This window comes from Psychrobacter sp. 1Y11, from assembly GCF_052259045.1.
Lineage (GTDB): Bacteria > Pseudomonadota > Gammaproteobacteria > Pseudomonadales > Moraxellaceae > Psychrobacter.
The window spans coordinates 1-57,671 of sequence record NZ_JBQQER010000013.1; the positions used below are offsets into that span (position 1 = coordinate 1).

Consider the following 57,671-nt stretch of genomic DNA (forward strand, 5'->3'; position numbering starts at 1 on the left):
ATTGAATAAGTCATCGTTTATTTCATTAAATGCAATTGTTAATAGGATTGTATCGGTTTTATTTGGATTAGACTATACTACTTATCAATTAACGACCTACTTATGATTGCTGCTGACTATTTTTCTGGGTTTTTCCTTGGTCTATCACTGATCATTGCTATCGGCTCACAGAATGCTTTTGTCCTAAAACAAGGCCTTAAACGCGAGCATGTGTTTCTTATTTGCCTGTTCTGTGCCGTCAGTGATGCGTTGCTTATTTCAGCGGGTGTCGCAGGCTTTGGCGCCGTAACGGCTCGTTTCCCGCAAGTTGTGACTATCGCAAAATTCGCAGGCGTGGTGTTTTTAGTCGCTTATGGACTGCAAAGCCTTTATGCTAGTGCAAAATTATCGCACGCTCTAAATATAGAAGGACAAGCAGTAGGCAGCCTAAAAAAAGCACTGCTACTGTGCATCGGTTTTACTTGGCTTAATCCGCACGTCTACTTAGATACTTTGGTGCTAGTGGGCATGGTTTCAACCGGTGCTAGTAGCAAATTAACCTTTGCTCTTGGAGCCGTCAGCGCTTCTTTTGTGTTCTTTTTTGCGCTAGGCTATGGTGCGCAGCTACTACGGCCGCTATTTGCTAAACCTAAGGCTTGGAATATACTCGATGCCTTAGTCGGACTGTTGATGCTTTATCTGGCGTGGCATTTATATAACAGTTAGTATTTTACAAGCCTATTCTTATAACTATTATAATCAGCCATAAAAAAACCAAACACACTATGTCAGTATGTTTGGTTCTCGCATGATCCAATCAATAGCTAATAAAAAAATCACTCAAGTCTATGAATGAAATTCTTTAGCTTTAGCTATAACTGCAGCTAGGACGCTTTTTTATGCTTTTTAGACTTGATAAAGCTCAGGTTCAAAAAGTGCTCTAGCGAATCGTCAGTGATATCTAACCATGGCTCTGGTAGCTCTGGTGCTAGCGTACCAGTAAGCGTGGAGCGGTAAGCTTTTTCTCTGAATCTCATGATATCTTCCGCTTTATCCTTCTGCCACTGCTTTAAGATATCTGCTTGCTTTTCGACTGCAAATTCAGGATAGTCGGTCGCGTTATTGAGATCGCGGATATAGGCTGCTTGAAAGTCAATAGAATCATCGACCGTCACTGACTTAGCATAAGTGGCGAGCCATTTTTCTTCGTCTGCTTGACGAGTCTCAAGATCTGGTAATTCGATATCACCCATGATGACATCGCGGGCGTACCACGCTTGCGCGTCAAACATATTAAAGGTGAAGTACTGATCCTGCATACCTAAATAGATAAGCTGCGGGTTTGGCTGCCAAAAGATACCCTTATAAAGATTAGCCGGATACAGACAGTTATGCGTCTGCAAACGTAATTCGTCTGGCAAGAAAGGGAAATGGAACAAATAGCCAGTACACATAATAATCGCATCAAAGCGCTTACTCGTACCATCAGCGAAATGCGCCACATCGTCTTCAAAATGCGTCACTAGTGGCCTCTCGCTAATACCCTCAGGCCAGTCATAACCAAGCGCTTGAGTACGATAGCTGATAGTGACCGATTTAGTGCCATATTTATAGCACTGAGTGCCGATATCTTCGGCAGAATAGCTACTACCGATGAGTAAGATCTCTTCATCTTTAAACTCTAAAGCATCACGGAAGTCATGGGCGTGCAACACGCGGCCTGGGAAGGCTTCTAGTCCTTCAAAATAAGGCATATTCGGGGTGGAAAAATGACCTGTCGCGACCACCACATAATCAAACTCGCCGACTTCTTGCTCGCCGGTCTTGTGATTCATTACCGTCACAGTAAATAGCTTGGTTTCATCATCGAAAGTTACCCAACGTACTGGGCACTCAAAACGGATATATTTTTGGATATTTTGCTTATCAATGCGCCCCATGATGTAGTCTTTTAGGACTTCGCGCGGTGGATATGACGGAATAGGCTCGCCAAAATGCTCTTCAAACGAATAATCGGCAAACTCTAAGCATTCTTTGGGGCCATTCGACCATAAGTAGCGATACATACTGCCGTGAACGGGTTCACCATTTCTATCTAGGCCAGTACGCCAGTTATAGTTCCACATGCCACCAATGGCATTTTGTTTTTCATAACATACAATTTCTGGTAAGTCCTTAGCGCCTGCTAAACGCGCCGCTTCAAAGGCACGTAACTGTGCCAAACCGCTTGGACCTGCACCTAATATAGCAATTTTTTTCTTGTTCAAGATTTACTCCTGCTGATAATAGTGGAGCACTACTATAACATATTTTTATAATTCATGTTTTTAGCCGCTCTACTTTGTCATGGATCAGGGGCTTAAGGCAGGATAATTCGTATGGCAACAGACAGAGGCATGAAGCGTTATAAATTAATAAGTGCGCTAATAAATGAGCTGATAAACGAATTGATAGAATAGCTACAATAGAACAGGAAACAGGCTACGCAGAGCATTGACGATGATTTCAATTGAAACGGCCGCCAAGAGCATACCCATAATTCGGCTCATAATATTAAGTCCAGTATCGCCTAATAAGCGGCTAATGCGGCCAGCTGCCATTAATGCTAAATAACAAAAGATACTGATCAGCACGCCGGCTATGAGGATAGCAGATATCTGCAGAACGCCAGACACTTGCGAGGAGTAGATGATCACGGTGGAGATACCGCCAGGCCCAATCATCATCGGAATGGCTAGTGGCACCACTGCTGCAGCTGTCGTCGGCGGTGCATTCTGCACATGATCGACATCGAAGTTCTCTTGATCGGGCTTAACCGGATTACCCTCGCCGTTCATCATATTGAGGGCAATTAAAAACACCAAAATACCACCCGCCAGTTGAAACGAGCCGATGGAGATACCCAAAGCTTTTAGTAGAGTCTCACCCACTAAGGTAAAAAAGCTGATAGTAATAAAAATAGTTAAACAAGCGATGCGCGCAACTTTGCGGCGATTAATCATCGAATAACCGCGAGTCAAATCTAAAAATAAGGTCAAGGCGCTAAAAGGATTAATCAGCACCAAAAAAGCTAAGATAATTTTGATAATTTCAGTATTCACGGCGCGCTCGCTTGTTTTGGATAAACATCGGGCAAAAGATAAGGCCATCGTGCGATTGCAGCGATGACCCCGTGTTTTTTCAATGGCGCTATTATATCATAGGAAGAGAAGCGAAATAAATCACTAACTGCCTTTAAGTGTTTCATTTTAAGATACTAATTAAGACATCGCTAGTTGCTTAAGCGCTAAAATCTAAGCCGATATCTAGCGCGGTCGTGCTATGAGTTAAATAGCCCATGGCGATAAAATCAACCCCCGTCTTCGCCGCCGCTTGTACGGTTTCAGGAGTGATGCCGCCAGAGGCTTCAGTCTTAGCGCGGCCTTGGCACATAGCCACTGCTCTAGCTAAAGTATCGGGATTCATATTATCGAGTAGCACTAAGCTGACGCCAGCGTCTAATGCGAGCTGCAATTGCTCTAAGGTATCGACCTCCACCTCGATCGGAATAAGATGACCAGCAAAATCCTGCGCTTGCTTGATCGCCGTTTGGATGTCGCCGGCGATGGCAATATGATTATCTTTGATTAAGATCGCATCATCTAAGCCTAAACGATGATTGCGACCACCGCCGCAGCGCACGGCATACTTTTGTAGGGTACGTAGACCCGGAATCGTCTTGCGTGTACAAGTGATTTGCGCGGGATACTCTGCGACGCTATCGACGATTTGCTGAGTGGCGCTAGCAATCCCGCTCAGATGAGTTAGAAAATTCAAAGCCGTACGCTCCGCAGTCAACAAGTGCCGTGCGTTACCACTGACGATAGCGAGCACAGTACCTGCGGCGACACGCTCACCATCATGGACGTGCGCGACAAACTCTATCTGCTCATCGATCGCAGCAAACGACAACCTGGCTACGTCCATGCCGCAGATTACCCCGGCTTGCCGCGCCCGAATCTGTAGCTTTGCTTGTTTATCAGCGGGAATCGTAGCTTGCGAGGTCACATCACCGCGCCGACCTAAATCCTCTATTAACGCGGCTTGTACTAATGGTTCAAGCAGTACTTTATCCAGCGCAGGCTCTAAGTGAGTATTCATCGTTTGCTCTATCCTATGCTTGTTAAAAGTCTAAAAATCTAAACGCTTAACATAAGCGCTAGACACTTAAACTCAAAATGAGCATAAATATAGCGTAATGCACCTTTATTTTCAACAAAAAAGTTTTGAGCCAAAAAATCATACGATGAATAAAGACATCAAAATCACTAACGATACAGATTGCGTCTAAGGTATAGCCGATCCACTATAAAATAAATACAGTGCTACGATAGCTGCAGTCTTTTTACTTAGAATTAACTATAGAAAGTCACTTGGGTATAGAGTCACTTTCGCTTAGGTAGCTTGCTATCCATAAGCAAACTTTGCAGTTCTATATCGTGGCAAAACCGATAGAGCTTCGCTGGACGGCCGCGCTGGGCGCTACTACTCTCCCCTGTAGGCATGACAAGGTTTTGCGACTCTAGTAAGCGCCGAAAGTTCTGTTTATGCAGACGCATACCCGATAGTGCTTCAACGCTTTGCTGTAAATGAGATAAGGTAAAGCTATCTGGCATGAGACCAAAGATGAGCGGGCGATATTCTATCTTGGCGCGCAACCTTGAGATGGCGGTAGCAATGACTCGGCGATGGTCATAATACATCGGTAAGCCTATCTGTTGTGTCCAGTTAGCAGCGAGCTTATTTGGCTGATAGTTTGGCGCTTCTGGTACTAAGTCAGCCTCGTAGAGCATCTCATAACGTAGCAGTACATGCTCTGCTACCCAGTCGCTTGTATCAGCGTTACTAGTTTTTGCTTTGTTGTTATGGCTTTCATCTATTTGACCGACGCCCCAACATAGACCGATACGCTGGTGCCGTCTCTGCCGTATCGCCTCGTCCTCTGCGCTATCGGCCCACGTATATAACGCCGGTAGGATCAGATTAATAATAATCTCTGGCGTGCCTGCTAAGTGATTTTCCCATGGAAAATAATCGTACCAATCCTGCCAGCTTGCTTGGCTCTGCGCTTGCTTGGCTTGCCGCTCCTGTACCAAACCTAGATAGCTGACATAGACCAAAGCATGACCATCTTCATTACGCCTATTGGTATCGACGAAGGTATAAAGCTGCTCTAAATACCCTAACGGCTGCTGCGTTTGCTCCTCCACCCATTGGCGCACGCCGGCTTGTAGCGAGCGATGCAGAGGCATCAAAGGTCCGTTAGGTAACAGCTTACCTTGATCGACAGTGAGGACTTGCGCGGTATTATCAGCGATAGTTATCAGTACTGCCACGACCTCAGTAGTACCACTACCTTCCTTATGCGCATGTGAATAGGACAACGTCATAGTTTTATATTTTTACCCTTTAACAAACTTCGTTTATAGCCGATCCACTATAAAATAAATACAGTGCTACTGGGATGAATTTTTATTTAGAATTCACTGTTTAACTTCCATTTAATGCTGATGCAAATTCTGATGTGGACAACTCATTATCTTATAGCAGTATAACGCGATTTGCTGACTATCCTAGTCTCAGGTTGTAATTCTATCTCGCTAAATAAGCCCTTATCTAAAAGGCTTCAAAACAACCAGGCAAAATTACACTATAAAAAATACTTGTATTTATGCTCAAAATGAGCATAATATAAAACATTCCTTACTTGAGATAGCTATCTCCCCAATTCTAATCCCTTCATTAATCAAATATTTTTATAATAAGGCTCACCCTTATGAAAGCTTATCCCTATGACGCACCAGTACTAAGCGCTGACAAGCGTATGGCGATACAAACCAATATCGACTACGCCAAAGCAAAAATACCTGCTGACTTGCCGCACGCTCAGCGTCTACAAGTCGAAGCTAACATTAAACAGCTCTTGCTTGAGCACAACGCGGTATTGGTGGCGCATTACTACGTCGATCCCTTTATTCAAGATTTGGCATTAGCCACTGGTGGCTGCGTAGGCGACTCATTGGAGATGGCACGCTTCGGTCAAGCGCATAGCGCTCAGACTCTCATCGTCGCAGGCGTGCGCTTTATGGGCGAGTCTGCCAAGATTTTGAGCATGGAAAAGACAGTACTAATGCCAGACCTAGAAGCCGAATGTTCGCTTGATTTGGGCTGCCCTGTCGATGAATTCTCCGCCTTTTGTGACGCGCATCCTGATCGTACCGTAGTGGTCTATGCCAATACTAGCGCCGCTGTGAAGGCGCGTGCCGATTGGGTAGTGACGTCCTCTGTCGGCATCGATATCATTCGTCATTTACACGAGCAAGGTGAAAAAATAATCTGGGGACCAGATCGGCATTTGGGCAAATATATCGCGCGTGAGACAGACGCAGATATGCTGCTTTGGCAAGGCTCATGCTTAGTCCATAACGAATTTAAAGCAACTGAGCTCAATCAGCTCAAGGCAGAATATCCTGAAGCAAAGGTCTTAGTCCATCCTGAATCCCCTGATAGCGTGGTTGCGCTCGCTGATGTGGTCGGCTCAACCAGTAAGCTGTTGCAGGCGACTTATGAGCTGGATGCCGATACTTTCATTGTCGCAACCGATCTAGGTATTTTGCATGAGATGCAAAAGCGCTCGCCTAATAAGCGCTTCTTAGCTGCGCCGACCGCCGGTGAAAGCGCCAGCTGTAAGAGCTGTGCTTTTTGTCCTTGGATGGCGATGAACGGTCTGCTAGGCATCGAACAATGCCTGCTTAATAATAGCGGCGAAGTCACGCTGTCAGAGGAATTAGCGGCAGCGGCTAGCAAACCGCTACAACGGATGCTAGATTTTGCCGAGGCTAAAAAACAACGAGTAGCCGCTAGCGGTGATCTGGTTAAAGACCGGCCGCTATTTGCAAAAGTGGGAGCCGCGTAACATGACTGATAGCCTTGATGCTAAGCAGAACATTTTGTCTAAAAACAATCTCTTTGATAATACTATGCATACTGAAGTATTGATCATAGGGGCAGGATTGGCAGGTCTTAGCACAGCATTAGCTTTGCCAAAATCGCTAAGCATCACGGTCTTGAGTAAGGCGGAACTACAAGCTTGCTCTAGTCATTATGCCCAAGGCGGTATCGCTGCTAGCTTAGCTAAAGACGATAGCTTTGATGACCATATCAAAGACACCTTAATCGCTGGTGCTGGACTGTGCTCGGCGGATAGTACCGCGAGTATTCTAAAAGCTGGAAAACAGGCAGTGCAATGGTTATGCGAGCAAGGCGTGCCTTTTACGCAATTAGCTAACAGTAGCAATACCGCCTCTCGTATACAGCCCAATCTGACAACTGATGACCTGCATTTAACCCAAGAAGGCGGGCATGGTTGTCGGCGAGTGGCGCATGCAGACGATGCGACCGGTCGCTACGTGATGGAAGCCTTGACCATTCAAGCGCAAGCGGCTAGCAATATTACTATCTTAGAGTTTCATGAAGCTTTAAGTTTATTAGTTGACGAAAAAAATAATCACTGCCAAGGCGCTGTCGTTTTTGATCATAACAACCAGTGCCAACGGACCATTTATAGTAAGGCAGTAGTGATGGCTAGCGGCGGCCTAGGTCAACTTTTCGCTCGTGCCAGCGCTCCCGATATCTGTGTCGGTGATGGTGTGGTAATGGCGTGGCAAGCCGGTTGCCGATTGGCCAATTTAGAATTTGTGCAGTTTCATCCGACAGGCCTTGCTTTGGGTAAGTCGAGCTTCTTAATATCTGAAGCGCTGCGCGGTGAAGGCGGCCGTTTGTATTGTCCGATAACCGGCCAACGCTTTATGCTAGAGGTTGATGAGCGTGCTGAGTTAGCCCCGCGTGATATCGTCGCCCGCGCTATTGCCGAGCAAATCAGTAATAATGGCTTAGGCTACGTGCACTTAGAGGTCAGTCACTTGCCCGCGCCATTTTTGCGTGAGCACTTTCCGCAGATCTATCAAACGCTGCTAACGTTAGGAATAGATATTACTACTGATCCTATTCCCGTCGCGCCAACTGCCCATTATAGCTGCGGTGGTATCGTCACCTGCAATCAAGGTTTGAGCGATGTACCCGGATTATACGCAGCTGGTGAAGTGGCATATACCGGTCTGCACGGCGCCAATCGTCTAGCTAGTAATTCGCTATTAGAATGTATCGTCGTTGGTCGTAAAATCGCTAAACACCTACCACGCTATTTGACTGATCATATCTGGTCTACGCCTACTGTCGCAAACGTCCAATCTATCAAAATCTCAGAAGATACTCTTTTTCATCAGTCTGCTAATGCAGTTACTGATATTGATGCGAATGTTGACGATTTGCATACCGATGATACTTCTTTGCAACTAAAAGCGCTGATGACCAATAATATGGGTATTGTCCGCGATGCCTGCTGTCTTGAGCAAGCTTTGCTGCAATTACAGCAATGGCAAAAAAGATTTAAACTTTCAAAAGTAAACCACAGTGGTGAGCGCAAAAATCCTGCCGAGAATAACGGCTTAGTAACTTCAAAAAACCTCAGCACTTTTCAGCTAACGCGTCAATTACAGCTAGCGACTTTGATCATTCAAGCAGCACTGCAGCGTCAGGAGAGCCGCGGTGGTCATTATCGTCAAGACTACCCTACTTTGGCTGACAAGCCTTTAGTCAGCGTTATTCAGCCACATACCGATGATAGGTTTATCACTCAGCAAACCGCCCATTACTGTATAAATATAAATGCTCCTGAGTCAATACTTGCTAATAGTGGTTCTGATGAGTCTTTAGCGACGCTTGCCCCTATTTAATCGCTGCCTTATCTAGTATAGTAAGTTAAAGATACAATATCTTACAGAGTGAGTCATCAATGAGCACTGATACGCTATTTGTTATCTTACTTATGCTTACCGTCAGCTCGGTTTGGGCTCTGCTAGCGATACCGAAGCTACGTGCTCGTTTGCCTACGATTTATCTCATTGCGCGCTCTTGGTGGTGGATGCTTGCCGCCTTATGCAGCTGCTATCTTATCGCCAAAATAAACAGCAGTAGTCATCGCTTCGATAGTAATTATCCTTATCAGTGGCTGTTAGTGGGCTTTTTTGTGCTCATTGGTTTACGCGGTAGCTATGAGATCAGCCGTCTGTGGCGCTCCGAGAGTAAATCCCGACTGATTAGTAAGCTACAAGCCCGTGGTTTACAGTCCAATGCCTTAGCATTACCCGTCTCTAAAAAACAGCTGATAGCAGAAGCCTCAAGCAGCACATTCTCTAATAGCACTTCTGGCTCTCATACTACTAATGACCCTCTTGCTAGCAGCAACATCCAGCCTTATATCTATCTCAATCTACTAGACGGGCTCTTTAGTGGCGCTTTTATTTTGCTCATTGTCAGTCTAGTCTTTCTACAACAGCTGACTTGGCACCGCAGCCAATATGGGGTGTTGTTATTTGTGCTATTCGCCAGTCAATTTAACGACATTGCTCAGTATTTATGTAGCAAGCTGTTTAAAGGCCGACTGTTTAAGCGTGGCCTTGCGCCGCGAATCAGCCCGAATAAAAGTATCGAAGGGGCTTTTTTTGGTAGTCTATTAGCAGCGCTATTAGCTAGCCTGTTAGGAGTTTGGTTGACGCCATTTGCCTGGTGGATTTGCCTGCTTAGCGCTTATGGTCTTGCGGTTAGTGGTATCGCAGGCGACTTGTTAGAGTCCGCTTTTAAGCGCCAACATGGGGTCAAAGATACCGGCACTATGTTAGCAGGACATGGCGGGGTATTAGATCGTATCGATAGTTTATTGCTTGGCGTACCGATATTTACGGTGGCTTATTGGTTATTAGGATAAATGGGCTTAGCAAGCTTAGCATTACTATGACGACCACAGTCATCTGCCAGCTGATGGTTCTGTGCTGTAAAGCCAGAGCCAGACCTTTACCTCTAGTACTATCCACGACTACTAACTGAGGAATGCTTTGGCTTCCTATGGCTTTTTTACGTTTATTATTTATTGAAAATGCACAGTTTTGTATATTTCATGGCCTCAAATACTTCGCAAAGTAACCAGTGTCTGACCACTATAGCCGTTTTTATCCGCTAAATTCATTCCTTATTATGGTACAATTGCCGGCTTGTAAAAACGTTGTGAATGTTCAACAGTACCTGCTATTTCGAGCCTGTCCTATGCAAAGCCTGATCACCCTTGTCTTAGTGTTAATGCCGATGTTCATTGGCTTTGCCATTCCTTCTAATCCCAAGATGACAACCCTCGCTGATAAAGGTTTGTCTTATTTGGTCTTTGTTATCCTCACCTTAATTGGCATTGAGCTGTCGCAGGTAGAAGGATTAGGCAGTCAAATAGGTGAGATTGCGCTGTATGTCACTATATTGTCAATATTGACTATAGGTGCCGGGCTATTTAGCTTGATGCTATTTGATCACCTAAAACCTTGGCAAGCCAAAAAACCAGTAGCTAAATCTAAAGAACATCGGGTCAGTATTCGCGGTAGTTTAGCGCAAGTTTTTTGTGTCATGCTAGGTATGATCATTGGTTATTTGTTGCCCGAAAACTATCTACCACCCGAAAACACCATGACTGTCCTGCTGATGATTTTGATTTTATTAGTCGGTATTGGCCTTAAAGGCTCAGGCATTACTTTGAAAGAAGTGCTACTCAATAAGCGCGGGGTGGAGATGAGTGTTATCTTCACTTTTTCGGTGTTGGTTGGCGGGCTCGTTTTTGCATTGCTATTTAGCGAAGTATCATGGACCAAAGGCTTAGCACTAGCGTCAGGCTTTGGTTGGTATTCGCTCTCTGCTATCGTCATGACTGAAGCTTATGGCGCAATTTGGGGCAGTGTGGCGTTATTTAATGACTTAATCCGTGAGTTCTTTGCGCTGATATTTATACCGGTGTTTATGCGTAAATATCCGTCTGCCTCAGTGGGCCTCGGCGGCGCGACGAGTCTCGATTTTACCTTACCCATTATTCAGCAATCAGGCGGCCTCAAGGTCGTGCCACTGGCGATTAGCTTTGGCTTTATTATTAATATCGTCTCGCCGGTGTTGATGGTGGTGTTTTCGGCGTTGGGGTAAGTAAAGATTTAATAGTCGCTAATTCAGCTAATGGGTAAGACCAATATAAAATTCAATTAAAATTTAACGTATTGATCTGTACATGAGTCGTTTGTCGAGATATAAAACAAGTTGCTTTAAGGCTCTTGAGCTAGCCCATAAACTCGGCGGTTCATAGACTTACCTTCTTCAGTATCAGAAGAGGCTATAGGCCGTTCAGCATCATAACTGAAGATACTTAGACGATTAGGATCAATTTGATGCTGCATTATTAGATAGTTTTTGACGATAAGCGCTCTATTTTTGGCTAGAGAATTTGGTCGTAACTCTGCATCTGAGCTTTTATCTACTTCATCTGCTGAAGCGTGCCCCTCAATACGCATAGTTGCGGTCTCGTACTCTTGCAATTTTTTGGCTACTTTATCAAGCTCAAGCTGATACTCTGGTGATAGCTTACTACTTCCTTTTGCAAAAAAGGCTCGGTATTCCATTTTTAGACCTATACCAATAGGTGTAAATGGACAGCCTCTTCGATCTACTACTACGTTCATTGGTGTGGCTGGGCATTGATCCAATTCATCAGAGATGCCGTCACCATCACTATCATTATTAATCGTCGCTACAGGTATGTTGCTAGTTTGGCCTGTTTGATTGCTTGAGATAGGTTCAGATAAAGACTGACAGGCTGATAAAGTTAAAGCACTTACTACAACTGTTACTAGTTTCAGCTTAGTTTTCATTGTTTATCCCTATTGAACGCTTTACATTTTTCTTGATAACCTTCTAAATTGTGCGTACGAACAATGTAATTTTCATCCTCTACAGCAGACCAACCAAATACGCGCTGATTCATATGTATATTCGCCTCAGTATCATTTTCAGCAATCTGATAATGAGTGCCACAATCATAAGTATAAACTCTACTGGCAGAGATACCTCGGCTGATCAATCGGTCTTTAACAAGCTGTGCACGATTCTGTGCCAGTTGTTCATTGATAAAAAAATTACCATTAGCTTGCTTGTCATCGACCTCTTGCATGAGCTGCGCCTCAGGCATAGAGATATGTCCTAAAATAACTATAGGTAAATAATCATACTCAGCATATTCAATAAGTTTTTCAGCAGTATTATCTATATCTGTAGCATAACCTTCACGCGAAAACTTAGCGCTGCCCTGCTCAAAGTAGGTCTTAATTTCTAATGCAAGAGGTCCCATTAAGTTTTTTGCTATTGGGCAGCCTTTTTTATCAATAATAGTGTTGATGGGTGTTTTTGGACAATAATCAATATGGTCTAAAACGCCATCACAGTCTGAATCTGGAATAGGTGGTACTAAGGTTACAGGGGGTTCATGATTTTCACTTTCGTAACTATTAGAACTTTTAGAGACATAATTTGACTTAGAAGAAGGTAGTGAAAGAGTCTGACATGCTGGCAATGTCAAAGCGCCGAATATAATACCTATTGTCATCCATGACTTATTCATCACACTTTACTCTTTAGTTAAATTTACACCCTAAACCCCACTCGCCTGCCTCGCAAACAGACGCATCAAAGGCTTAATCTTACCCACCCGATACATGCCTTCGCTACGAATCTGCTGTATAGGACGCGTTTGCGCAAGCTCTCCTGCAAATAGCCAATTCAGCAGCGAAAAGCTATGCATCATCAGGCTATTATGCGGACGACGCAAGCGCTCATACGTGCGTAGCGTCTGCGCGCTGCCCCATAGGGTATTACCGCTGCGCTGATAGTCGTACTCTAATTGCGCAAATAGTGCCTTGACGTCGAGCATGCCAAGATTGAGACCTTGTCCGGCGAGTGGATGGACGCCATGTGCCGCGTCTCCTATCAAGACCAGATTATCCGCAATATAGCTTTTGGCTTGCTGCGCGGCTAATGGGAAGCTGGCGATAGATTCTATCTTTTGAATAGCACCAAGCTCGTAATTGCTCGCAGCAGCGAGTTTATCAGCGATATAGTCTGGCTCTTCTGCTAGTAACGCTAGCGCTTGATTGCGTGGTAGTGTCCAGACGATTGACTGCCAATGTTGTGGATTGGCCTTGTCCTCATCAGTGATATCGGCTAACGGTAATAACGCTAGCGTCCCAGTAGGTAGCATGGCTTGGCGGGCAGTCGCTTGATGCGGCTTTGCAGTCTGAATCGCACAGCAAATCGCCGTTTGCTGATAGTCCAAAGTATCAAGCTCAATAGCCGCTTGTTTGCGGACAAACGAGCCGCGACCGTCAGCGCCCACTAGCAAATTTGCGCTAATCCTTTCGCCATTCTCTAAAGAGACTTGATAGCCTTGCTCAGCCCCTAGCCAGTCCATATCAACCACTTTTTGACCTTTGATAACCGTTAGATAATCGCTAACGTCCTCATCTTCTAAGCGCTGCCAAAGGGCGCGCTCGATGACTAACGGCTCGACCATACTGCCGAGCATAGCGGCGGGCTTAGCCTTGTTTTGATCAGTATTATTTACACAATCATCTTTATCACTATCTCCAAATAATAGCTCGCCTAAGCCGTTGAGCTGCCAAACCTGCATTTGAGTGTAATCGGCTTTACGGCCGCTAGCCTGAATATTTTGCCACGCGCCGACTTCTTTGAGTAGATTAATACTGGCCAGACTAAGCGCATAAACCCGCGCATCACGCTGAGTTAACGCTTGTTGCCAATTCGCTTCATCGCGCTCGGAGGTCGCATCGACTAAAGTAACCGGTCTTTTCGCTTGTGCTAGTTTTAGCGCTAAAGTTGCACCAACGATACCGCCACCGATAATTAAGCTATGGTTGTTTTTCATAAATACTTCCTAGATACAATATTTCCTAGATTTAGTAGCTATCCATACTTTAGCAAAGCAAACTAAGACTTAAGTCCCATCGCATAAGTGGCGACTAATGGTTTAATATTCGGCAACTTATCAAAGGCAACCAAAGCCACGTTACGTGCCAGCTTCACCGCTGGATTTGGATGCTTAAAGCCATGTACGACGGCATCACAAAAGCGAATCACCCGTTTTTGATCGCTTTGGCGCGATTTTTCATAGCGCTTTAGCATCTGCTTATCACCGATATCTGCGCTTTGTTGTACTTGCTCGTTTAGCATTTTTGCGAGTACATGAGCGTCGCGCATACAGAGGTTAAAGCCCTGACCTGCCACTGGATGTAGCGTATGTGCGGCATTGCCCATAATCACGCAGCGGTCTTTAACTTGCTGGTTAGCAAGTACTCGTGTCAACGGATAAGCGCCGCGGCGACCGGTTTTGATAAAACTGCCTGCGCGCTCGCCAAACGCTTGCTGTAGCGTCGCCAAAAAATGCGCGTCATCCTCTAAATATTGCTGCTCTTCGCCATTAGGGCAGACCCAAACCACCGAACGGCGATAGCCTTTTTGATACTTATCATTGCCATCGCCTTCAGGATCAGTTAGTGGTAGGACGGCTAAGGGGCCAGCGGGGCTAAAGCGCTCAATCGCCACATGATTATGCGGCATAGAGGTTTCGACCACACCAACGATAGCGGTTTGCCCATAGTCATAATCGGTTGTGCTTATTCCTAAAAGCTTACGCACCGTAGAGTCGCGCCCATCACAAGCGACCAACACGCTGCCTTGCAGTTGCTGCTCACCCTCACTGCCATCATAATAGTTAAAGGTCAAAGTGACGCTATCCGCTTGTTGCTTGACGGCGATGACATCAGCATTATCAATTAAAGTAATCAGTTCCTCATTCTGCGCGGCAAGTAATAGTTTACGACCTAACCAAGCATTTTCCATCACTTGCCCAAAGGACTCGACATTTTCTTCTTCCTTTTTGAGCTGCGCGCGCCCAAAGCTGCCTTGTTCACTGATTTGTACCGCATCAATCCGACAAGCATGGCTTTGTAGCTCATCCCACAGACCTATCTCTTGATAGATCTGCACCGTTCGCCGTGACAAAGCGGTATTACGACTGTCTAGATAGTGACTACGCTTGGCATCGTCTTCGGGACCGATCTCAGGATAGCTATTTTTCTCAAGTAAGGTACTCGCGATGCCGTGATGCGCAAGCAAAAGAGCAAAAGATAAGCCGACATGACCGCCACCAGCGATAAGCACTTGTTGATCGGTAACGGCTTTAGGATTGATATTAAGCTTAGCGCTATGTTGTTCAGGGTTTTGCATAATTATTCCTATTATAAAACTAAAATATTTCAAACTAACTCAAAATAAAGCCTCAGTTTTTATCATTATTTTTAACTGATTTTTTGCTTGAAGGTTAATACTAAAGGAGCAATTCATAAGCATTCGTAAGCGAATTAGATAGCCAATAGGTTACCACAAATTATCATAAACTCTGTGAGCTTAACGCTATTTACCGCGACTGTCAGTTGCGCTATTAGGCGACTCATAGACAGCGCTAATTTAATACTTCTATTAGCACATAGCTACTGTCAGCTCTTCCTTCGAATCGTTGCAATCAACATACAAAACAGTCGCCACCAATAGCGGCAAAGGCTTGAATTTAAAATATTATCAACCATAATGAAGGATATCTATTAACTTATTCAATTATTTTTGCCCACTAAATGAAGGGCTTTTATTACAAGGATAATCGCTTGACTGAATCCATTAGCCGCAATATAAAATTTGAATTTTTGACCCAAGCTCAACTAAAAACCGTCTTGGGTGAATACAATAAGCACCTCAAATATATTCAAGAGCGCCTCGATATCAAGATTAGCCAGCGCAAAACCGACTTTTGTATTAGCGGCGATATCACGGGTGTCGAGCGCGGCGAGCGCATTATATATAAGCTAGTTGACGAAGCGCAAAACTCTAAAGATATCAGCGCCGAAGAGCTGCATCTTATTATTCAAGCCAGCCTGTCTCGTGATGAGGACATGGCTTACGATCAAGATAACAAAGACAATGCTAACGCTGATAATAGCGAAAATGATGCTGATTTAGATGCAAGTGACGAGTTTACGCCTATTAGTCTGCGCACTCGTAAAGGCAAAATCATTCCACGCGGTGGCAATCAGCAGCGCTACGTCAAAAACGTCTTGACCTCTGATGTCTCCTTCGGTATCGGTCCTGCGGGTACCGGTAAGACCTATCTGGCGGTAGCGTGCGCGGTCGATATGATAGAGCGTAATGAGATTGAGCGTATTTTGCTCGTGCGTCCAGCGGTCGAAGCCGGTGAAAAGCTAGGCTTTCTCCCAGGAGATTTAGCTCAAAAAATCGATCCTTACTTACGCCCTTTATATGACGCACTCTATGAGATGCTAGGCTTTGAAAAAGTCGGTAAAATGATTGAGCGCCAAATCATTGAAGTTGCGCCGCTGGCCTACATGCGTGGTCGTACGTTGAATAACTCCTTTGTGATTTTGGATGAAGCGCAAAACACTACTCCTGAGCAAATGAAGATGTTTTTGACCCGCTTAGGCTTTGGCTCGCGCGCCGTTATCACCGGCGACATCTCGCAAGTTGACTTACCACGTGGTACCAAATCAGGTCTGGCACAAGCCTTAGATATATTGAGCGGCATAGAAGAGATTCATATCACTAAGTTTGACTCAAAAGATGTGGTACGTCATCATCTGGTACAAAAGATCGTTGAAGCCTATGATATCTTCGATGGCGAACAATTAATTATCGATGAGAAGCGTAAACAACAGCGCTTAGCGGAGCAAGAACGTAAACAAGCGATCGCTAATGCAGCTTCTAAGCTTTGATTATACGGCTAAATTTTCAATGATAAAAATAGTCACGAACCGTACTGCAACCAGACTATTAGCATTAGTAGTCTGGTTTTTTATGCTTAAAGAAAATACTTAAGAAAGAAGATTTGAAAGCAGAGCTAAAACAATGAATCAATTCAATGAAATAAATGTCAGCGTCAATGACAGTATTAACGACAATTTAATCGATGAGTCTTACAACGAAGAAGTACTACACCCTGTACTATCAGCGACTTTGACCCATATCGATGAGCGCATTAAAGAAGGTTTGACCCTACCCTACTTCGTAGATATTGATGAGGCAGTATGGCAAAGTAAACCCAAAGCCTTAGATATCTATATTACTGATGTGAGCGAAGGAAAAGCACTCAATTTGGAGGCGCGCGGTAAAGACTATGCGACCAATATTCTCTCTTATCCAAGTGAGCTGCCAGCCAGCGTTATCGATCTAATGCCAATGCTGCCACTAGGCGAGCTGATTATCTGTCATGAGATGCTAGTGCGTGAAGCAAGCGAGCAACATAAAAGCCTAGCGCAGCACATCAGCCATTTAGTCATTCATGGCATCCTGCATTTGCTAGGCTTCGATCACGAGCTGGGGCAAGCGGAGCAAGACGAGATGGAGCAGTTTGAGATTGCTATCTTAGCTCGTCTTAATTTGCCTAACCCCTATTTGTCTTAATATAGTTAATCCTAAATAAAAAGAATACAGCTATGCCAGCGTGCTACTGGTATAAATTTTCCTTGCGTGCTGCGTCCCTTCGATGCTGCGCAAAATTCATCCCAGTAGCACTGTGTTTGTTTCATAGTGGATCGACTATACTTAAAATCGATAAGCTTTTTTATTATTTTTCGTCCATTGGCAACTTTTGCGATTGATCCATATTATTCATCATCTGATCAAGACCCTTAATATGTACGCTGCGCTGCGGGAACGGTATATCGATTTTCTCACTATCAAACACTTCTTTGAACTGTTCAAGTAGATCGCACTGCATCGCCCACCAGTCGTCATTAGTGGTCCAAACGTTAAGGGTTAGATCGACTGAATTGTCCCCTAAGTTAGTCACTCGTACGATAGGTTCAGGATCACTAAAAGCGACCGGGTTTTCTTTGGCTAGTCTCAAGATCAGATCTTTAGCGGTTTTGATATTGGCATCATAGCCCACTCCGATAGTGATATCGACGCGGCGATTAGGTAGCGCGGTATAGTTCGTAACCGCTGAGGTGGTGATATCGCTATTGGGTATAATAATGTCATGGTTGTTAATCGTAGTCATATGAGTATTGACTAACGTAATCTCTGCTACCGTACCGGTATAGCCACTAATCTGTACATAATCCCCTTTAATAAAAGGTTTAAAAGTGACGATGATAATACCCGCAGCAAAATTAGAGAGTTGATCTTTTAAAGCTAGACCAATAGCGACGGCAGCGCCCCCTAAAATAGCAACGACAGAAGTGGTATGAACGCCGACTTGGTTTAACGCCGCTAAAGTGATAATGACCAATAATACGCCGTATAACAGTCGGCTCAAAAAATTGGCCGCTGTTGTCTCTAAATGGCTACGCACCATAAGGCGATTGCTAAAGGTGACTAGTTTTCTGGCAAGCCAGCGGCCGATGATGAAGATTAGTAGTGCAAAAGCCACTTTAAACACTAAAGCGATGGCACTACTCGTCAATGTCGCAACGTCAATAGTAAATCCTAAAAATTCCATAATAACTCTGCTCTTTATAACCTTGTCGATGAATATTAATAATAGGTGTGCCTAATAAGTAACTTCTATTTTATCACTGTAACGGTAAGTGCGAATGAGTCTGAGCTCAACGATATCACTCATATCTTCGGTAAACGCACCAAACGGCGCTGCTTGACGTACAGATTGCTTAGCAGCTTCATCCAAAATATTGGAATTGGAGCTCTCAAGTAAGCGGATGGCTTTAATAGTGCCATCGCTACTGATGATGACCATCAAGCGCACCTCACCGGTGATACCTTGCGCTCTTGCCTGTCTCGGATAATGCAGATTACCTACGCGCTCGACATGATCGCGGAAAGTCTCTATATAATCAGCCGCCGCGCCGCGCGTGGTTGAGTTACTATCGAGGGTGACTACTTTGGATTTTGTCGCATAGACTTGCTGACGCTGAGATAACTGTGCTTCTAGCGTGGCGATCTGTTTACGTAAACGCGCCTCTTGCGCCCGTATATCGTCTTTTGCCTGCTGCTCATCGTTATCTGTATTGTCACTCGCTTGCCGCCAGCTCAAAGTAGTGCGTAAGTAGCTTTCTTGATACTGTTGCTGTCGCACTTGCTGCTGCAGGTTAATGACATCTTGGGTTTCGCTGATGTGCTCAGCTGCGAGTGGACTGGTTTGCGCGCTTTCTTGACGAATTTGTTCCATCACGGTACCACTGCCTATTTGCGAAGCATTAGCGATGTAGTAGGCATCTTCGTTTGGCTGCATATTATCGGTCAGCGCTTTTGCCACATCCTGCATCATAGCTGCAGGATGACTACCCATCGAGAAGCTAATGCCGAATATAAGTAGTACATGCACGCCAAGCGCGACAATAATCGCGACCGGCATACTAAAGCTGCGAGTAGGCGCTTGGCTTGAGAAATGATAACTTTGTGAGTCTTTGATATGCGCCACAGTCACTCTCAGCTGAAACCAATAAATCTGATAACTGGATAATGAGATAAAAAATAATTGCGCTATCATAACACGAGCGTCAAGCAAATGTTTGTATCTAATTTAGCGCTAGGTTGGCTTTAATTTAGTGTCAAGCCAGACGATGACTGATAATGTATAGTTTTAAAAACGCTTGTTAGCGTTATTTGCTAAAATGAACGCGCATACGTTTTTTGCCTAGTGCTTTTGCTATATACTGGCTTTTATTTGCTATTTTATAGCCCGTTTTGTCGCCTGTTTTATAATGATGACTACAAGGATAATGAGTTTGACTGATTCTAGCAACTTTGATGACTTTTACGATTTCGCTGAGGCTATAGGAGAGCGTTTTAACCAGTCTTTTAACGAGGGCTGGGATAGCCTGACTTCTGCGATAAAAAAACTGTATGGCAAAACCTCTGATAAATTAGAAGATGAGATTCCACTACCAGTCGCCCAAAAGTACGTCAATGACGCTCTACAAAAATTTGTCACCGATAATGTTAAAGCGATTTTAGAGCTGCGAGTAGAGCTGCATGATAACTGGTTTCGCCTGTTCTGTACTGTCGATGTCGCAGGTATTTACGCGGAGGTCGCCAGTAACTTCAGCCTAGTGCACGTGCAGCTTGATCGTAATGTCCAGCGCTTCGTTTTCGGTCAGCAGACTTATACTGATGTACTCAACCTGCACTGTGACTCCTTTCTCAAGCGTCAAGGTATCAAAATGCTTATCTGGTTTTATCATAGCGTACTAAAAAAAGATCCTCTAGGCTTCATTCTGACCTATATCAATATTGCTCGGGCCAAAGACGAGATTATCTATTTGGATATTCATCGCTGGCTAAAAAATAATAAAAAAATAATGAGCGCCCTGCACAAAGTCCAAGTCAATTATGGTGAAGTTGAGGAAGAACAATTGGTACTCAAAACCCAAGTCAACTATCGCGACTTATTAGGTAGTAATGGCGATGATATTATTAGTGAAAAAGACAAAGTTGATGATGAGCCTGAATTAATGCAAGGACCTATCAATCCGGTAGATGATGCCACCGAACCCAGTCAAGAGTAAAAGTAATAATACCCCTTGTTTACTCAAGAAAAGCCCCACTCTAAATACTTAGAATGGGGCTTTTCATTATAGACTGAGCTATTTAGCTTACCAGTAGTTTTCTACCGCAATATTACCTTCACCGCGGCGATTCATCACCATCCCTAAGGACTTTAAAGTCTCTTTGGTGTCTTCGACCATATCTGGGTTGCCGCAGAGCATCACATGGGCATTGTCGATATCAAGCTCGATGCCAGCTTTTGCTTGCAAGCTACCGTCTACTAGCAGCTTGGGCAGACGCTCGCTCAATGCGCCTGCCATCGGCTCACGGGTGACAATCGGCACAAATATCAGCTTAGCAGGATTATCCACCAGCTCACCAAAATCGGATTGCAAACGGTTAATCATCTCGACGTACGCCAGCTCCTCTTCACTGCGAGCACTATAGGCGAGCACGATATGCTCATAGTCTTGCCACGTTTGTAGATCCTGTAGCATCGATAAAAATGGCGCAAGGCCCGTACCTGTTGCTAGTAACCATAAGTCTTTTGGTAGCGGCTTTTGATAGCGCGCTAAGGTCAAAAACCCAAAAGGCATGGTATTGAGTAACAGCTCATCGCCGACTTGCAAATGCTGCAGTTCAGAGGTAAAAGCCCCATCTTCGATGACAATAGAGAAAAACTCTAACACCTCATCGAAAGGGGAAGAGACGATAGAATAAGCGCGAAAGATATCTTCATCAAGTACCTCATCAGCGCCCTCACTCGACTGCTGCTGATGATAGTTAAGCTTACTGGGATTGACCCCTAAACGCACGAACTGACCGGCGGTAAACTTAAAGCTGTCCGGACGCGTCACGGTAAAGCTAAATAAATTAGGCGTCCAAGTGGTTTTACTTAGTACGGTTACTTTTTGAATATTATCGCTCATAATAAAGAATCACTTATCGTTATGGATTAATATTGTTATCGATTTATAGTTATCAACTTCTCAAGAATTATAGTGTGCTATAGCCGATCCACTATAAAATAAACACAGTGCTACTACCGCTGTATTCTTTAAATTTAGGATTAACTATATAGACAGCTATTCATTAAATTTCTGCTAAAGGCGTTCTCATTGCTATACATTATGGCGCTGAGCGTTATATTCAAGTTCACAATTTTTATCTTTGAGTTTTACTTCTTAAATAGTCATAAAAAAGGCTAGCCTGCGCTAACCTGATTTATTAATTAAATGACTTCTCGTTTCATGTTACCAAATACGTGCAAGCGCTGCCCACTCAATCATGTTGTTCGGTAAGATACCAAAGCCGATAATGAGGATAGTGACCGCAATCACCATCAGACCACCCATGCGCACGCCCCAATGGCCAACAACATCAAACTCCACATAAGCTTTTGGACGTTTGAACAAAGTCAGCATGACACGTAAGTAATAAAACAGACCTATCGCACTACCTAAGATAATCATCGCCGCTAAGAACCACTGCGCTCCTTGCACCGCCGCTAGGATGGCGAACAGCTTGGTGATAAAGCCTGCCGTCAACGGAATACCCGCTAGCGATAGCATCATAATCGTCATAACCGCAGTCAGTACCGGACGGCGCCAGAATAGACCTTGATAATACACCAGCTTATCTGCTTCACCCGAGAGCCGGTATGGGCTAGACATTAGTGTCACTACCCCAAATGCACCGATTGAGGTAAAAGCATAAACTGCCATATACATGCTTGAAACACTATCAGCAGCCGCGCCAATACTGACGATGACGATCAGCACATAGCCCATGTGTGCAATGGAAGAATACCCCAATAAGCGCTTAAGGTTACTCTGGCGAACAGCGAGCATGTTACCTATTAAGATAGATAAAGTCGCCATCACCATGATGAGCATCTGTACTGAAGGCAGCGCTAGCAGCGCGGTATCCAGTAAAAAACGCACGGCTAATGCCATCATCGCCACTTTTGATACTGAGGCTAGATAAGTGGCGATAGGCGCTGGTGCGCCTTCATAAACATCAGGCGTCCACATATGAAACGGCGCTGCAGATAGTTTGAAGGCGATACCAAACATCATCATCGCCGCGCCCAAAATCACTAAAGGTGAATCGTAGGCGTTAACGAGCACAACGCTAATTTGCTTAAACCCTAAAGCGCCAACTTGTGCATAAATAAAGGCCATACCCATCAGTAAAGTGGCAGAAGCCGTCGCTGACAGTACCAGATACTTCAGCCCTGACTCCAAGGATTGGTTGCGCGAAAAAGTATAAGCAAGCAAACCGTACAAAGGCACTGATAACAGCTCTAAGCTAATAAAGAACGCGGCCATGTGCTGAGCACAGACCATCAGTAGCGCCCCTACTGTAGAAATAAGAATCAGCAGGTACAGCTCTTCTTTATTGTCTTGTAGGTTGGCAAGATAAGCATAGGACAACGTACAGCAAGCGAGCGCACAGATAAGAATGACCACCATATTGAACTGGGCAAAATTATCAATGACAAACATCTGCTCCGCGAGCGGCATCAGCGAGCCTGAGCTTACTATGCCTGTCATCTGACCAAGCAAAGTAAACAGAGCTACGTTGAGACCTATTACGGTAATTGTACCGGTAATAAAATGTGAGCGCTTAATAGTAATCGCAATCATCGTTAATATCACGGTAATCACTATTATAAGAATCGGTGCGTAAGGCATCAGCCCCATCAAATCATTCATCGTAATATCAGTCATGACTTAACGTGCCTCCATTGCATCAAGCAGGTTCGATGCGTCCACTTGAGTGACTTCGCTATAAATATAGGCATTATTGATCCACTGCATTGCTTCACTAGAAGTATCCAAAACCGGCTGTGGATACAGTCCGAGCCAGACTAAACCGGCGGCTAAAGTCAGCAGCAAGGTGACCTCGCGCTTACCTAAGTCTTTTAATGGACGTTCGGGCAGGCCATGCACCTTAGTATGTTTTAGCGCCACTTCTTTAGTGTTATTCACGCCAAATAAAGTACGGTAAATCAAGAGTAATGAATATAGACCCGCTAATACTAAGCTAAAGGTTGCTAATACCACAAACACTGGGTACTGGGCAAAGGTACCGAATAAAATCATAAACTCGCCAATGAAGTTACCGGTGCCTGGGATGCCGAGTAACGCTGCACAAAAGAACATCAGCATCGGTGCGTAATAGCGGAACTGGCCCCACATACCGCCCATCAAAGTGATGTCGCGGGTATGCAAACGCTCATATAGCTGACCGGCCATAATGAATAGCGCTGCCGAGCTTAATCCATGGGCAAGCATCTGTACCATCAAGCCTTGCAAGCTCAGCAAAGTACCTGCATAAATCGCTAAGACAATAAAGCCCATATGCGAGATACTGGTATAAGCGAGCAGACGCTTCATATCTGTCTGCATAAAGGCAAGCCACGCCCCGTAGAAGATACCGATAGCACCGAGCGTCATCGCAATAGGCGCAAACTCTTGCGAGGCTGCTGGAAATAGCGGCAATACAAAGCGTATTAGGCCATACGCCGCAGTCTTAATCAGCACCCCTGCCAAATCGACAGAACCGGCCGTCGGTGCCTGCGCATGCGCGTCAGGTAGCCAACCATGAAAAGGCAGAATCGGTAATTTCACTGCAAAACCGATAAAGAAGCACAACATAATCGGATATTCCCAGCCACCAAGAGAGGTGCCGAGTAAATCATTATAGTTAAAGCTGACTACGCCCGTCGCTGCGCGGTTAAAGATGACTAGCAGCAAAATACCAATCAGCATGATAAGCCCTGAGGCTTGGGTATAGATAAAGAATTTCGTTGCTGCGTATTCTTTGGTCTTACCGCCGACCACATCATGACCCCAAATAGCGATCAAGAAGTAGATAGGAACCAGCATCATCTCCCAAAAGAAGAAGAATAAGAATAAATCAATGGCTAAAAACACACCGATGACGCCGCCTAGGCTCCATAACAAGTTGAGATGAAAAAACCCAACTCGGCGCTGAATCTCATTCCACGAACAAGCCACCGCTGCCACGCCCAAAAACCCAGTCAAAGCCACCATTAATAGTGACATGCCATCCATCGCTAGATGGAAGCTAATACCCATAGCGGGTATCCAAGGCACACTAAATTCAGCGACCCAAGGTACAGCCGACTGCGGCGCGATGACCTGTTTACTCATCCCACTGAAATCACCGTAATGCCATAGCACTAAAGACAAAACGAAAGTCAGTATCATGCCGATCAAAGCGATCCAGCGCGGCAAGCGCTTATTGAAGCGCTCAACTAACCAACATAACAATCCCGCTATAAACGGAATCGCAATCAATGCCGGTAGCATCCATGTTTGTTGTAACTCTATCATCTTACACCACCGTCATCATTACCAGCACCAGCAATACCGCTACACCCAAGCCAAAGCTTGCCGCGTAGCCACGAAGGGACCCTGTCTGCGTCCGGGAGAATACTTTATTACCGAAAGAAGCTAGCATAGGTAGTACCATCCAGCTTTTATCGACAGGATCGGCTTTGAACAAGCGGCCGATGAATAAAAAGGGTTTTACAAATACGATATCGAATAACGCATCGAAGCCTAAACCGTGATAGCACCAATAATAAAGGCCTCCACCGATAGTCGAGCGCTTAAACTTAGTGAGCATACGGCCTTTATCAACGACATATAACAGCGCCGCTATGATTAAGCCTAATAGCATCGCGCCCATAGCGATATATTCAGCCGTGTGCTTGCCATGTGCGTCACCTGATAACTCTAACAGGTGACCAAAGCTCTCTGGCAGCACCCCTTGTAGCGGCGGCGTAATCAGGGCTCCAACAGCAGTGGATAGCACTAACAATATCGTCAATGGTAACCAGTAGGAGACCCCTTTTAGCTTGTGCGCGTGCGTCTTTTCTTCCCCAAAGAACACAATCCAAATCATCCGGAAGGTATAAAGCGCGGTTAAGAAGGCACCGAATACGCCCATATAAAATAACACTTGATGACCCGTGGCATAAGTCTCCCAAAGAATTGCTTCTTTAGAATAAAAACCGACCGTCACCCAAGGAATAGCTGCTAACGCACCGCCGCCTACTAAATAACACCAAAATACTAAAGGTATCTTTTTGCGCAGGCCACCCATCTTAAAGATGTTTTGCTCATGATGTACCGCTAAGATCACTGCACCTGACGATAAAAATAATAAGGCTTTAAAGAAAGCATGCGTCATCAAATGGAAAATAGCACCTTGCCAGGCTCCAACGCCAAGCGCTAGGAACATATAGCCGATTTGACTCATCGTTGAATAAGCCAGAATACGCTTGATATCGGTTTGCGCTAAAGCACAGAAACCTGCGACCACTAATGTCAAAGCACCAACACCGCCAACCCAATAGAGTAAAATCCCTGGGGTCAGCTCAAACAGTGGATGCATACGAGCGATTAAATAAACACCAGCCGTCACCATAGTCGCTGCGTGAATCAAAGCCGATACTGGCGTCGGGCCTGCCATCGCATCAGCGAGCCAAGTATGTAATGGCAATTGCGCTGATTTACCCATAGCGCCACCAACAAGCATCATTGTCGTCAGGATCATGGTTGGATTATTGATATCGAATACTTGCGGCGCTCGGGTGATAATCTCTTGAATATTAAGTGTGCCAAACTCGCGGAATAGTAAGAATAGGCCAAAAGCTAAGAACACATCACCGATACGAGTTACGGTAAAGGCTTTTATCGCCGCCTGACCGTTAGCGCGGTCATGAAAATAATATCCGATGAGCAAGTAAGAGCAGATACCGACCCCTTCCCAGCCGAGATATAACAGTAATAAGTTATCGGCGAGCACTAGCAATAGCATGCTAGCGACGAACAGATTCATATAGCTAAAGAAGCGGGCAAAACCCGTATCACCTTTCATATACCAAGCGGCGAATAGGTGAATTAAAAAGCCTACACCAGTGATGATGCCTGTCATGGTCAGCGCTAAGCCATCAAAGCTTAAGCTAAACCCAGGCGCAAAATCGCCGACTTGAAACCAAGTCCATAACGGTATTTGCACCACTGTACCTGCAGGATAGCTGGTTAAAAAGGTAAAACTGGCGACTAAGGTACAAAGCGCTGATAGCCCCATGCTCCCGACACCGACAAACGTTGCTGCCTGCTCAGATAACTTGTCACGCATAAAGGCTAAAATTAAAAAGCCAATGAGCGGAAATATAAAGGTTAATGGTAATAAACTCATGGCATCATCCTTTCATCTCATTGGCGCTATCGACATCGAGATGCCCACGCTTATGATAAAACTGTAATAGTATCGCAAGCCCAATAGAGACCTCAGCGGCGGCTAAGGTCAGAATAAAGATAAACATCACTTGTCCATCTGGATCGACCCAACGGCTGCCTGCGACCACAAATGCCAATGCCGCGGCATTCATCATAATCTCAAGTCCCATCAGCATAAATAAGAAATTGCGTCGCACCATAACACCGCACAGACCGATAGTGAATAGGATACCGGCCAATATTAATCCATGGCTCATCGGTATCAGACCCACCGTATTTTGCATCGCCATAGCTGGCTCTGCAAACCCGACTACCTCATGCGCAAAGGGTACGCTTGACACCTCCCCGGCCACACTTACTGCTTGTACCATCAGTCTAGCTCCTTACGCTTGCTACGCGGCGCTGCCACATAATCATTAGGATCAACCGTATCATAAACATAAGGCTTAGCCATTTCGACCGCATCAGTAGCACTCTCAGACTTATCCTCTTCATATTCTTTAATGCTACCCACCGAAGGGCGATAAGCTAAGCTATCATTACCGATGATCTCATCATCATTCGACTCTTTACCTAAGTGATAAGCGGCAACTAAGGCGGCTAGCAATAATAAAGCAGCCACTTCAACGAGCATAATATATTTGGTAAATAACACTGTACCGACTGCCTTCGCTGGGACAGTAACCCCGCCAATAACGGCAGTCTCATCATGATTGAGACCGATCATGCCGTACAGTACTACGGCGATAATAAGCGTGAGCCCAGTCGGTATCGCCCAAGTCTTAGCATCGAGCCACCGCTCTTCACGCGCCTCATCTGCCATGCCCAAATTGAGCATCATAATAACGAAAACGAATAGCACCATAATGGCGCCAGCATAAACGACAATCTCAAGAGCACCGGCAAAAGGAGCGCCTAAGACGAAGAAAATACCTGATAAAGCCAGCAAAGTGACGATCATCGCCAAGATAGCGTGTACTGGATTGGCATGGGTCACCACTCGTAGACTGGCAAAGATAGCCACTGCGGCTAAAGCATAAAACCCTACCAGATCCGGATGATTCATAAACTCCATCATGGTAGTAAACTCCTTACATCGATAGGTGCCGACTCATTTTGCGCCGCGCCTTTTGGTTTGTCGTCTACTGCCATACCCGTTACTCGGTAGTAATTATAGTCAGGATACTTCCCTGGCCCTGAGATCAATAAATGCTCTTTTTCGTAGACTAAATCCTGACGCACATACTCGCCAAGCTCAAAATCTGGTGTCATCTGAATCGCCGTCGTTGGACAAGCCTCTTCGCACATCCCGCAGAAAATACAGCGAGAGAAGTTAATACGGAAAAACTCTGGATACCAGCGCCCATCTTCGCGTTCGGCTTTTTGTAGCGAGATACAGCCTACTGGACAGGCAACCGCGCATAAGTTACAGGCCACACAGCGCTCATCGCCATCAGGATCACGCGTCAATACGATACGCCCTCGAAATCTGGGTGGTACTGGTACCGGCACTTCTGGATAAAGTATGGTATCGCGTGGCCTTATGGCATGGCTATTGACCATCCACATCGTACGGACAATGGTAAACATACCGATGACCGTCTTTTTTATGGCGTTTAACATGGGATTATTATCCTTATCAGCATTTCTTTGCGTCACCTATAAGACAGCATACAGCTACAGCGTTGGAGAAAAAATTAAAATAACCAAAGCCGTAATCAATAGATTGATCAATGTGACTGGCAGACAGACTTTCCAGCCAAAGTTCATCACCTGATCGTAGCGAGGACGCATTAATGAGCCCCGTGCTAAGACAAACATAGTCATAAAGAATAACGTCTTAATCATGAACCAAAAAGCCGGCGGAATAAACGGAATATCGATATTGAAGGGTGGTAACCAACCGCCAAAGAACAGACAAGTCATCAACGCTGAGATCAGCACTACGTTGACGTATTCACCAATAAAGAACATACCGAACTTCATGCCTGAGTATTCAACATGATACCCTTCAGCAAGCTCTTGCTCCGCTTCTGGCTGATCAAAGGGATGTCTGTGCGTTACCGCTACCCCAGCTACTACGAAGGTTAAAAACCCAAAAAACTGCGGGATAATATACCAGCCATCAATTTGCGACTCGACAATCTCACGCAGGTTAAAAGAGCCAGTCAAAGCGACAACGCCCATGAGCGATAAGCCCAAAAATACTTCGTAACTGATAGTCTGTGCCGCCGAGCGTAGGCCACCTAGTAAGGAGAACTTATTGGCTGAGGCCCAGCCACCAAACATCACCGCGTAAACAGCCAAACCTGCCATCGCAAAGAAGAACAGAATACCAATGTCCCAATCCGCCACGCCAAGGGTCGGCGAGATGGGAATAATAGCAAAAGAGGCTAAGGCGGTGAACATCGCTACCGCTGGCGCTAAGGTGAAAATAAACTTATCGGTAAAGTTTGGCGTCCAATCTTCTTTAAAGAAAATCTTCAGCATATCCGCGACTAATTGTAGCGAGCCAAAAGGGCCGACGCGATTTGGACCGTAGCGATCCTGCCAAAGGGCGAGCATCCGGCGCTCATAAACAATCATGACCGCCGCGACGATAACCACGACTAAGAAAATAACCAAAGCTTGTAGGACTAAGAACAGAATGGACCAAGTCTCAACGGTTAAGCTACTTGCCAGAAAGCTTGGCACTTCAGGAATGATACGAGTAATTTGCATATTACACCTCCTGTGTGCTGCTAGAACTGACATCGTCAGCAGTGGCGGCCACGTCATCAGCCATGTCACCGTTTATTTTAACGCCAACGGCCGGCGCTTCGACCTTGCGTACTGAAGCCAGCATTGAAGGATGAATAATACTGACCTGTCCAACCGGATAGCCGATACAACCTTCTGCTAAATAATCAACCACTTGCACCGGCAGCGTCATCTGCTGCTGCTCGATATCGATAGCTAAATAATCACCAGCGCTAATGCCCCAGGCGCTCGCATCTTCAGCCCCTATACGCCAAGTAGCGATAGGTAGCTGCTCTGCGACAATAGGACTACGCGCGGCCATTATCGAGCTGGCAAATATATTATAGATAGGTACTAGCTTGGCTTGTCCTTGCTCAATATTCGTGCGGTTAGAGGCGGCCGCTTCCGGCGCTACATACTGACGCTCTACTAAGCGCTCGCCTAGATCAAATAAACGCACACCAGGATCGCCGCCTTTTAGGCTGCCACCGACTTTGTCTTGGTACTTATTCCAAGCTTGCGGTGAGTTCCAACCTGCAGCGTTGGCAAAAGGAATCATAGATCCTTTAGACTGCTTACCACTATAGCCTTCCATCGAAAAGGTTAAGCCGGTATCTAAATCTTTGGGCTGCATCGGCTCATGTACTGAGATGGGCGCACGCATAGCAGTACGACCAGAATAGCGGCGCGGCTGACGAGCTATTTTTAGACCACTGATGCGGTAATCGGCATCGGGCGCTGCGTCTTTAATAGCGGCAAGATTAGGATGCGTCGCGATTAAGGCATTAATTACATCATCCAGCTGCGTCCAATCGACCGGCTTACCGAGTAGACTATTATGCACTGCATGTAACCAGCGCCAGCCTTCTTTAATACTGCTCATGGGATGATAATAGTTATTATCATAAACTTGAAAGAAGCGCTGCGCGCGGCCCTCACTTGATACTAGCGTGCCGTCCGCTTCCGCGAAGCTAGCAGCTGGCAGCACGATATCGACATCTTTATGCCAATCTAGCAGCTGATGGTCAAGGGCGATGACCGTTTTATCGGTCAATAGCTGGCTCAGCTTGCTAGCCGCAATAGCATCGCTCAATTGATTTTCAGCCACGACGACCACGTCGAAATCAGTCGCTAGTAGCTCTTCTACCGACTGCCCACCGAGCAGACAGACACCGATACTATTGGCATCTGGCACGGTTAAATAAATACCGGCCTGCGCGCTATAGTTAATATTAGCTTCTTTTAGCTCTAGCTCATCAGCAGGCTCACGATTGATATCTTCTTGCTCTTGTTTGTCTGTACCGGTTTCTGGTTTTGCAGGCTTAGCGGCTAGCTCTTTGTCCTCTTCAGGCTGAGCGGTTTGCGCTTGTTGCTCTGCCGCCTGGACTTTGGCACTGCGCACTTTAGCGTTGTGAGCTTCAACTTGCTCTTGCTCAGTTGCTTTTATGCTAGCGCGTTTTTTAGTTAAAACTTGGGTGATTTGCGCCGCCGCTTCAATCATAGCATTAGAAGCTAAGCTAGTACCCGCAATAACTAAAGGCTTATCGGCTTGTATTAAGTCATAAGCGATCTGTTTGGCTAAGGCTTGCATGCCATTGCTATTGTCAGTACTGGCTGAAGCTTGGCTTTGTTGTTCAGCTGGATTAGCTATTTGAGTTAAGTCGTTCGCTAAATCAGCGATCTCATCTGCAACCTTAAACCCTAAGCGGGTAATGTCTTCTGGCGTTGCCACCACACTTGCCTTGCTAATGTCATCAAGCTTCGTTTGGGTGACGTCGATTACATAAACGGGGCTAACAGCTCCTTGAGCAATACGCTGTACTGGCTCGGCGAGCCAAGCTTGCGTCTTAGCAGCAGCAGCCATTTTTAAGGCTTCGTTTTTTGCCGCTTGTCGCACGGATAGCGCCACTCTTGATGAGGTTTGAGTAATATCTTCACCTAGTATCAATACCGCGTCATGACTTTCGATATCAGTCATACTCGGATTATAGACGCCTTCAGTGCTCAGCACTTCGATACACTTATTAACTAGCGATTGCTGTTGGTGATTAAGGCCAGTAGAGAAATTATCAAAACCGACTAGATTTTTTAGCGCAAAGTTGGTCTCTAAGCTGGCGCGCGGCGAGCCAATGCCGACGATTTTTTTATCTTGGAGGCGTTTGATCGTTTCATCTAGCGCATAATCAATATTAATTTTGACGTGCTTATCATTGATACGCTCAAGCGCTTGAGTTGGGCGATCGGCACGGTTGACATAACCATAGCCAAATCGGCCTCTATCGCACAAGAAATAGCGATTGACCTCGCCGTTATAACGGTTCTCAATCCGGCGTAGCTCACCATAACGCTCGCCGGGTGAGATATTACAGCCCGCTGAGCAGCCATGACAGATGCTAGGCGCGTACTGCATATCCCACTTACGGTTGTAACGCTCAGAGTGCGTTTTATCTGTAAACACGCCAGTTGGGCAAACTTCAGTTAAGTTACCGGAGAACTCACTCTCAAACTGTCCGTCTTTTTCACGACCAAAATAGACGCGGTTATTAGAAGAAAACACGCCTAAATCCTCACCACCGGCATAGTCTTTATAAAAACGTACACAGCGATAGCAAGCGATACAGCGGTTCATCTCATGCGCGATAAATGGCCCAAGTTCTTGGTTATGATGAGTGCGCTTAGTGAAGCGATAGCGGCGCGTATTATGGCCCGACATATACGTCATATCTTGCAAGTGGCAGTGACCGCCCTCTTCACAAGTGGGACAATCATGCGGGTGGTTGGTCATGAGTAGCTCAACCATCGACTTACGAAAGGCTTTTGCCTCATCATCCGTCACTGAGATATACATGTCATCGCCTGGCGCGACCATACAAGACATCACAAGCTTACCTTTGCCTGCCTCTAGATCTTCTTTATTTTGGTACTGTTTGACCGCGCACTGACGACAAGAGCCCACTGAGCCTAATGCCGGATGATAACAAAAATACGGCACATCAATGCCAAGTGATAGGCACGCTTGCAATAAGTTATCCGCGCCATCAACTTCGACAGTGGTTCCATCAATATGTATGACTGCCATGCCGTTCTCCTTATTTTGCTACTGGCTGTGGATTACCTGCAGCCTCAATCACATCTTCGCCGACCGCCTGAGCAATCTTACTATCGAACTCAGGACGGAAATATTTGATCGCACTCATCAGCGGCTCCATAGCACCAGGAGCGTGAGCGCAGAACGTCTTACCGATCCAAAGGTCGCGTGTCAGACCTTCTAATTTTTCTACATCACCGACTTGCCCTTCGCCATCATTGATAGCAGTAAGCAGCTTGACTCCCCAAGGTAGACCATCACGGCACGGCGTACAAAAGCCGCAAGATTCGCGCTGAAAGAAAATCTCTAGATTGCGCAGCAGCGGTACCATATCTTGCTCTTGATCGACAACCATAAGCAGACCAGTACCCATCCGGCTACCCGCTTTTTGGATAGTATCGAAATCAACAATGGTATCTAAATGCTCAGCAGTTAAAAAATCAGTGGAAGCGCCGCCGGGTAACCAAGCTTTAAGCGTACGACCTTCCTGCATACCACCTGCAAAATCATCAATAATTTCGCGCGCGGTATAGCCAAAGGGCAGCTCCCATAGTCCTGGGTCATTGACCAAGCCTGAGCAACCAAATAGTTTCGTGCCCGGAGTCTCGACTACGCCTTTGATCTTCGCTAAGTCTTGATACCACTTACTACCATGCAGAATAATAGCCGAGACATTATGTAGAGTCTCAACGTTATTGACGATAGTCGGTCTGCCCCACGCGCCCGCCACTTGTGGAAAAGGCGGCTTAGTGCGAGGATTGGCACGGCGACCTTCCAAAGAGTTTAGCAGCGCCGTCTCTTCACCGCAGATGTAGCGGCCAGCACCCGTATGCACATGCAAATCAAAGCTAAAATCTGAGCCTAAAATATTATCACCGAGCAAGTTATTGGCACGCATCTCATCGAGCGCTGCATTTAGACGCTCGGCTGCTAATATATACTCGCCGCGAATAAAGATATAACCTGCTGTCGCTTCTATGGCATAAGCCGAGATGAGCATACCTTCGATAAGCTGGAACGGTAGACGCTCCATAAGCAGTCTATCTTTAAAGGTACCAGGCTCCATCTCATCAGCGTTACAAACTAAGTAACGCGGCCCACCATCATTAGGCGCCATCAGCGACCACTTAATACCAGCGGGGAAACCAGCACCGCCGCGGCCTTTCACTACTGCTTCTTTAATAGTGCTCAGCGTATCGCCAGCGGATTGATTCAGCGCCATCTTTAGCGCTTCAAAGCCACGCAGGGACTGATAAGTAGCCAGATCTAACACAGCGTCATGGTGCGCAAGCCGCCATGTCAAAGGTTTGGTTTCGCTGGTTGCTGCGTCTTTATCCCCATAAACGGGAATGCGCTGCTCATTTAACTGGCTTGGGGCTTTACCTTGGCGACGCTGGGCAATTTGCTCTGCAACGGATAATCTCATGCGTATAGCTCCAATAATTGCGCGACTTCACCAGGTTGGACTGGGCCATAAGTATCTTCATCGATCAATACCGCCGGGCCTTTATCACAGTTACCTAGACAACAAATCGGTAAAATAGTAAAGCGACCATCAGCGGTAGTTTGGCCATACTCAATACCTAGCTCGGCTCTAAAAGCGGTGGATAGCGCCTCATAGCCTGTTAGATAACAAGATACCGAATCGCAAATAAGAATCACATGACGGCCGACCGGCTGCCGATAAATACGATTATAAAAAGTGGCGACGCCTTCAATATCAGTCACCGGAACCTCTAAAATATTAGCGATAGCGTTGACCTGCGCATCATCCACCCAGCCATTGCGTTTTTGCACAATTTTAAGCGCATCCAAAGACGCAGAACGCGCTTGTGGATAATGATGCATAAAATCATCAATAGCGGCAATCTCGCTTGTCGTCAAAATACTGGCGACATCTACCTTTGGCGTTTTATCAGAAACAATCTTCATAATCTTCTATTCTATCCTCACTCATCGCGCTGCGCCCTAAGGCCCTTATTGTACTGCTGCAGCGGTTTGGTGTGCCTGTTGGCGATAATATCAATGTTGCTTATTTTTGCTTTACTAGATCTCTTTCTTTACTAGTCTTTTAACTGCTTAAACTTATCATTTAACATGATTAGCGATCACAATCCGCCATAACGATATCGATAGAGGCTAAGTACATGATAGCGTCTGAGACTAGCGAACCATTGATGACCGATGGCATCTGCTGTAAGTGCGCAAACGTCGGCGTGCGAATACGGGTACGATAGCTCATCGTTGAGCGATCCGAGGTAATGTAATAGCTGTTTAAGCCTTTAGTGGCCTCGACAATAGTCGCACACTCACCCGCTGGCATTACTGGTCCCCAAGACACGGATAAGAAGTGATTAATTAAGGTCTCAATATCATTTAAGGTGCGATCTTTTGGTGGTGGTACGGCTAGCGGATGATCAGCTTTGTAAGGGCCTTGCGGCATATGATCCATACACTGGCGGATGATACGCATAGATTGACGCATCTCCTCAATCTTGATCATACAACGATCATAAGCATCACCGTTATAGCCAATGGGTATCTCAAAGTCAAAGTTCTCGTAGCCCATATAAGGACGGGCTTTACGTAGATCAAAATCGACCCCCGTCGCACGCAAGCCGGCACCAGTCACGCCCCAAGCGAGAGCTTGCTTGGCATTATACTGAGCCACACCTTGCGTACGGCCTTTGAGCACACTATTCTGTAGCGCCGCTTTGACATATTCGTCCAAGCGCTTCGGCATCCACTCTAAAAACTCGCGCACCAAGCGCTGCCAGCCACGCGGTAGGTCGGCAGCAGTACCACCGATACGGAACCAAGCCGGATGCATCCGGTAACCGGTGACTGCCTCAATGACGTCATAAGCTTTTTGGCGGTCGGTAAACATATAAAACACCGGCGTCATACCGCCCGCATCCTGAATGAAAGTACCAACATAGAGTAAGTTGTTAGTAATCCGGAAAAACTCGCTCATCATCACCCGGATAGTCTGCGCGCGATCAGGGATAGTAATTCCCGCTAGTTTTTCAACCGACATGATGTACGGCAGCTCATTCATCACCCCACCAAGATAATCGATACGGTCGGTATAGGGGATATAGGAGTGCCAAGTCTGACGCTCAGCCATCTTCTCAGCGCCGCGGTGATGATAGCCGATGTCTGGAATACAATCGATCACCTCTTCACCATCGAGCTGTAGTACCAAGCGGAACGCGCCATGAGCTGAAGGGTGGTTAGGACCGATGTTCAAGAACATAAAGTCCTCATCACGGCCCGAGCGCTTCATGCCCCACTCTTCTGGCACAAAACGCAAGTTTTCTTGCTCATATTGCTGCTTAGCGGTATTCAAAAAATACGGCGTAAATTCTGTCGCGCGTGCATGATACTCTTTACGTAGTGGATGACCTTCCCAGTATTTTGGCAATAAAATACGAGTCAAATGCGGATGGCCGCTAAAGACGATACCGAACATATCCCAAACTTCACGCTCATACCAGTTGGCATTTGGCCAGATTTTGGTGGCGCTAGGGAGAGTCAAGTCGTCTTCACTGAGCGCGACTTTGATACGCACATCGCTGTTGCGCTCAAGCGACATCAAGTGATAAAACACCGTAAAGTCGCTCTCTGGCAAATCACCGCGATGCTGACGCAGACGCTCGTCCATTGCCGATAGATCAAAGAGCATCACGTAAGGCTTCGGCAACTTACGCAAGAATAACAAAATGTCTAGCACATCGCTGCGAGCAACCCATACCGTTGGAATTTCATCAACAGTATGCTGCACTACAAACTTGCCTGCATACTTATGCTCCAGCTCTCTGATGACGGCTGGTACCGGTTTTATCTTAGGATTTTTGTTTTCGACTACCGTGACCATGAATGATATCTTCCTTCATTAATCATAACGTTTGAGCGAAGCTGATTGATCAAAACCAGACTGTGCCAAGCATAACTGTTCTAACATAACTGTGCTAAGTATATTAAACGGGCTAAATACTATCTGGACTACGTAAATTTTTCACCGCAATTCTATCCGCCTGCTTACGATCACGCTCAGCCGTTAGTTGCGGCTGATAAATTCCTTGATCGTTGACATGAATACCTAGCGGGCGACGCTCTTTGGCGATAGATTCTTGCAATAGCATTAGACCTTGAATCAGTGCCTCTGGACGCGGCGGACAACCTGGCACATACACGTCGACGGGAATGATCTTATCGACGCCCTGCACTACAGAATAGATATCGTACATACCACCTGAATTAGCACAAGCGCCCATCGAGATCACCCATTTTGGCTCAAGCATCTGTTCATATAGACGCTGAATCACCGGTGCCATCTTGATAAAGCAGGTACCAGCAACGATCATCACATCCGCCTGACGCGGTGATGCGCGAATAACTTCAGCACCGAAGCGGGATAAATCATGTACCGCGGTCAAAGTAGTGGCGTACTCGACATAACAGCAAGACGTACCGAAGTTAAACGGCCAAAGTGAGTTTTTACGGCCCCAGTTGGCAGTCGAATGCACGAGATCCTCTAAGCGGCCCATAAAAACATTTTTATGAACCTCATCCTCTAACGGATCATTGACCGTTTCACGAGTTTGAGCAGGATAGGTATCTGCATCAGGATTGGCTTTGGTTAGTGTATATTTCATACCATAAAACCTTTTATGAAGAGCAGCTAAGCGATTATAAGGTTATTTGCCTCTCAAGCTTATAATACTATGACTGCTAAAAAATAGCGGGTGATGCCCAAGTTATCTTCAGCGTGATAACTCACTGGCATATTAATAACACGCATAAACCGTTATGAGGATTCATTATCTGCGGCGAAATCCACAGAAGTGACATTACCGGTGGTATTAATATGATCAATATTTTGCAGGTGACGACGATTAGCCTCAATACTATTTGAGACATTAATTTGACCCGACGACTGCGCTGGCACTTTACCCGTCGGATCGACCATCAATTCCTCAACACCGTTGAACTTGGTGATGTCTGCCAGATTAAATCCCGCAGGCGCTGCGTGTAAGCGTGCTTTTTTGCGCAGTTTATCAGCAGGCGACCAGTTCATAGCCCCTAAGCTTAACTCATAGATAAGACCTACGATGAGCACCCCGATGAATATCGCAGCGGCAGCAAAGCCCAGCCAGCCCGTTTCACGTACCGAGACCGAATAAGCGTATAGATATAAGGCTTCTAGATCGAAAATAACGAAGAATATCGCTACTAGGTAGAATTTGGCAGACAAACGAATGCGGGCATTGCCAGCTCCGACAACACCCGCCTCAAACACTTCTTCTTTTTGTAAGCCTTTTGAGCGCCCGCCAAGCAAGCGCGGTACGGTCAACATAAAGACAACCAGACCGATGGCGGCTAAAATAAAGGCAACTGCTGACCAACTAAAGGCAGACATGATAATACTTGCTCCTCACCCAATCGAGTGTCAGGGCGTGATGAACAACTGTTAGGATAAGGACCTTTTAATTAACCAAGATAACCACTAAGGCAATAAAGCCTATATCCTCAAACAATCCTATCAAGCACCGTAACGCAGACGAAAACACAGGTTCACTGTGCTGGTAATAGCCAATTATCAAGATTATTGACGTCAAGAGAGAAAACACAGAATTTAGATTTATCTAGCCATAGGCACAGACAAAAGCTGGTCATCAACCCTCTATCTAAAGTAAAAGTGAATTTATTAAATCAATATCATATTGCGACATTTAATTGATTTAATAACTCATTACCTATGGTCAACAATGGCGTGATAACTGGCGTAAACGGTTTACACACTATACGCATATCAACGCTCAAAAGCCAGTTTTTCACTGCATTGCACGGTCATTTTATATGCTACAAAATATATCAATCCATCCACCATTTATGTTACAGCGTTTTTACCCTCTTCCTTAAACGCGCTAGTTTATCCTAGCCGACTTCCCTATCCATAGACCTCAGAGCCTTGCAACCAACAGTACGGATAAACCGGTTATATCTTTATTTAACAACGGCCGCCCAAAGCTTAGATTAAGCGTTGGAAATACGCCGGTATTGTAAACCAAATCCCCTTAATTGCAACCTGCCAAGTGTGACGAAGCGAATCAATAAAAAAGGAGCAGACCTTGCATCGGTCTGCCCCTTCTACATAATAGTTATCTTCTATGAGCTCAACACTTTTATGAACTCACAAACAATAAATAGTGTTTATTGGTTAATGACATCGACACCCTGAGGCGGCGTGAATTTAAACTGGCCACTACTCATACTAGGGTTGAGTTTAATGTTACTAAACTTGATAGAAGTGGTTTGTCCCAAGTTATCATTGAGTACCATCATCACCGGCTTACCACCACTAAAGCTCATAGAGAGGTTTTTGAAGCTAGCATCACTCGCTTTCGGATAGAGCACGTAGTAGTTTTTATTCGCATAAGGCTGAGTGATTTTGAAATTCTGCGCAATCTTACTAGGATCGCCTGACAATAATAGCGCTGGCGTATTACCAACTTGGCTATCTACCGTCTGCTTAGTCGCTTGCTCTAGGTCTTTATCATAAACCCACATAGTGCTGCCATTAGCGACGATGAGCTGCTGAGAAGGTGATTTTGTCTCCCAACGAAAATTGTTTGGACGTTGCACGCTCATTGAGCCTTTAAAAGTGCCGCTATTCGCGCCTTTTGTGGTTTGTGAAAAATTAGCGCTCATGCTTTTGGTATTAGTCAACAAGCTATTTAAACGCTTGGCGGCTTGTAGGCTATCAGCCGGAGCAGCATTCGCCGTTTGGGTCAGCGCGACTATAGGCACAGCTACCCCCAAACTGGTCATTAGCATACCTGCTAAGACCCCACTCATTAATTTTTGTTTTACACTTGTCTGCTTGCTTTTGATTTGCTTGATAACTGTCATCATAATAATCCTCTCTAAATATATAAAATAAAAATGAGTCATCATTTAGTTTTTAATAATAATTCTTACTAGCAACTGTTCTTTTTTGTGTTGTCATTGATTTTGCACACTTATGTTTTTGAGCAGCTGTTTTCTGAGCAGCGCTATTAAACAGTGAAGACAGTCTGCCAGTTTTTTTATTACACGCCTAGACATGATTTGCAATAATTACTACGCCTGCCATACACGCTTGTAACCGATACAATGGCTGATTATCAAAGTCCAGTCATAAAAAAACCCTACTACCAACATAGGCAATAGGGAATTTTTAATCATTTTACCATGAGCGAATTTTTTCTCAAAAAGACGCAGGCGATATTAATGATTAGGCGTTTTCAACCATCACATAACGACGGTTAAATTTACCTTTAGTTGCGAACTTTACCACACCGTCATTTAGTGCAAATAAAGTATGATCGCGGCCCATTCCAACGCCTTCGCCGGCGTGGAATTCTGTACCACGTTGACGAACGATGATGTTACCAGCAGTGATGGTTTGACCACCAAAGATTTTTACACCAAGCATTTTTGGGTTTGAGTCACGACCGTTACGGGTTGAGCCGGCAGCTTTTTTATGTGCCATGGATAATTCTCCTTGTTAATATGACTTATCACTGATGTGATAACTCTTAAGCTTTTAGTGCGCTATGTACTATTAATATTTATGATCAATAATCAATATTAGCGATCAATAACTGATAATAGCTAATTAAGCATTAATCGCTTTGATTTTTAACAAGGTGTACCACTGGCGGTGACCTTGCTCTTTGTGATAATGCTTACGGCGGTTGTGCTTAATGATACGGATTTTTTCGCCGCGGCCATGTTCAACCACTTCCGCTTCTACGCTTGCGCCATCAACGGCTGGTTGACCGACTTTCACGTTATCGCCATCAACAACCATTAAAACGTCTTCAAACTTGATTGTTTCGCCTTTCTCTGCTTTAAGCAATTCAACTCTTAGCAATTCGTCGGCTACGACACGGTGCTGCTTACCACCACTTTTGATTACTGCGTACATTGTCTGACTCCGTTTAACCCGTGTGCCGTGGTAGATATTATACCTACGCTTCAATAACGAACACGACAGGGAAAAATTAAAGGCGTCATTTTACGTTTTCTTAGCGATAAAAGCAAGCCACTTGTCTTGTTTTAGGACCGCGCATTTTGTTTTATCATCTTAATAATTACTTAATGACTACAACGATGGTCTAATTGACTTTAAGATAAGCGCACTATCAGCCTCAAGAGCAGCATTATAACTCATTGAATCAATTACATACAGCTTCTTTTATCCAATACCTATCCAATATCTACCCCTACTATTAGGCTGACTTTATAGGTATTGCATAGGCATGACGATATCTTATCAAAAGCAGTGCGTTATCTGCTGCCTATCCATTATAATCAATAACACATATTAGTCACCAATTAACTAAATAGGCTGTGCTATTATAGGCAAATCTTAAAACCCACCCAATAAATACGACTCTTTATTATGACCAGCACCTCTTTAGCTTCTTCAGACCTTGCTTCTCAAGCGCCTAGTTATACTGACATTCAAAGTATTGTTGCCAATGATTTTGACATTATGGATAAGCAAGTCTTTGGTAGTCTCAACTCTAAAGTTCAGCTGGTGATGAGCGTCTCGCAGCATGTCATTAATGCCGGTGGCAAGCGTATGCGCCCGCTCATTACCTTACTGTGCGCGCGTATGTTCAACGATGCGCCAAGCGAACAAGCGATGCATCTCGCCGCCATTACTGAGATGCTGCATACCGCCACTTTAGTACATGACGATGTTATTGATGAATCTGGTCAACGCCGCGGCAAGCCAACCGCTAATGCCACTTGGGATAACGCAACTGCAGTATTAGTGGGTGACTATTTGATTGCCCGCGCCTTTAACTTATTGGTAGGGTTTCAAAGCTTACCGCTGTTGCAGCTCTTCTCTGACGGCACTTGTGATATCGCTGAAGGTGAAGTACTTCAATTACAACATCAGCACAACCCAGCGGCGACAGAGACCGACTATCTTAATATTATCGACGGTAAAACCTCGCGCCTATTTATGATGGCGACCCAAGGCGCGGCTATCTTGCAAGGACAAAAGCAGTATCTACAAGCCTTAGCCGATTTTGGTCAGCATTTTGGCAATGCCTTTCAGATCATCGATGATGTGCTTGATTACAGCGGCGATAGTGAGCTGATGGGTAAAAACTTAGGCGATGACCTTAGCGAAGGTAAGCCAACACTACCGACTATCAAGGCGCTTGAGCTGCTCAAAGACAGTGATAAGCAAGGTTATGAGCAGTTGCGCATTGCAGTACAAACAGGCAAAACGCCGAATGCTAAACAACTTATCGAGTTGGTTCGGGGTTCAGGGTCACTTGATTATTGTACCCAGCGGGCTTTAGAAGAGACCAGATTGGCACAGCAAGCGTTAAGCACTCTACCTGATAATCGCTATCGTCAAGGCTTGTACCAACTGACAGAGTTGGCTAGCGCGCGATTACTATAGGGTACAGCTTGTGGTGAAGTTAGCTTTATTTTTTGGCTTTAGTATTGGCAACCACCTTCCTTGCACTAATACTATAATAGCGTAAGCAGCCCTTTTAACATTAACGGTCACATTTAAGGGTTGCTAATATGTTTGCTTTGGTGGCGACGTCTACCTGTATATTCTAAGTTTAATAAACTCTATCCTTTTGAGGTTAATTAACAAAACTTAACAATCTTCTGACATCTTACTTGTTGCATACTTATGTTAGCTATTTTTGTAGGCAGGCTTTTATTTACAAGGTCTAATAGCAAACGATTTCTGAGATCGCACACAGCTAAAGCTGGTCATCTTATTTTTTTGGCTTGACTGTAGGGTAAGCCCTATAGTTTATAATAGCGCATTAAATTTGCTTGACGTCATATATTTAGCTAGCGGTACTGCCCTACTTATCAATAGCGTCTTATTTTTCACTGTAAACTTCTATTCAGTTTATTATTACTCTTTGAAAAATAAGCTATTTTTTGGTTATGATACGCTCTACTTCTATATCTTTTATCCTATATTTTTACTACTCTACCGAGGACCTTGATGAAGCATTCTTATCTTGCGCTTGTAATAGCATCTGTACTATCGGCTACAGTACTGGTCGGCTGTGACAAAAACGAAGACGCCGCTGCGGGTGAAAACGCCCAGCAGCAGATGCCGCCCGCTGTCGTCAACGTCCAAACTGTCAGCTTCGATACCGTACCTCAAGTCCAGACTTTCTCTGGCCGTACTGCCGCTTATCAGACGGCTGATGTGCGCCCCCAAGTTAGCGGCGTCATTGAAGAAGTACTGTTTCGTGAAGGCGGCAACGTCAAAGAAGGCCAGCCGCTTTATCGTATCAATACCGACAACTACACCACCTCTATTACTAGTGGTCAAGCGGCGGTAGCGCAAGCACAGGCCAACCGTCAAACTGCCATCGCTAATAATGCTAATGCCAAGGCAGAATTAGCCAGTCGCCAAGCGTCATTAGCGCAAGCAGTAAATGACTTTCAACGCTTAAAAGGCTTAGTAGAGATTGACGCTATCTCCAAGCAGCAGTATGACCAAGCGCAAACTCAGGTACGTACGGCGCAAGCGGCGTTAGAGAGTGCTCGCGCTGCTGTTGGTCAAACTCAAGCAGGTATTGCAAGCGCTGAGGCAGGGATCAAAACCGCGCAATCGAGCTTAGATGCTAGTGCCTTAGATCTCAATCGTACTATCGTCCGCGCGCCGTTGACCGGTCGTAGTGACCGCTCAAGCGTCACTGCCGGTACCTTAGTCAACGCTAGTCAGGCTGAGCCTTTAGTGACGATTTCGCGCTTAGACCCTATCTATGTCGATATCAGTCAGTCTTCATCCGAGCTATTGCAGCTACGTCAGCAGATAGCTGAGGGTAAAGCACAAGCCGGTATGAACTCTGTTGAGCTAGTCCTAGAAGATGGTTCTGTGTATCCGGTGCGTGGCAAGTTGGCTCTATCGGAAGCAAAAGTGGATCAATCCACGGGCGCTGTGACCTTGCGAGCTATATTCCCAAATCCTAATAATGTGCTGCTACCAGGTATGTATGTCTCAGCGCGTCTGACTCAAAGCGTCATTCCTAATGCAGCCTTAGTGCCACAGAGCGCTGTGATGCGTACGCCTAAAGGCGATACTCAAGTCTATATCGTTGACGAAAATAATAAAATCCAAGTCCGTCCCGTTACGATTAACGGTACTTATGATGGTCAATGGGTGGTCACTGATGGCTTAAGTAGTGGCGATAAGCTAGTGGTCATAGGCGGCTCTAAAGTCAAGCCCGAGCAGGAGGTGGTGGTCAAGCCCTTAGAAAACGCTAATGGAGCTCCCGCACCTGCAAACGCACCCAATACCAAAACGCCACAGCAAGCTGCAGAAACAGTAGCTGATGACACTTCTGAGCAGGACACTGCTACTACCGCTAATTAATTCCATTCAAAGATAGGAAGACCTAGGGATATACTATGTCACGTTTTTTTATTGATCGCCCTATTTTTGCATGGGTTATGGCTATTTTGGTCATGCTCATCGGGGTAATCTCGGTTATTAATTTGCCGATTGAGCAGTATCCGCGTATCGCACCGCCCACCGTTTCTGTTAGCGCCACTTATCCTGGTGCAAACGCACAAACGGTCGAAAACTCTGTGGTACAGATTATTGAGCAGCGCATGAAAGGTCTTGATGGGCTGATGTACATCTCCTCATCAAGCTCCTCGAACGGTAGCGCGTCAGTGACGTTAACCTTTGAGAACGGTACCGACTCTGATACGGCGCAAGTACAAGTCCAAAACAAACTACAAGCCGCGATGAGCGCGTTGCCTGAGGCTGTTCAGCGTCAAGGTGTCAACGTCAATAAGTCCTCTAGCAGCTTCTTGATGGTGCAAGGCTTTATCTCAGAAGACGGGAGCATGGATCGCGCTGATATTGCCGATTACATTAACTCAAACGTCGTCGATCAGCTCAGCCGTGTGGAAGGCGTGGGTGAAGTCCAAGTGTTTGGCTCCTCTTATGCCATGCGCATTTGGTTAGACCCTGCGCGCTTGCGTAGCTATAACATGATGCCATCCGATGTGGTCAGTGCTGTACGAGCGCAGAACGCGCAAGTCTCAGCAGGTCAGCTAGGACAAGCGCCAGCCGACACCGATCAGCAGGTTATCAATGCGACCGTCAGTGTACAGAGCTATCTGCAAACTCCTGAAGAATTTAGAAATATCCTATTAAAAACAGACAGCTCAGGCGCGCAAGTGCGTCTAGGTGACGTGGCAGATGTGGAGATTGGTAGTGAAAACTATAGCGTTATCTCACTGTATAACGGTCAAGAAGCAGCCGGTTTAGGGATATCCTTGGCAGGCGGAGCGAACGCGCTTGAAACCCGTGAAGCGGTGGGCGCGCGTATGGCGGAGCTTGAAGCCAACTTCCCGGCAGGCCTGACCTCTGTTGTTCCTTACGATACGACGCCGTTTGTGCGCTTATCCATCGAACAAGTCGTCAAGACCTTACTCGAAGCAATCGGCTTAGTATTTATTGTGATGTTCTTGTTCCTGCAGAACTGGCGCGCAACTATCATTCCTACTCTTGCCGTTCCTGTGGTCTTGCTGGGTACTTTTGCCGTGCTTTATATCGCAGGCTTTAGTATCAACGTCTTGACCATGTTTGCGATGGTACTCTCTATCGGTCTACTGGTCGATGATGCGATCGTCGTCGTCGAAAACGTCGAGCGTATTTTGGAAGAAGATCCTGATATTTCCATTAAGGATGCCACCATTCAATCGATGGGCGAGATCAGTAAGATCGTTATCGGTATTGCGCTGATTCTATCTGCGGTATTCGTACCGATGGCTTTCTTTGGCGGATCAACAGGGGTCATTTACCGTCAGTTCTCCATTACTCTGATCACTGCGATGGTGCTCTCTGCATTAGTCGCTCTTATCTTCACCCCTGCCCTCTGTGTGACTTTGCTCAAACGAAGCAAAAGCCACGAAAAAGGCAATGATGAAAATCAAAAAGGCTTCTTTGGTTGGTTTAACCGTAGCTTCTTCAAACTCAGCCGCTCTTATGAAAAGACGGTTGGTAAAAGCATTCGCTTGAAGTGGCTGTATCTGATTGCCTATGCCGCTATCATCGGTATTATGGCGGTGGTGTTCTTGCGTATTCCGGGTTCATTTTTGCCCGAAGAAGACCAAGGTATTATGTTTACCTTAGTGCAGCTGCCAGCAGGATCGACCCTTGATCAGACTCAAGACGTCCTCGATAAAGTCAGTAACTATTACGATACCCAAGAGACAGATAATATTGCCTCAGTATTTACCATCGCCGGCTTTAGTTTTGCCGGTAGTGGTCAAAACATGGGGCTTGCCTTCGTACGCTTAACTGATTGGGATGATCGCCCTGGCGAAGAGAACACCGCACAAGCGGTAGCAGATCGAGCGATGGGTTATTTCTTTACTCAGTTAAATGAGGCGCAAGTCTTTGCTATTGTACCGCCGGCGATTACCGAGCTTGGTAATGCTAGTGGTTTTGATTTGATGATACAAGATGTGGGTAACCTCGGTCATGATGGCCTGCTCGAAGCCCGTAATATGCTGCTAGGTATGGCCAGCCAAAACGAAAATGTAGCAGGCGTACGCCCTAATGGTCAAGAAGATGCGCCGCAGCTCAAAGTCAATATCAATCAAGAACAAGCCGCCGCTTATGGTCTGTCTTTAGGCAGTATCAATAGCGTCATCTCTACCGCTTGGGGTTCTAGCTACATCAATGACTTTATCGACCGTGGTCGTATCAAGCGTGTCTTTATCCAAGGCGAGCCAAGTAGCCGTACCAACCCTGATGATATCGGCAAATGGTATGTGCGCGGTGACACCGGTAACATGGTTTCCTTCGATGCTTTCTCGAGTAGCGAGTGGCAATCAGGCTCTCCGCGTTTGACGCGTTATAATAGCTTACCTTCGATGAACATTCAGGGCAATGCCGCGCCTGGCCTTAGTACCGGTGAGGCAATGACAGCCATGGAAAACATGATCAGTCAGCTGCCTGAAGGTATTGGTTATGAATGGACTGGGCTATCGCTAGAAGAACAAAAATCAGGCGCGCAAGCACCTATGCTTTATGCGCTATCGATTCTAGTGGTCTTCTTGTGTCTAGCTGCTCTTTATGAGAGCTGGTCTATTCCTTTCTCTGTTCTGCTAGTTATTCCGCTTGGGGTTTTAGGCGCGGTCATCTTTACTTGGTTGCGAGGGTTTAATAATGATATCTACTTGCAGGTCGGTCTATTGACCGTGGTAGGCTTGTCCGCCAAAAACGCCATCTTGATTATTGAGTTTGCCAAAGAGCACCAAGAAGAAGGCTATAGTCTCAAAGAGGCAGTAATGACCGCAGCTCGTCAACGTCTGCGCCCGATCATTATGACCTCTCTAGCCTTTGGCCTTGGTGTCATACCGTTATTTATCTCAACTGGTGCTGGTTCTGGTAGTCAGAACGCTATTGGTACTAGTGTAGTGGGCGGCGTTATTACCGCAACCTTCTTAGGCATCTTCTTTATCCCTATGTTCTACGTTTGGGTACGCAGCATGTTCCCTTATAAAGGTAATGAAGCTCATAATGGCAAAGGTGATGATAATAACCATCCAAATGGTGGCAACGGTGGCGGTGATGACGATCCTACTCCGCCGGCCCCAACCGAAGATAAGCAATCATTAACTCCTTCTGAGAGTTATCAGCCTGTAAGCCTTGGAGATAATACACAATGAGTTCTCTATTCTTAACCTCTAACTCAGCCGTAAAAGCAATCCGCTTTAAAAATTTGCTAGCTACTGGCAAATCATCGCGCCTGCTTGGATTGAGCGTGCTGGCGCTGAGTATGGCAGCTTGTAATACCATCCCTAAAGCAGATACGAGACCTGTTCTTGCTGAGCCTAATTTGCCGATTGAGCAGGCTTATGGCGCTTTTGGTGCTGAAACTATCAGTACCTCTGAACAACCTAGTATTGCCGGTCAACGCTGGCAGGATTTTTATAGCGATGAGCGTCTCAAAGGCTTGATTGCCTTAGGCCTTGCCAATAATAAAGATTTCGAGAGTGCTCGTTTGGCCATCGAAAAAGCGCGCGCGCAGTATCGTATTACTGATATTAATGATTTGCCGACTATCAATGGTCAAGCAGACTACTCACGCCAAAGTCAATCCTCCCCGCGTGTTGATACGCCTTTTGGTAGTACTGGCGGTAGACAGACGACGGATAGCTATAGTGTCAATCTTGGCCTTGCTAGTTATGAGCTTGATTTTTGGGGTCGTATCGATAGCCTAAAAGATCAAGCGTTACAAAGATTTTTATCAACGACAGCAGCAAAAGACTCTATTCAAATCAGTCTAATTAGTAATATCGCGCAGAGCTATGCCAACTTAAGCTATAGCTTGGCACAGCTCAAACTAGCAGAGGCAACCGTTGAGAGCCGTGAGCGCTCTTTATTCATCGCGGATAAACGCTTTGAAGCGGGTATCGATCCCAAACTGCCTTCCTTGCAATCTGCAGCTGCCCTAGAGAATGCCAAGCTTGCGGTACTACGTGCCCAAAGCAGTATTTTGACCTCAAGAAACGCGCTACAATTTTTGATAGGCTCGCCAGTACCTACTGAGCTTATTCCAGCACCTGCGGTTAGCAATATCACCAACCACGATGTATTTAGTGCTGGTCTGCCTAGTGAGCTGCTACGTTATCGTCCGGATGTCTTGCAAGCGGAATATGATCTAAAAGCAGCTGGCGCAAATATCGCCGTTGCCCGCGCCGCTTATTTCCCAACCATAAGCTTGGCTAGTAGTGTTGGTGTCCGTAGTGATGGCTTGAGCGACTTGTTCGATAGTGATGCGTTTGGCTGGTCATTTGGTCCTAATATTAGTGTTCCTATCTTTGATGCTGGGCGCTTGGATGCTAACTACGACGTGGCAAAAGTCGAGCGTGAACAGACGCTTGCGAGCTATGAGCGCTCAATTCAAACGGCGTTCCGTGAGGTGTCCGATGTTCTTGCTACTCGCGCAACTCTAGGCGAGCAGCTGGCAGCGCAGTATCGTCTGCAAGATAACTTCGATCAGACTTATGAAATCGCTGATGCACGCTTCAAAGCGGGTATCTCAAACTATCTAGATGTCCTCGATGCTCAGCGTTCGTTGTTCTCGACTCAGCAAGGCATTCTAGATTTAGAACTACAAAAGCTCATCAGTCAAATTGAGCTGTACCAAGCGCTTGGCGGCGGTGCCAATCTCGATACGCCTGTCGCTATTCCGGTTCCGCAATATACTAACTTGGCACAAATCGGTACTGTATTGACAAAAGATGCTGAGTCGCAAGCGGCTTATGCCATCGATGCGGCGAGCTCAGCACGAGTAGCGACAGTACCAGAAGCAGTCGCTATCAAACAAGCACAAACGCCTGCAACTGCTGAGTTTGAGCCGACTGCGATTGTTGATATCGATAATGACAATGATACAGATGCAGCGGTTGGAGTATTGATTCAGGAAACGCCAGTAGAGCAAGCGCCGGTCACTGAAACTATAGAGCCTTAGAGTTTTTCTATTACTTAGAGTATTTTATTACTTAGAGTCTCTGCAAATCCCAGTAGTTATCGTTCCAAGTTATAACTACTGGGATTCAAAGTCTGAGCTAAAAATAGCTAGATGTTTCATTTTCATACCATTAGCTCTGCCATCTTGGTGGGGCTTTTTGTTGTTATGTGCTACCTTTAAGTATGTCATGTCTAAAAATAATAAGTCCTACAATAAAATAAGGAAAAATAATGTCTTATACCTTTAACCGTCAATTCCCTGAAACGCGTCTGCGCCGCTTACGCTACAACGATAATGTGCGTGCAATGATTCGTGAAGTAGAGCTACACCCCAAGCATTTTATCGCCCCAGTTTTTGTCTTAGAAGGCAGTAATCAGCGCGAAGCCGTCGCTAGTATGCCAGGGGTTGAGCGCTTATCAATCGATTTGCTCATTAATTATGCAAAAGAATTATTAGCAGAGGGTGTGACGACTATCGATATCTTTCCCGTCATCGATAACTCGCTAAAAACCCCTGATGGTAAGTCCGCTTATGATGAAAATGGGCTCTCTGCACGGGCGGTGAAAGCGCTCAAAGACGCGCTGCCAGAGATGGTAGTGATGACCGATGTCGCATTAGACCCTTATACCTCACATGGTCAAGATGGTCTACTCGATGACAGCGGTTATGTCGTCAATGACGAGACGGTAGAAGTACTGGTCAAACAGGCTTTAGTCCATGCACGCGCCGGCGCAGATATCATCTCGCCAAGCGACATGATGGATGGCCGTATCAAAGCCATGCGCGATGCGTTCGAAGCAGAAGGCTTTGCTAATACCGCTATCATGGCCTACTCGGCCAAATACGCTTCTGCTTATTATGGCCCGTTCCGTGACGCCGTCGGTAGTGCCGGCAACCTAAAAGGTGGCCATAAAAAGCAATACCAGATGGACTTTGGCAATCGAGCTGAGGCTTTGCACGAAGTGGCGATGGATATTAATGAGGGCGCAGATATGGTGATGATTAAGCCCGGTCAGCCCTATCTTGATCTGATCCGCGAAGTCAAAAACACCTTTGGCGTACCGACCTTTGCTTATCAAGTCTCAGGCGAATACGCCATGCATATGGCAGCGATCCAAAACGGCTGGCTCACTGATGCGGTAATCTTAGAGTCTTTGATTGGTTTTCGCCGCGCCGGTGCCGATGGCATCTTGACCTATTTTGCGTTAGAGGCTGCCCGCCAATTGAACAACGCTTAACATTAAGTTTAGATATTAAGGCTAACAAAATTGAAATAGCGCTAATTGACTCTTTTCGGTTAGCGCTATTCCTTTAAGTGTTTTTCAGGTTTTTGTTACAATTAGTCTTGTAAATGCTTATAAAATAGCATTTTTAACCACTTCATATAAAAAAATATTATGAATAAATAGAATATAAAAAGACTTCTATATAAACGCTTCTTTCATCACCTCCTCCCAAAAGTAAGCGCTTTTGCTTTATAATAGCTCACCTAATTTAGATAGCACCTGTCAGCTATCTACCGAATTTCATTACTAAAATTAGAAAAGCTATTCCACCTTGCGATCGTAACCCCTGTCCAAAAGGTAACCTATGAGTCAACTCAATCCTCGACAACAAGAAGCCATGCTCTATGTATCAGGGCCGCTACTGGTATTGGCAGGCGCAGGCTCAGGTAAAACCTCAGTGATTACTCGCAAGATTGCCTATCTTATCGAAGAGTGCAACACGCCAGCCGAGCGTATTACCGCCGTAACCTTTACCAATAAAGCGGCGCGTGAGATGAAAGCTCGCGTAAGTAAACTGCTACCCAGCGAAAAAACCCGCGGGCTAACTGTCTCCACTTTTCACCAATTCGGTCTTCAGTTTTTGCGTTATGAGCTGATTCATACCCCGCTCAAAGGCAACTTCTCTATCATGGATAGCGACGATAGTAAGCGCTTACTGATGGAACTGATGATGCGCGATAACTTATCAGGCGCAGAGAGCCGTGAACTCGTCGGTAAAGCGATTAAGATGATCTCCGATTGGAAAAATGATCTGGTCGAGCCTGAGCAAGCGATGGAAACGCTCGATGATCCAGAAGACATGATTTTTGCTACGTTATATGCGTTTTATGAGCGTAATTTGCGTGCTTATAATGCCGTTGATTTTGATGATTTGATTGTACTGCCGACTAAGATACTGCGTGAAAACCGTGAGCTACGCGATAAATGGCAAAACCGTATTCGCTACTTATTAGTCGATGAGTATCAAGATACCAATACCGCGCAGTATGAAATGATTAAATACCTAGTAGGGCCGCAAGGGCGCTTTACGGTAGTGGGCGATGATGACCAGTCTATCTACGCTTGGCGCGGTGCCAAACCTGAAAACATGGCGCTACTCAAAGAAGACTTTCCGAAACTCAAAATCGTCATGCTTGAGCAAAATTATCGCTCAACCAGCCGCATTTTGACTTCGGCTAACGCAGTCATTACTAATAACGAGCATTTATTTGAAAAAAAGCTGTGGTCAGATAAAGGTCAAGGCGAGAAGATTCGCATTATTAACTGCCGCAATGACGATGATGAAGCCGAGCGCGTGGCCAAAGAGATTGCCACTCATAAATTACGCTTTGGAAATGAGTGGGAAGATTATGCGGTGCTCTATCGCAGTAACTTTCAAGCGCGGATGTTAGAAGCTAACTTACGTCAATTACAGATTCCTTATAAGCTATCAGGTGGTCAGTCCTTTTTTGCGCGTAGTGAAATCAAAGATATCATGGGCTATCTGCGCCTGATATTAAACCCTGAAGATGACAGTGCTTTTCTTCGCATTATTAATACCCCGAAGCGCGGTATGGGACCAGCCACTCTCGAGAAGCTTGGACTATTTGCGCAGGAGCATAGTATCTCGTTACTCGCTTCATGTACTCATGGCGGGCTGACCCATGTGCTACCGAGCAAGGCTTATGGCACCCTAAAAGAGTTTGGTGATTTTATTGAGCATTATACTCGCGAGCTCGACCAGCATCCTGACCCCGTCCCTATCGTGCGACAAATGATTGACGAGACCGGTTATGTCGATGTGGTGCGCTCGGAGGCGAAAACCCCGCAGCAAGAAAAAAATCGTCTGGATAATATCGAGATGCTCTATACCAGTATTCAGTCGCTAATCAATCGCGCTGAAGACGACGAAGACCGCACGATTGATACTATCATTCGCAAATTAGTCTTGCTCGATATGCTCGAGCAGCAACAAGAAGAAGAAAATACCAATAAAGTTAATCTGATGACTTTGCATGCCGCCAAAGGCCTTGAGTTTAATTACGTTTATATCATGGGCCTAGAAGAAGAGATGCTGCCGCATCGCAACTCGATAATCAGCGAGACGGTAGAGGAAGAGCGGCGTTTGATGTACGTGGGGATTACCCGAGCACGGCGCGAGCTGACTTTGACGTTAGCCACGCAGCGCCGCGCCGGCGGTCAGATGCGCGTCACCTCTGAATCGCGGTTTTTAGAGGAGCTACCTGAGGATCATATCGATTGGCCTGCTAAAGCGAAAAAGAAAAAAGCCACCAAAGATCCTGCTGCTGTCGCTGATGAGTATTTGGCTAATATTCGGGCGCTGCTAGGTAATCGTTAACGGTTTTTGGCCTTACTAGTCTTTTTAACTTTTCATCACTTTTGGAACCTCTATGTCTGCCCCTACGCCTAACTCTGAACGCGCAACGACCTTACCGGCAGACTATAATCCATTGGAATATAGCGCAGAATATAAGCTGCTATATTTGCAAGAGTTAGTCGCTAAAAACGCTTCCGAAGAGATAGCTGAATTCCTCGCTAAACAGTCAGAGTACGAAATTGCTAACTTGCTAGAGTCCTTCCCTATGCAAGATCGGCACCAGATTTGGGCGCAGGTGCCAGAAGACCTCAAAGGTGAAGTGCTAGCCGAACTCGATTTCGATACTCGTCAGCCCTTAATGGAGAATATCTCCTCCAAAGAGATATCGCTATTCACCCAAGATCTCGATGCGCAAGATATCTCTGAGATTTTAGAAACGGTTACTGATACCGTGCGTACTTCAGTCATGGCGACCTTGGCCGAAGACGTCCGCATTCAAGTCAATAAGCTAGATACTTATGCCGATTGGGAAGTGGGCAGTTATATGGATCCTGACATTATTCAGGTGCGCGATGATATTAGTTTGGCTGAAGTACAAGCTTGGCTACGCGGCGAAGATGACTTACTCGATGATCAAAGCCAAGAGCTATTAGTAGTCGATCAAAGCCAGCAGTTATTAGGGCTGTTGAGCTTAGTTGACTTGATTAAACATGATCAAAAAGCGCTAGTAGTAGACTTTATTGATAACGCTATTACCATTAATGATCGCTTAGATATTACCGATGCAGCGGCTATTTTTCGCTCAGAAGATATTCGCTTTGCGCCCGTGATTAACGAGTTTGGCGAGCTAGTCGGTCAGCTAAACGGCGAAGACATCATGGAGATCATTCAAGATGATGTCGATAGCACCATGCGTAACTTGGCAGGTGTCAGTCAAGATGATGAGCTGTTTGCACCTATTTTAGATAGTGCAAAAAGCCGTAGTATTTGGCTTGGGATTAACTTATGCACCGCGCTTTTGGCTGCGGCCGTTATCGGTCAATTCGAAGCCGTACTCGCAAAAGTAGTAGCGCTTGCGATTTTGATGCCAGTCGTCGCCAGTATGGGCGGTATCGCTGGCTCGCAAACCTTGACGGTGGTGATTCGCGGCATGGCAATGGGTCAAATCGGGGGCTCCAACCGAGTCTGGCTTCTTAATAAAGAGCTGTGGGTTGGCGCGATAAACGGTATTATTTGGGCCGTCATTATGGGCTTTATTGCGCAGTTATGGTTTGAGGATATCAAAATCAGCGCGGTGATTGGCTGTGCTATCGCTATCAATATGACTGCGGCCAATGTCTCTGGTATTAGTATTCCGTTGATACTGAAGCGTATGAATATCGACCCTGCCCTCTCCGCATCCGTTATCTTGACCACGGTCACTGATATCGTCGGCTTTATGTCATTTTTGGGACTAGCTAGTATTTTGATTCTTTAGCTCAACAGACCCTAATAGCGTCAGCGAACCGCCAAGCTTGATAAAGAATTCAACCATAAACTTAAAAACAACTTTGTTAATTGATAAAAGTATTAGGACAAATTATGCAAACCGTGCAAGTAAAAGTATTAAATTCAAAAGTTATTGATGACCCAGCTTTTGCGCTGCCCACGCGAGCGACTGACGGCTCAGCAGGTATCGATTTGCGCGCTTGCATTGACGAACCTTTGACCATCAAAGCAGGTGAGACTTATTTAGTAGGTACCGGCTTGGCAGTCTATATTGCTGATCCTAATTTTGCTGGGATGATTTTACCGCGCTCAGGTCTTGGTCATAAGCATGGTATTGTGCTTGGTAATTTAGTAGGATTGATAGATGCCGATTACCAAGGCGAGCTGATGGTGAGCGTTTGGAATCGTAGTAATGAGGATTTTTTGCTGAGTCCCGGCGAGCGAATGGCGCAATATGTTGTGGTACCCGTTGCGCGCCCAGAGTTCGATGTCGTCACAGAGTTTAGTGATATAAGTGCGCGCGGTGCCGGCGGCTTTGGTCATTCAGGTCGTCAATAATCGTCAGTACTGTTGATAAACAAGCAGTTGACAGATAAGCAGTATTACCACTCATCATTATAAGTCTCACAATACAGCTACGGGAGTCAAAAGATGCAACACCTATCGCCTTTTGCCGACCAAAAAGCCTTATTCCGTGCTTATGATATTCGCGGCGCGCACCACTATTTTACGCCAAGTTTTGTGCAGGCATTGACGCAAGCTTTTGCTCAGCTTTATCAGACTCAGCATCATAATTCCAAAAACCACCTTCAAAGTCAAACGCAGTCTAGCCCTACCGTAATCGTGGGCTATGATGTGCGCCACGGTAGCGACTGTATAGCGCAAACGGTAGCGAGTATTCTACAAGCAAACGGCCTAAAGGTTATTAATCTAGGCTTAGTCACTACGCCTATGGCCGCGTTTTGGGCGCAGCAATATGATGGTCACGGCATTATGGTCACCGCCAGCCATTCTGCAAAAGACACTTTGGGGATTAAGTGGCTGGTTCATAACGCCTCGCCTAGTCATGCAGATATTCAAGCACTCTATCAGCAACTCGCCAATCATAAACTTGACGCTATGATTGATAGCCATCATCAAGATAAAATATCAACTACCGACTTGCCTGCTGATACGATCGCCAATACTTATATCGAAACGATGGTGCAAGTGATACACGCTATTCACCCAGCTGATAAGCGAGTCTCGAACCACAAGCATAGTAAAGAGAACTTATTACTGCGTAACGTCTCTCAGACTACTTCAGACCTAGACAACAAGCTAGATTTAACCCTGGTTATAGACTGTCTCAGCGGCGCGACTAGCAATATTGCCAAGCCTTTATTTGAGCGCTTTTGTCAGCGAGTCATTATGCTTAATGATCGACCTGATGGTAGTTTTCCTACTGGCAATCCCGACCCCACAGAGCCTAATCGCCTCGCAGAGTTACAGCAAACCGTAATTGTAAACTCAGCAGACATGGGCTTAGCTTTCGATGGCGATGGCGACAGGTTAATGATTGTCGATAATAGCGGCAAAGTCGTCACTCCCGATCATTTATTGTACTTATTAGCGCAAGTAGCGATCTCTGAGCGGCAATCAAGGCAAGATACTACTGATGACGATAAAGCTAGTGGTAACGATCATGCCTTTACTGCACCGCCGGTATTATTCGATGTCAAATGCTCTCATCATTTAGTCAAACTGCTCGCCGCTCTAGGCGCGCAGCCGATCATGACTAGAACGGGCAGCAGCCTATTACGCCAGCAACTACAAACCGATCAGAAGCAAGCTATCTTTGCCGGTGAGTTATCGGGTCATTTTATCTTTAATGATGGCTATTTTATCGTTTATGATGACGCGATGTACGCCGGACTACGCTTATTACACTGGCTAGCTTTTACCGCTGTCCCTACTGCTGCGCAAACGGATAAAATTATGCTGACCACCGACTTGTGGGGCGAGCTGCGCTCAGTATTACCGCCTTATGATTTGACAGATATCACCCAAAACCTACCTAACTTAGTTAGCACCGCTGATCACTACCTGCCGTTGCCTAAAACACAAGCTTGTGAAGCTTCCGTGTTAGAGCATCTGATAGCTTACTGCTGCTATTTACAAGATTTAGCAAGTGCGCAGCGCGCTAGCACTAAGGCAGATGCTACTAGGCTAAGAACTAAAGATTTGTCTAAAAAACCAGTGCCTTGTAGCTGTTTTAACGATAGCTCTAGTACTAATACTGAGACCCACCTTCCTATCAGTGCTCTCTATAATATCAGCATAGAGCAGGCACAGCAGCTAATACCGGCGGATACTCAGATATCACTGATAGATGGCATACGCCTAGATTTTGCTAATGGTTTTGGCGTGCTGCGTGAGTCCAATACTAGTCATAACCTCACCGTACGTTTCGCTGGCGATAGCACTAAGGATTTGCAACAAGTACAAGCGCGATTCGTCGCTTTGTGCAAGCTATTTGATAGCCACTTGGCTCAGCAAATTGCGGCTATTGAGCCAGAATGACACGTTATCGCTATAGCGCTGTAAAACGATACTATGCTACTTGGAGGCTTAATTTATAATTTAAGCTGACTTATTTTAAACTGACTATCGCTTGAGCTACCTTTTAGGAGTTTTTTATGTCCCTTAATTTTAATGATGCCAAAACCACTGCAGAGGTTTTGACCACAGCACTGCCTTATATCCAGCGTTTTGTCGATAAGCTCATCGTCGTCAAATACGGCGGTAATGCCATGACCGATCCTGAGCTTGAAAGCTCTTTTGCTCGTGACATTGTACTGCTAAAGACAGTTGGGCTACATCCAGTCGTCGTACACGGCGGCGGCCCGCAAGTTGACACTTTACTCAAAGAGCTCGGACGCAAATCAGAGCGTATCGATGGCATGCGTGTCACTGACAAAAGCACGATGGATATTGTCGAGATGGTGCTCGGCGGCGGTGTTAATAAGTCGATCGTCAGCCTGATTAATAAACATGGGGGCAGAGCGATTGGTCTGACCGGTAAAGATGCCAACCTTATTAAAGCCAAAAAAATGCTCATGCAAAAGACCAATGACGCTGGTATTGAGACGCCCATAGATTTGGGTTATGTCGGTGATGTGGTCAGCGTCAATAAAGACGTGATTAATATGCTCATCTCCTCTAACTTTATTCCCGTTATTGCGCCGCTTGGTGTCGATGACAATGGTGATACTTATAACATCAATGCCGATTTGGTCGCGGGTAAAGTGGCCGAATTCTTGCAAGCTGAGAAGCTGATGCTACTCACCAATATCAAAGGCGTATTAGGCCGTGATGGTAAAGTAGTCACTGGCCTAACGCCGAAAAAGGTAGATG

General features: G+C 45.6%; 45 protein-coding genes (1 of these 45 running past the window's edge). 18 read left to right on the forward strand and 27 right to left on the reverse strand.

Translation table 11 applies throughout. The features are described from left to right. The first annotated feature begins 102 nt into the window (after positions 1-102). Positions 103-705: a LysE/ArgO family amino acid transporter gene (locus ACTXGJ_RS10865; RefSeq protein WP_443565971.1), complete on the forward strand. Its 603-nt coding sequence runs from the start codon at positions 103-105 to the stop codon at positions 703-705. A 158-nt stretch (positions 706-863) separates the two neighbouring features. Here the strand turns inward: ACTXGJ_RS10865 and ACTXGJ_RS10870 are convergent, their stop codons facing one another. The 4 genes from ACTXGJ_RS10870 to ACTXGJ_RS10885 form a co-directional block, all read right to left on the reverse strand. After that, a complete protein-coding gene (locus tag ACTXGJ_RS10870) occupies positions 864-2,246 on the reverse strand; it encodes an NAD(P)-binding domain-containing protein (RefSeq protein ID WP_439243670.1) in 1,383 nt (460 codons plus the stop codon). Between the two features lie 192 nt (positions 2,247-2,438). Further along, on the reverse strand, positions 2,439-3,080 hold the full coding sequence (locus ACTXGJ_RS10875) for a MarC family protein (protein WP_439243672.1): 642 nt from the start codon (positions 3,078-3,080) through the stop codon (positions 2,439-2,441). Between the two features lie 178 nt (positions 3,081-3,258). After that, the gene (nadC, locus tag ACTXGJ_RS10880; protein WP_443565972.1) at positions 3,259-4,119 is read right to left on the reverse strand and encodes a carboxylating nicotinate-nucleotide diphosphorylase; all 861 of its coding nucleotides are present in this window, start codon (positions 4,117-4,119) and stop codon (positions 3,259-3,261) included. A 284-nt stretch (positions 4,120-4,403) separates the two neighbouring features. Continuing rightward, positions 4,404-5,408: an NUDIX hydrolase gene (locus ACTXGJ_RS10885; protein ID WP_439243678.1), complete on the reverse strand. Its 1,005-nt coding sequence runs from the start codon at positions 5,406-5,408 to the stop codon at positions 4,404-4,406. A gap of 386 nt (positions 5,409-5,794) precedes the next feature. Between ACTXGJ_RS10885 and nadA the strand changes: the two genes are divergently transcribed. The 4 genes from nadA (at position 5,795) to ACTXGJ_RS10905 (ending at position 11,091) form a co-directional block, all read left to right on the forward strand. Continuing rightward, positions 5,795-6,934: a quinolinate synthase NadA gene (gene nadA, locus ACTXGJ_RS10890; RefSeq protein ID WP_443565973.1), complete on the forward strand. Its 1,140-nt coding sequence runs from the start codon at positions 5,795-5,797 to the stop codon at positions 6,932-6,934. A 1-nt stretch (position 6,935) separates the two neighbouring features. Further along, entirely contained in the window at positions 6,936-8,813 is a 1,878-nt protein-coding gene (nadB, locus tag ACTXGJ_RS10895; RefSeq protein ID WP_443565974.1) for an L-aspartate oxidase, read from the forward strand. 59 nt (positions 8,814-8,872) lie between these two features. Next, positions 8,873-9,844 carry a phosphatidate cytidylyltransferase gene (locus ACTXGJ_RS10900; RefSeq protein WP_443565975.1) on the forward strand — a complete coding sequence of 324 codons (972 nt, stop codon included), beginning with the start codon at positions 8,873-8,875 and terminating at the stop codon, positions 9,842-9,844. A gap of 335 nt (positions 9,845-10,179) precedes the next feature. After that, entirely contained in the window at positions 10,180-11,091 is a 912-nt protein-coding gene (locus ACTXGJ_RS10905) for a LysO family transporter (RefSeq protein WP_443565976.1), read from the forward strand. Between the two features lie 116 nt (positions 11,092-11,207). On the opposite strand, the gene ACTXGJ_RS10910 is transcribed toward ACTXGJ_RS10905, so the two are convergent. From ACTXGJ_RS10910 to ACTXGJ_RS10925, 4 genes are all read right to left on the reverse strand, one after another. Beyond that, a complete protein-coding gene (locus ACTXGJ_RS10910) occupies positions 11,208-11,810 on the reverse strand; it encodes an OmpA family protein (RefSeq protein WP_443565977.1) in 603 nt (200 codons plus the stop codon). Continuing rightward, entirely contained in the window at positions 11,807-12,556 is a 750-nt protein-coding gene (locus ACTXGJ_RS10915; protein ID WP_439243830.1) for an OmpA family protein, read from the reverse strand. The genes ACTXGJ_RS10910 and ACTXGJ_RS10915 overlap by 4 nt, the downstream gene beginning before the upstream one ends. 30 nt (positions 12,557-12,586) lie before the next feature. Then, positions 12,587-13,876, reverse strand: a complete 1,290-nt coding sequence (locus tag ACTXGJ_RS10920; protein ID WP_443565978.1) for an FAD-dependent monooxygenase — start codon at positions 13,874-13,876, stop codon at positions 12,587-12,589. Between the two features lie 62 nt (positions 13,877-13,938). Beyond that, entirely contained in the window at positions 13,939-15,237 is a 1,299-nt protein-coding gene (locus ACTXGJ_RS10925) for an FAD-dependent monooxygenase (RefSeq protein ID WP_443565979.1), read from the reverse strand. A 434-nt stretch (positions 15,238-15,671) separates the two neighbouring features. On the opposite strand from ACTXGJ_RS10925, the gene ACTXGJ_RS10930 reads away from it, so the two are divergent. Next, positions 15,672-16,790: a PhoH family protein gene (locus ACTXGJ_RS10930; protein ID WP_439243699.1), complete on the forward strand. Its 1,119-nt coding sequence runs from the start codon at positions 15,672-15,674 to the stop codon at positions 16,788-16,790. Between the two features lie 133 nt (positions 16,791-16,923). Further along, the gene (ybeY, locus tag ACTXGJ_RS10935; RefSeq protein ID WP_443565980.1) at positions 16,924-17,478 is read left to right on the forward strand and encodes an rRNA maturation RNase YbeY; all 555 of its coding nucleotides are present in this window, start codon (positions 16,924-16,926) and stop codon (positions 17,476-17,478) included. 163 nt (positions 17,479-17,641) lie between these two features. Here the strand turns inward: ybeY and ACTXGJ_RS10940 are convergent, their stop codons facing one another. Beyond that, positions 17,642-18,517 carry a mechanosensitive ion channel family protein gene (locus ACTXGJ_RS10940; RefSeq protein ID WP_439243705.1) on the reverse strand — a complete coding sequence of 292 codons (876 nt, stop codon included), beginning with the start codon at positions 18,515-18,517 and terminating at the stop codon, positions 17,642-17,644. A gap of 51 nt (positions 18,518-18,568) precedes the next feature. Continuing rightward, entirely contained in the window at positions 18,569-19,525 is a 957-nt protein-coding gene (locus ACTXGJ_RS10945; RefSeq protein WP_443565981.1) for an energy transducer TonB, read from the reverse strand. A 232-nt stretch (positions 19,526-19,757) separates the two neighbouring features. Here ACTXGJ_RS10945 and ACTXGJ_RS10950 point away from each other — a divergent pair, with 232 nt between their 5' ends. Continuing rightward, positions 19,758-20,543: a hypothetical protein gene (locus tag ACTXGJ_RS10950; RefSeq protein ID WP_439243710.1), complete on the forward strand. Its 786-nt coding sequence runs from the start codon at positions 19,758-19,760 to the stop codon at positions 20,541-20,543. A gap of 87 nt (positions 20,544-20,630) precedes the next feature. Here ACTXGJ_RS10950 and ACTXGJ_RS10955 read toward each other — a convergent pair whose 3' ends face one another. From ACTXGJ_RS10955 to rplU, 17 genes are all read right to left on the reverse strand, one after another. Then, on the reverse strand, positions 20,631-21,452 hold the full coding sequence (locus tag ACTXGJ_RS10955) for a ferredoxin--NADP reductase (protein WP_439243712.1): 822 nt from the start codon (positions 21,450-21,452) through the stop codon (positions 20,631-20,633). A 324-nt stretch (positions 21,453-21,776) separates the two neighbouring features. Further along, positions 21,777-23,255: an NADH-quinone oxidoreductase subunit N gene (locus tag ACTXGJ_RS10960; protein WP_439243714.1), complete on the reverse strand. Its 1,479-nt coding sequence runs from the start codon at positions 23,253-23,255 to the stop codon at positions 21,777-21,779. Between the two features lie 3 nt (positions 23,256-23,258). Next, positions 23,259-24,887, reverse strand: a complete 1,629-nt coding sequence (gene nuoM / locus ACTXGJ_RS10965) for an NADH-quinone oxidoreductase subunit M (RefSeq protein WP_443565982.1) — start codon at positions 24,885-24,887, stop codon at positions 23,259-23,261. Position 24,888: 1 nt separating this feature from the next. Continuing rightward, entirely contained in the window at positions 24,889-26,763 is a 1,875-nt protein-coding gene (gene nuoL / locus ACTXGJ_RS10970) for an NADH-quinone oxidoreductase subunit L (protein ID WP_439243719.1), read from the reverse strand. A 4-nt stretch (positions 26,764-26,767) separates the two neighbouring features. Beyond that, a complete protein-coding gene (nuoK, locus tag ACTXGJ_RS10975; RefSeq protein WP_439243832.1) occupies positions 26,768-27,076 on the reverse strand; it encodes an NADH-quinone oxidoreductase subunit NuoK in 309 nt (102 codons plus the stop codon). Positions 27,077-27,174: 98 nt separating this feature from the next. Continuing rightward, on the reverse strand, positions 27,175-27,882 hold the full coding sequence (nuoJ, locus tag ACTXGJ_RS10980; protein WP_439243721.1) for an NADH-quinone oxidoreductase subunit J: 708 nt from the start codon (positions 27,880-27,882) through the stop codon (positions 27,175-27,177). After that, positions 27,879-28,427 (reverse strand): NADH-quinone oxidoreductase subunit NuoI, encoded by a 549-nt coding sequence (gene nuoI, locus ACTXGJ_RS10985; RefSeq protein WP_439243723.1) that lies wholly within the window; start codon positions 28,425-28,427, stop codon positions 27,879-27,881. The genes nuoJ and nuoI overlap by 4 nt, the downstream gene beginning before the upstream one ends. A 54-nt stretch (positions 28,428-28,481) precedes the next feature. Next, positions 28,482-29,525 carry an NADH-quinone oxidoreductase subunit NuoH gene (nuoH, locus tag ACTXGJ_RS10990; protein WP_443565983.1) on the reverse strand — a complete coding sequence of 348 codons (1,044 nt, stop codon included), beginning with the start codon at positions 29,523-29,525 and terminating at the stop codon, positions 28,482-28,484. 1 nt (position 29,526) lies between these two features. Then, entirely contained in the window at positions 29,527-32,622 is a 3,096-nt protein-coding gene (nuoG, locus tag ACTXGJ_RS10995) for an NADH-quinone oxidoreductase subunit NuoG (RefSeq protein WP_443565984.1), read from the reverse strand. 10 nt (positions 32,623-32,632) lie between these two features. Next, positions 32,633-34,057, reverse strand: a complete 1,425-nt coding sequence (nuoF, locus tag ACTXGJ_RS11000; RefSeq protein WP_439243731.1) for an NADH-quinone oxidoreductase subunit NuoF — start codon at positions 34,055-34,057, stop codon at positions 32,633-32,635. Beyond that, positions 34,054-34,563 carry an NADH-quinone oxidoreductase subunit NuoE gene (nuoE, locus tag ACTXGJ_RS11005; protein ID WP_439243734.1) on the reverse strand — a complete coding sequence of 170 codons (510 nt, stop codon included), beginning with the start codon at positions 34,561-34,563 and terminating at the stop codon, positions 34,054-34,056. Before nuoE ends, nuoF begins: the two co-directional genes overlap by 4 nt. Before the next feature lie 169 nt (positions 34,564-34,732). Then, on the reverse strand, positions 34,733-36,508 hold the full coding sequence (gene nuoC / locus ACTXGJ_RS11010; protein ID WP_439243737.1) for an NADH-quinone oxidoreductase subunit C/D: 1,776 nt from the start codon (positions 36,506-36,508) through the stop codon (positions 34,733-34,735). 112 nt (positions 36,509-36,620) lie between these two features. Next, on the reverse strand, positions 36,621-37,289 hold the full coding sequence (locus tag ACTXGJ_RS11015; protein WP_439243739.1) for a NuoB/complex I 20 kDa subunit family protein: 669 nt from the start codon (positions 37,287-37,289) through the stop codon (positions 36,621-36,623). Positions 37,290-37,441: 152 nt separating this feature from the next. Continuing rightward, positions 37,442-38,053, reverse strand: coding sequence for an NADH-quinone oxidoreductase subunit A (ndhC, locus tag ACTXGJ_RS11020; RefSeq protein WP_439243742.1), 612 nt, complete (start codon positions 38,051-38,053; stop codon positions 37,442-37,444). Positions 38,054-38,847: 794 nt separating this feature from the next. Beyond that, a complete protein-coding gene (lolA, locus tag ACTXGJ_RS11025) occupies positions 38,848-39,549 on the reverse strand; it encodes an outer membrane lipoprotein chaperone LolA (protein WP_443565985.1) in 702 nt (233 codons plus the stop codon). Between the two features lie 361 nt (positions 39,550-39,910). Beyond that, positions 39,911-40,168, reverse strand: a complete 258-nt coding sequence (gene rpmA / locus ACTXGJ_RS11030) for a 50S ribosomal protein L27 (RefSeq protein WP_439243748.1) — start codon at positions 40,166-40,168, stop codon at positions 39,911-39,913. A 126-nt stretch (positions 40,169-40,294) separates the two neighbouring features. Continuing rightward, positions 40,295-40,606, reverse strand: a complete 312-nt coding sequence (gene rplU / locus ACTXGJ_RS11035; RefSeq protein WP_439243751.1) for a 50S ribosomal protein L21 — start codon at positions 40,604-40,606, stop codon at positions 40,295-40,297. A 477-nt stretch (positions 40,607-41,083) separates the two neighbouring features. Between rplU and ACTXGJ_RS11040 the strand changes: the two genes are divergently transcribed. From ACTXGJ_RS11040 to argB, 10 genes are all read left to right on the forward strand, one after another. Then, on the forward strand, positions 41,084-42,106 hold the full coding sequence (locus ACTXGJ_RS11040; RefSeq protein WP_443565986.1) for a polyprenyl synthetase family protein: 1,023 nt from the start codon (positions 41,084-41,086) through the stop codon (positions 42,104-42,106). A 570-nt stretch (positions 42,107-42,676) separates the two neighbouring features. After that, positions 42,677-44,059 (forward strand): efflux RND transporter periplasmic adaptor subunit, encoded by a 1,383-nt coding sequence (locus ACTXGJ_RS11045; protein ID WP_443565987.1) that lies wholly within the window; start codon positions 42,677-42,679, stop codon positions 44,057-44,059. Between the two features lie 35 nt (positions 44,060-44,094). After that, a complete protein-coding gene (locus ACTXGJ_RS11050; RefSeq protein ID WP_439243759.1) occupies positions 44,095-47,376 on the forward strand; it encodes an efflux RND transporter permease subunit in 3,282 nt (1,093 codons plus the stop codon). Next, positions 47,373-49,184 (forward strand): efflux transporter outer membrane subunit, encoded by a 1,812-nt coding sequence (locus tag ACTXGJ_RS11055; protein ID WP_443565988.1) that lies wholly within the window; start codon positions 47,373-47,375, stop codon positions 49,182-49,184. Before ACTXGJ_RS11050 ends, ACTXGJ_RS11055 begins: the two co-directional genes overlap by 4 nt. A 230-nt stretch (positions 49,185-49,414) precedes the next feature. Beyond that, the gene (gene hemB, locus ACTXGJ_RS11060) at positions 49,415-50,422 is read left to right on the forward strand and encodes a porphobilinogen synthase (protein ID WP_439243765.1); all 1,008 of its coding nucleotides are present in this window, start codon (positions 49,415-49,417) and stop codon (positions 50,420-50,422) included. A 352-nt stretch (positions 50,423-50,774) separates the two neighbouring features. Then, positions 50,775-52,808, forward strand: a complete 2,034-nt coding sequence (locus ACTXGJ_RS11065) for a UvrD-helicase domain-containing protein (RefSeq protein WP_443565989.1) — start codon at positions 50,775-50,777, stop codon at positions 52,806-52,808. Between the two features lie 52 nt (positions 52,809-52,860). Next, the gene (locus ACTXGJ_RS11070; RefSeq protein ID WP_443565990.1) at positions 52,861-54,264 is read left to right on the forward strand and encodes a magnesium transporter; all 1,404 of its coding nucleotides are present in this window, start codon (positions 52,861-52,863) and stop codon (positions 54,262-54,264) included. A 104-nt stretch (positions 54,265-54,368) separates the two neighbouring features. Continuing rightward, positions 54,369-54,833, forward strand: coding sequence for a dUTP diphosphatase (gene dut, locus ACTXGJ_RS11075; protein WP_439243773.1), 465 nt, complete (start codon positions 54,369-54,371; stop codon positions 54,831-54,833). A 93-nt stretch (positions 54,834-54,926) separates the two neighbouring features. Further along, positions 54,927-56,837, forward strand: a complete 1,911-nt coding sequence (locus ACTXGJ_RS11080) for a phosphohexomutase domain-containing protein (protein WP_443565991.1) — start codon at positions 54,927-54,929, stop codon at positions 56,835-56,837. A gap of 116 nt (positions 56,838-56,953) precedes the next feature. Further along, positions 56,954-57,671: the 5' portion of an acetylglutamate kinase gene (gene argB, locus ACTXGJ_RS11085; RefSeq protein WP_439243778.1), read on the forward strand. The gene runs 194 nt beyond the window's last position; the window shows 718 of its 912 coding nt (coding positions 1-718); the start codon lies at positions 56,954-56,956; its stop codon lies beyond the right edge, outside the window.

What these genes read in the sequence shown, in the direction of transcription:
- ACTXGJ_RS10865 (WP_443565971.1), top strand. Translation starts at nt 103, where the DNA reads ATGATTGCTGCTGACTATTTTTCTGGGTTTTTCCTTGGTCTATCACTG.
- nadC (WP_443565972.1), bottom strand. Translation starts at nt 4,119, where the DNA reads ATGAATACTCACTTAGAGCCTGCGCTGGATAAAGTACTGCTTGAACCA.
- ACTXGJ_RS10885 (WP_439243678.1), bottom strand. Translation starts at nt 5,408, where the DNA reads ATGACGTTGTCCTATTCACATGCGCATAAGGAAGGTAGTGGTACTACT.
- nadA (WP_443565973.1), top strand. Translation starts at nt 5,795, where the DNA reads ATGAAAGCTTATCCCTATGACGCACCAGTACTAAGCGCTGACAAGCGT.
- nadB (WP_443565974.1), top strand. Translation starts at nt 6,936, where the DNA reads ATGACTGATAGCCTTGATGCTAAGCAGAACATTTTGTCTAAAAACAAT.
- ACTXGJ_RS10900 (WP_443565975.1), top strand. Translation starts at nt 8,873, where the DNA reads ATGAGCACTGATACGCTATTTGTTATCTTACTTATGCTTACCGTCAGC.
- ACTXGJ_RS10905 (WP_443565976.1), top strand. Translation starts at nt 10,180, where the DNA reads ATGCAAAGCCTGATCACCCTTGTCTTAGTGTTAATGCCGATGTTCATT.
- ACTXGJ_RS10910 (WP_443565977.1), bottom strand. Translation starts at nt 11,810, where the DNA reads ATGAAAACTAAGCTGAAACTAGTAACAGTTGTAGTAAGTGCTTTAACT.
- ACTXGJ_RS10915 (WP_439243830.1), bottom strand. Translation starts at nt 12,556, where the DNA reads ATGAATAAGTCATGGATGACAATAGGTATTATATTCGGCGCTTTGACA.
- ACTXGJ_RS10920 (WP_443565978.1), bottom strand. Translation starts at nt 13,876, where the DNA reads ATGAAAAACAACCATAGCTTAATTATCGGTGGCGGTATCGTTGGTGCA.
- ACTXGJ_RS10925 (WP_443565979.1), bottom strand. Translation starts at nt 15,237, where the DNA reads ATGCAAAACCCTGAACAACATAGCGCTAAGCTTAATATCAATCCTAAA.
- ybeY (WP_443565980.1), top strand. Translation starts at nt 16,924, where the DNA reads ATGAATCAATTCAATGAAATAAATGTCAGCGTCAATGACAGTATTAAC.
- ACTXGJ_RS10940 (WP_439243705.1), bottom strand. Translation starts at nt 18,517, where the DNA reads ATGGAATTTTTAGGATTTACTATTGACGTTGCGACATTGACGAGTAGT.
- ACTXGJ_RS10945 (WP_443565981.1), bottom strand. Translation starts at nt 19,525, where the DNA reads ATGATAGCGCAATTATTTTTTATCTCATTATCCAGTTATCAGATTTAT.
- ACTXGJ_RS10950 (WP_439243710.1), top strand. Translation starts at nt 19,758, where the DNA reads ATGAGTTTGACTGATTCTAGCAACTTTGATGACTTTTACGATTTCGCT.
- ACTXGJ_RS10955 (WP_439243712.1), bottom strand. Translation starts at nt 21,452, where the DNA reads ATGAGCGATAATATTCAAAAAGTAACCGTACTAAGTAAAACCACTTGG.
- ACTXGJ_RS10960 (WP_439243714.1), bottom strand. Translation starts at nt 23,255, where the DNA reads ATGACTGATATTACGATGAATGATTTGATGGGGCTGATGCCTTACGCA.
- nuoM (WP_443565982.1), bottom strand. Translation starts at nt 24,887, where the DNA reads ATGATAGAGTTACAACAAACATGGATGCTACCGGCATTGATTGCGATT.
- nuoL (WP_439243719.1), bottom strand. Translation starts at nt 26,763, where the DNA reads ATGAGTTTATTACCATTAACCTTTATATTTCCGCTCATTGGCTTTTTA.
- nuoJ (WP_439243721.1), bottom strand. Translation starts at nt 27,882, where the DNA reads ATGATGGAGTTTATGAATCATCCGGATCTGGTAGGGTTTTATGCTTTA.
- nuoI (WP_439243723.1), bottom strand. Translation starts at nt 28,427, where the DNA reads ATGTTAAACGCCATAAAAAAGACGGTCATCGGTATGTTTACCATTGTC.
- nuoH (WP_443565983.1), bottom strand. Translation starts at nt 29,525, where the DNA reads ATGCAAATTACTCGTATCATTCCTGAAGTGCCAAGCTTTCTGGCAAGT.
- nuoG (WP_443565984.1), bottom strand. Translation starts at nt 32,622, where the DNA reads ATGGCAGTCATACATATTGATGGAACCACTGTCGAAGTTGATGGCGCG.
- nuoF (WP_439243731.1), bottom strand. Translation starts at nt 34,057, where the DNA reads ATGAGATTATCCGTTGCAGAGCAAATTGCCCAGCGTCGCCAAGGTAAA.
- nuoE (WP_439243734.1), bottom strand. Translation starts at nt 34,563, where the DNA reads ATGAAGATTGTTTCTGATAAAACGCCAAAGGTAGATGTCGCCAGTATT.
- nuoC (WP_439243737.1), bottom strand. Translation starts at nt 36,508, where the DNA reads ATGGTCACGGTAGTCGAAAACAAAAATCCTAAGATAAAACCGGTACCA.
- ACTXGJ_RS11015 (WP_439243739.1), bottom strand. Translation starts at nt 37,289, where the DNA reads ATGAAATATACACTAACCAAAGCCAATCCTGATGCAGATACCTATCCT.
- ndhC (WP_439243742.1), bottom strand. Translation starts at nt 38,053, where the DNA reads ATGTCTGCCTTTAGTTGGTCAGCAGTTGCCTTTATTTTAGCCGCCATC.
- lolA (WP_443565985.1), bottom strand. Translation starts at nt 39,549, where the DNA reads ATGATGACAGTTATCAAGCAAATCAAAAGCAAGCAGACAAGTGTAAAA.
- rpmA (WP_439243748.1), bottom strand. Translation starts at nt 40,168, where the DNA reads ATGGCACATAAAAAAGCTGCCGGCTCAACCCGTAACGGTCGTGACTCA.
- rplU (WP_439243751.1), bottom strand. Translation starts at nt 40,606, where the DNA reads ATGTACGCAGTAATCAAAAGTGGTGGTAAGCAGCACCGTGTCGTAGCC.
- ACTXGJ_RS11040 (WP_443565986.1), top strand. Translation starts at nt 41,084, where the DNA reads ATGACCAGCACCTCTTTAGCTTCTTCAGACCTTGCTTCTCAAGCGCCT.
- ACTXGJ_RS11045 (WP_443565987.1), top strand. Translation starts at nt 42,677, where the DNA reads ATGAAGCATTCTTATCTTGCGCTTGTAATAGCATCTGTACTATCGGCT.
- ACTXGJ_RS11050 (WP_439243759.1), top strand. Translation starts at nt 44,095, where the DNA reads ATGTCACGTTTTTTTATTGATCGCCCTATTTTTGCATGGGTTATGGCT.
- ACTXGJ_RS11055 (WP_443565988.1), top strand. Translation starts at nt 47,373, where the DNA reads ATGAGTTCTCTATTCTTAACCTCTAACTCAGCCGTAAAAGCAATCCGC.
- hemB (WP_439243765.1), top strand. Translation starts at nt 49,415, where the DNA reads ATGTCTTATACCTTTAACCGTCAATTCCCTGAAACGCGTCTGCGCCGC.
- ACTXGJ_RS11065 (WP_443565989.1), top strand. Translation starts at nt 50,775, where the DNA reads ATGAGTCAACTCAATCCTCGACAACAAGAAGCCATGCTCTATGTATCA.
- ACTXGJ_RS11070 (WP_443565990.1), top strand. Translation starts at nt 52,861, where the DNA reads ATGTCTGCCCCTACGCCTAACTCTGAACGCGCAACGACCTTACCGGCA.
- dut (WP_439243773.1), top strand. Translation starts at nt 54,369, where the DNA reads ATGCAAACCGTGCAAGTAAAAGTATTAAATTCAAAAGTTATTGATGAC.
- ACTXGJ_RS11080 (WP_443565991.1), top strand. Translation starts at nt 54,927, where the DNA reads ATGCAACACCTATCGCCTTTTGCCGACCAAAAAGCCTTATTCCGTGCT.